The 51,687-nt window shown below is 58.3% G+C and carries 71 protein-coding genes, 1 tRNA gene and 2 pseudogenes (1 of these 74 only partly in view); 49 read left to right on the top strand and 25 right to left on the bottom strand.

Annotated features, from left to right (window positions below):
- A tRNA-Leu gene (locus tag ACXHXG_RS30600) sits at positions 1–58 on the top strand (it extends 27 nt beyond the left edge of the window).
- Positions 59–166: 108 nt separating this feature from the next.
- Here the strand turns inward: ACXHXG_RS30600 and ACXHXG_RS30595 are convergent.
- From ACXHXG_RS30595 to ACXHXG_RS30545, 11 genes are all read right to left on the bottom strand, one after another.
- Positions 167–700, bottom strand: a complete 534-nt coding sequence (locus ACXHXG_RS30595) for a hypothetical protein (protein ID WP_457901725.1) — start codon at positions 698–700, stop codon at positions 167–169.
- 7 nt (positions 701–707) lie between these two features.
- The gene (locus ACXHXG_RS30590; RefSeq protein ID WP_457901724.1) at positions 708–1,838 is read right to left on the bottom strand and encodes a tyrosine-type recombinase/integrase; all 1,131 of its coding nucleotides are present in this window, start codon (positions 1,836–1,838) and stop codon (positions 708–710) included.
- The gene (locus ACXHXG_RS30585) at positions 1,780–2,067 is read right to left on the bottom strand and encodes a helix-turn-helix transcriptional regulator (RefSeq protein WP_457901723.1); all 288 of its coding nucleotides are present in this window, start codon (positions 2,065–2,067) and stop codon (positions 1,780–1,782) included. Before ACXHXG_RS30585 ends, ACXHXG_RS30590 begins: the two co-directional genes overlap by 59 nt.
- 2 nt (positions 2,068–2,069) lie before the next feature.
- Positions 2,070–2,435, bottom strand: coding sequence for an HNH endonuclease signature motif containing protein (locus tag ACXHXG_RS30580; RefSeq protein WP_457901722.1), 366 nt, complete (start codon positions 2,433–2,435; stop codon positions 2,070–2,072).
- Positions 2,432–2,977 carry a hypothetical protein gene (locus ACXHXG_RS30575; protein ID WP_457901721.1) on the bottom strand — a complete coding sequence of 182 codons (546 nt, stop codon included), beginning with the start codon at positions 2,975–2,977 and terminating at the stop codon, positions 2,432–2,434. Before ACXHXG_RS30575 ends, ACXHXG_RS30580 begins: the two co-directional genes overlap by 4 nt.
- A complete protein-coding gene (locus tag ACXHXG_RS30570) occupies positions 2,977–3,216 on the bottom strand; it encodes a hypothetical protein (protein WP_457901720.1) in 240 nt (79 codons plus the stop codon). The genes ACXHXG_RS30575 and ACXHXG_RS30570 overlap by 1 nt, the downstream gene beginning before the upstream one ends.
- Entirely contained in the window at positions 3,216–3,776 is a 561-nt protein-coding gene (locus tag ACXHXG_RS30565) for a DUF1643 domain-containing protein (protein ID WP_457901719.1), read from the bottom strand. The genes ACXHXG_RS30570 and ACXHXG_RS30565 overlap by 1 nt, the downstream gene beginning before the upstream one ends.
- Positions 3,776–4,927 (bottom strand): DNA polymerase III subunit beta, encoded by a 1,152-nt coding sequence (gene dnaN, locus ACXHXG_RS30560; protein WP_457901718.1) that lies wholly within the window; start codon positions 4,925–4,927, stop codon positions 3,776–3,778. The genes ACXHXG_RS30565 and dnaN overlap by 1 nt, the downstream gene beginning before the upstream one ends.
- Positions 4,920–5,105: a hypothetical protein gene (locus tag ACXHXG_RS30555; RefSeq protein WP_457901717.1), complete on the bottom strand. Its 186-nt coding sequence runs from the start codon at positions 5,103–5,105 to the stop codon at positions 4,920–4,922. Before ACXHXG_RS30555 ends, dnaN begins: the two co-directional genes overlap by 8 nt.
- 33 nt (positions 5,106–5,138) lie before the next feature.
- Positions 5,139–5,327 carry a hypothetical protein gene (locus ACXHXG_RS30550; protein ID WP_457901716.1) on the bottom strand — a complete coding sequence of 63 codons (189 nt, stop codon included), beginning with the start codon at positions 5,325–5,327 and terminating at the stop codon, positions 5,139–5,141.
- A gap of 74 nt (positions 5,328–5,401) precedes the next feature.
- A complete protein-coding gene (locus ACXHXG_RS30545) occupies positions 5,402–5,596 on the bottom strand; it encodes a hypothetical protein (protein WP_457901715.1) in 195 nt (64 codons plus the stop codon).
- 306 nt (positions 5,597–5,902) lie between these two features.
- Between ACXHXG_RS30545 and ACXHXG_RS30540 the strand changes: the two genes are divergently transcribed.
- Positions 5,903–6,310 carry a hypothetical protein gene (locus ACXHXG_RS30540; RefSeq protein ID WP_457901714.1) on the top strand — a complete coding sequence of 136 codons (408 nt, stop codon included), beginning with the start codon at positions 5,903–5,905 and terminating at the stop codon, positions 6,308–6,310.
- 1 nt (position 6,311) lies between these two features.
- The gene (locus ACXHXG_RS30535) at positions 6,312–6,884 is read left to right on the top strand and encodes a hypothetical protein (RefSeq protein ID WP_457901713.1); all 573 of its coding nucleotides are present in this window, start codon (positions 6,312–6,314) and stop codon (positions 6,882–6,884) included.
- Positions 6,885–6,895: 11 nt separating this feature from the next.
- Here ACXHXG_RS30535 and ACXHXG_RS30530 read toward each other — a convergent pair whose 3' ends face one another.
- Positions 6,896–7,714, bottom strand: coding sequence for a LexA family transcriptional regulator (locus ACXHXG_RS30530; protein ID WP_457901712.1), 819 nt, complete (start codon positions 7,712–7,714; stop codon positions 6,896–6,898).
- A 65-nt stretch (positions 7,715–7,779) separates the two neighbouring features.
- Between ACXHXG_RS30530 and ACXHXG_RS30525 the strand changes: the two genes are divergently transcribed.
- From ACXHXG_RS30525 to ACXHXG_RS30415, 23 genes are all read left to right on the top strand, one after another.
- The gene (locus ACXHXG_RS30525; RefSeq protein ID WP_457901742.1) at positions 7,780–7,986 is read left to right on the top strand and encodes a transcriptional regulator; all 207 of its coding nucleotides are present in this window, start codon (positions 7,780–7,782) and stop codon (positions 7,984–7,986) included.
- A gap of 221 nt (positions 7,987–8,207) precedes the next feature.
- On the top strand, positions 8,208–8,678 hold the full coding sequence (locus ACXHXG_RS30520) for a phage regulatory CII family protein (RefSeq protein ID WP_457901711.1): 471 nt from the start codon (positions 8,208–8,210) through the stop codon (positions 8,676–8,678).
- The gene (locus ACXHXG_RS30515; RefSeq protein ID WP_457901710.1) at positions 8,675–8,911 is read left to right on the top strand and encodes a hypothetical protein; all 237 of its coding nucleotides are present in this window, start codon (positions 8,675–8,677) and stop codon (positions 8,909–8,911) included. Before ACXHXG_RS30520 ends, ACXHXG_RS30515 begins: the two co-directional genes overlap by 4 nt.
- Positions 8,911–9,105, top strand: a complete 195-nt coding sequence (locus ACXHXG_RS30510) for a hypothetical protein (protein ID WP_457901709.1) — start codon at positions 8,911–8,913, stop codon at positions 9,103–9,105. The genes ACXHXG_RS30515 and ACXHXG_RS30510 overlap by 1 nt, the downstream gene beginning before the upstream one ends.
- Entirely contained in the window at positions 9,102–10,661 is a 1,560-nt protein-coding gene (locus ACXHXG_RS30505; RefSeq protein ID WP_457901708.1) for an MT-A70 family methyltransferase, read from the top strand. Before ACXHXG_RS30510 ends, ACXHXG_RS30505 begins: the two co-directional genes overlap by 4 nt.
- The gene (locus ACXHXG_RS30500) at positions 10,658–11,383 is read left to right on the top strand and encodes a DNA methyltransferase (RefSeq protein ID WP_457901707.1); all 726 of its coding nucleotides are present in this window, start codon (positions 10,658–10,660) and stop codon (positions 11,381–11,383) included. Before ACXHXG_RS30505 ends, ACXHXG_RS30500 begins: the two co-directional genes overlap by 4 nt.
- Positions 11,380–11,688, top strand: a complete 309-nt coding sequence (locus ACXHXG_RS30495) for a hypothetical protein (protein WP_457901706.1) — start codon at positions 11,380–11,382, stop codon at positions 11,686–11,688. Before ACXHXG_RS30500 ends, ACXHXG_RS30495 begins: the two co-directional genes overlap by 4 nt.
- Positions 11,685–12,884, top strand: coding sequence for a helix-turn-helix domain-containing protein (locus ACXHXG_RS30490; RefSeq protein WP_457901741.1), 1,200 nt, complete (start codon positions 11,685–11,687; stop codon positions 12,882–12,884). Before ACXHXG_RS30495 ends, ACXHXG_RS30490 begins: the two co-directional genes overlap by 4 nt.
- Entirely contained in the window at positions 12,868–13,557 is a 690-nt protein-coding gene (nusG, locus tag ACXHXG_RS30485) for a transcription termination/antitermination protein NusG (RefSeq protein ID WP_457901705.1), read from the top strand. Before ACXHXG_RS30490 ends, nusG begins: the two co-directional genes overlap by 17 nt.
- 222 nt (positions 13,558–13,779) lie before the next feature.
- Entirely contained in the window at positions 13,780–14,169 is a 390-nt protein-coding gene (locus ACXHXG_RS30480; protein ID WP_457901704.1) for an HNH endonuclease, read from the top strand.
- Between the two features lie 112 nt (positions 14,170–14,281).
- Positions 14,282–14,914 (top strand): phage terminase small subunit P27 family, encoded by a 633-nt coding sequence (locus tag ACXHXG_RS30475; RefSeq protein ID WP_457901703.1) that lies wholly within the window; start codon positions 14,282–14,284, stop codon positions 14,912–14,914.
- Positions 14,915–14,917: 3 nt separating this feature from the next.
- Positions 14,918–16,657 carry a terminase large subunit gene (locus ACXHXG_RS30470; protein ID WP_457901702.1) on the top strand — a complete coding sequence of 580 codons (1,740 nt, stop codon included), beginning with the start codon at positions 14,918–14,920 and terminating at the stop codon, positions 16,655–16,657.
- On the top strand, positions 16,654–17,967 hold the full coding sequence (locus ACXHXG_RS30465) for a phage portal protein (RefSeq protein WP_457901701.1): 1,314 nt from the start codon (positions 16,654–16,656) through the stop codon (positions 17,965–17,967). The genes ACXHXG_RS30470 and ACXHXG_RS30465 overlap by 4 nt, the downstream gene beginning before the upstream one ends.
- Complete coding sequence (locus ACXHXG_RS30460) at positions 17,964–18,686, top strand: head maturation protease, ClpP-related (RefSeq protein ID WP_457901700.1); 723 nt, start codon at positions 17,964–17,966, stop codon at positions 18,684–18,686. The genes ACXHXG_RS30465 and ACXHXG_RS30460 overlap by 4 nt, the downstream gene beginning before the upstream one ends.
- Before the next feature lie 65 nt (positions 18,687–18,751).
- Positions 18,752–19,972, top strand: a complete 1,221-nt coding sequence (locus ACXHXG_RS30455) for a phage major capsid protein (protein ID WP_457901699.1) — start codon at positions 18,752–18,754, stop codon at positions 19,970–19,972.
- 69 nt (positions 19,973–20,041) lie between these two features.
- Positions 20,042–20,242, top strand: a complete 201-nt coding sequence (locus tag ACXHXG_RS30450; RefSeq protein ID WP_457901698.1) for a hypothetical protein — start codon at positions 20,042–20,044, stop codon at positions 20,240–20,242.
- 2 nt (positions 20,243–20,244) lie between these two features.
- On the top strand, positions 20,245–20,889 hold the full coding sequence (locus ACXHXG_RS30445; protein ID WP_457901697.1) for a hypothetical protein: 645 nt from the start codon (positions 20,245–20,247) through the stop codon (positions 20,887–20,889).
- Entirely contained in the window at positions 20,886–21,227 is a 342-nt protein-coding gene (locus ACXHXG_RS30440; RefSeq protein WP_457901696.1) for a hypothetical protein, read from the top strand. The genes ACXHXG_RS30445 and ACXHXG_RS30440 overlap by 4 nt, the downstream gene beginning before the upstream one ends.
- Positions 21,227–21,931 (top strand): hypothetical protein, encoded by a 705-nt coding sequence (locus tag ACXHXG_RS30435; RefSeq protein WP_457901695.1) that lies wholly within the window; start codon positions 21,227–21,229, stop codon positions 21,929–21,931. Before ACXHXG_RS30440 ends, ACXHXG_RS30435 begins: the two co-directional genes overlap by 1 nt.
- On the top strand, positions 21,931–22,341 hold the full coding sequence (locus tag ACXHXG_RS30430; RefSeq protein WP_457901694.1) for a hypothetical protein: 411 nt from the start codon (positions 21,931–21,933) through the stop codon (positions 22,339–22,341). Before ACXHXG_RS30435 ends, ACXHXG_RS30430 begins: the two co-directional genes overlap by 1 nt.
- A gap of 41 nt (positions 22,342–22,382) precedes the next feature.
- Positions 22,383–23,858, top strand: a complete 1,476-nt coding sequence (locus tag ACXHXG_RS30425) for a phage tail tube protein (RefSeq protein ID WP_457901693.1) — start codon at positions 22,383–22,385, stop codon at positions 23,856–23,858.
- A 28-nt stretch (positions 23,859–23,886) separates the two neighbouring features.
- Entirely contained in the window at positions 23,887–24,306 is a 420-nt protein-coding gene (locus ACXHXG_RS30420) for a hypothetical protein (protein ID WP_457901692.1), read from the top strand.
- An 80-nt stretch (positions 24,307–24,386) separates the two neighbouring features.
- Positions 24,387–24,626, top strand: a complete 240-nt coding sequence (locus tag ACXHXG_RS30415; RefSeq protein WP_457901691.1) for a hypothetical protein — start codon at positions 24,387–24,389, stop codon at positions 24,624–24,626.
- Here ACXHXG_RS30415 and ACXHXG_RS30410 read toward each other — a convergent pair.
- Positions 24,623–24,940: a hypothetical protein gene (locus ACXHXG_RS30410; protein ID WP_457901690.1), complete on the bottom strand. Its 318-nt coding sequence runs from the start codon at positions 24,938–24,940 to the stop codon at positions 24,623–24,625. The genes ACXHXG_RS30415 and ACXHXG_RS30410 overlap by 4 nt on opposite strands.
- A 55-nt stretch (positions 24,941–24,995) precedes the next feature.
- Between ACXHXG_RS30410 and ACXHXG_RS30405 the strand changes: the two genes are divergently transcribed.
- The 12 genes from ACXHXG_RS30405 to ACXHXG_RS30350 all read left to right on the top strand — a co-directional run bounded on the left by ACXHXG_RS30405 (position 24,996) and on the right by ACXHXG_RS30350 (position 36,097).
- Positions 24,996–27,548: a phage tail length tape measure family protein gene (locus ACXHXG_RS30405; protein WP_457901689.1), complete on the top strand. Its 2,553-nt coding sequence runs from the start codon at positions 24,996–24,998 to the stop codon at positions 27,546–27,548.
- Entirely contained in the window at positions 27,545–28,210 is a 666-nt protein-coding gene (locus tag ACXHXG_RS30400) for a hypothetical protein (protein WP_457901688.1), read from the top strand. The genes ACXHXG_RS30405 and ACXHXG_RS30400 overlap by 4 nt, the downstream gene beginning before the upstream one ends.
- A 1-nt stretch (position 28,211) precedes the next feature.
- On the top strand, positions 28,212–28,835 hold the full coding sequence (locus ACXHXG_RS30395) for a hypothetical protein (protein WP_457901687.1): 624 nt from the start codon (positions 28,212–28,214) through the stop codon (positions 28,833–28,835).
- Positions 28,832–29,257, top strand: coding sequence for a DUF6950 family protein (locus ACXHXG_RS30390; protein ID WP_457901686.1), 426 nt, complete (start codon positions 28,832–28,834; stop codon positions 29,255–29,257). Before ACXHXG_RS30395 ends, ACXHXG_RS30390 begins: the two co-directional genes overlap by 4 nt.
- A gap of 3 nt (positions 29,258–29,260) precedes the next feature.
- A complete protein-coding gene (locus tag ACXHXG_RS30385; protein WP_457901685.1) occupies positions 29,261–32,338 on the top strand; it encodes a phage tail tip fiber protein in 3,078 nt (1,025 codons plus the stop codon).
- A 12-nt stretch (positions 32,339–32,350) separates the two neighbouring features.
- A complete protein-coding gene (locus tag ACXHXG_RS30380; RefSeq protein WP_457901684.1) occupies positions 32,351–33,577 on the top strand; it encodes an autotransporter outer membrane beta-barrel domain-containing protein in 1,227 nt (408 codons plus the stop codon).
- A 1-nt stretch (position 33,578) separates the two neighbouring features.
- Entirely contained in the window at positions 33,579–34,067 is a 489-nt protein-coding gene (locus ACXHXG_RS30375; protein WP_457901683.1) for a hypothetical protein, read from the top strand.
- A 41-nt stretch (positions 34,068–34,108) separates the two neighbouring features.
- The gene (locus tag ACXHXG_RS30370) at positions 34,109–34,741 is read left to right on the top strand and encodes a hypothetical protein (protein ID WP_457901682.1); all 633 of its coding nucleotides are present in this window, start codon (positions 34,109–34,111) and stop codon (positions 34,739–34,741) included.
- Positions 34,741–35,031 (top strand): hypothetical protein, encoded by a 291-nt coding sequence (locus ACXHXG_RS30365; protein ID WP_457901681.1) that lies wholly within the window; start codon positions 34,741–34,743, stop codon positions 35,029–35,031. Before ACXHXG_RS30370 ends, ACXHXG_RS30365 begins: the two co-directional genes overlap by 1 nt.
- Entirely contained in the window at positions 35,031–35,441 is a 411-nt protein-coding gene (locus tag ACXHXG_RS30360) for a hypothetical protein (protein ID WP_457901680.1), read from the top strand. The genes ACXHXG_RS30365 and ACXHXG_RS30360 overlap by 1 nt, the downstream gene beginning before the upstream one ends.
- Positions 35,442–35,448: 7 nt before the next feature.
- The gene (locus tag ACXHXG_RS30355; RefSeq protein ID WP_457901679.1) at positions 35,449–35,682 is read left to right on the top strand and encodes a hypothetical protein; all 234 of its coding nucleotides are present in this window, start codon (positions 35,449–35,451) and stop codon (positions 35,680–35,682) included.
- 76 nt (positions 35,683–35,758) lie between these two features.
- The gene (locus ACXHXG_RS30350; protein ID WP_457901740.1) at positions 35,759–36,097 is read left to right on the top strand and encodes a DUF1515 family protein; all 339 of its coding nucleotides are present in this window, start codon (positions 35,759–35,761) and stop codon (positions 36,095–36,097) included.
- A 15-nt stretch (positions 36,098–36,112) separates the two neighbouring features.
- On the opposite strand, the gene ACXHXG_RS30345 is transcribed toward ACXHXG_RS30350, so the two are convergent.
- Entirely contained in the window at positions 36,113–36,730 is a 618-nt protein-coding gene (locus ACXHXG_RS30345; RefSeq protein WP_457901678.1) for a hypothetical protein, read from the bottom strand.
- 169 nt (positions 36,731–36,899) lie between these two features.
- Here ACXHXG_RS30345 and ACXHXG_RS30340 point away from each other — a divergent pair, with 169 nt between their 5' ends.
- Positions 36,900–37,160 (top strand): DUF982 domain-containing protein, encoded by a 261-nt coding sequence (locus ACXHXG_RS30340; protein WP_457901677.1) that lies wholly within the window; start codon positions 36,900–36,902, stop codon positions 37,158–37,160.
- On the opposite strand, the gene ACXHXG_RS30335 is transcribed toward ACXHXG_RS30340, so the two are convergent.
- From ACXHXG_RS30335 to ACXHXG_RS30325, 3 genes are all read right to left on the bottom strand, one after another.
- Positions 37,157–37,405, bottom strand: coding sequence for a hypothetical protein (locus ACXHXG_RS30335; protein ID WP_457901676.1), 249 nt, complete (start codon positions 37,403–37,405; stop codon positions 37,157–37,159). The two genes, ACXHXG_RS30340 and ACXHXG_RS30335, sit on opposite strands and share 4 nt — an antisense overlap.
- A gap of 199 nt (positions 37,406–37,604) precedes the next feature.
- Positions 37,605–38,345 (bottom strand): SOS response-associated peptidase, encoded by a 741-nt coding sequence (locus ACXHXG_RS30330; RefSeq protein ID WP_457901675.1) that lies wholly within the window; start codon positions 38,343–38,345, stop codon positions 37,605–37,607.
- A gap of 2 nt (positions 38,346–38,347) precedes the next feature.
- Positions 38,348–39,079 carry a hypothetical protein gene (locus tag ACXHXG_RS30325; protein WP_457901674.1) on the bottom strand — a complete coding sequence of 244 codons (732 nt, stop codon included), beginning with the start codon at positions 39,077–39,079 and terminating at the stop codon, positions 38,348–38,350.
- A 175-nt stretch (positions 39,080–39,254) separates the two neighbouring features.
- Between ACXHXG_RS30325 and ACXHXG_RS30320 the strand changes: the two genes are divergently transcribed.
- Positions 39,255–39,479: a hypothetical protein gene (locus tag ACXHXG_RS30320; RefSeq protein WP_457901673.1), complete on the top strand. Its 225-nt coding sequence runs from the start codon at positions 39,255–39,257 to the stop codon at positions 39,477–39,479.
- 146 nt (positions 39,480–39,625) lie between these two features.
- On the opposite strand, the gene ACXHXG_RS30315 is transcribed toward ACXHXG_RS30320, so the two are convergent.
- The 4 genes and pseudogenes from ACXHXG_RS30315 to ACXHXG_RS30300 form a co-directional block, all read right to left on the bottom strand.
- On the bottom strand, positions 39,626–40,075 hold the full coding sequence (locus tag ACXHXG_RS30315; protein WP_457901672.1) for a hypothetical protein: 450 nt from the start codon (positions 40,073–40,075) through the stop codon (positions 39,626–39,628).
- A 392-nt stretch (positions 40,076–40,467) separates the two neighbouring features.
- The gene (locus tag ACXHXG_RS30310) at positions 40,468–41,118 is read right to left on the bottom strand and encodes a hypothetical protein (RefSeq protein ID WP_457901743.1); all 651 of its coding nucleotides are present in this window, start codon (positions 41,116–41,118) and stop codon (positions 40,468–40,470) included.
- Positions 41,119–41,131: 13 nt separating this feature from the next.
- Positions 41,132–41,338 (bottom strand): annotated as a pseudogene (locus tag ACXHXG_RS30305) (STAS-like domain-containing protein); the annotation flags it as partial.
- On the bottom strand, positions 41,335–42,408 hold the full coding sequence (locus tag ACXHXG_RS30300; RefSeq protein WP_457901671.1) for a hypothetical protein: 1,074 nt from the start codon (positions 42,406–42,408) through the stop codon (positions 41,335–41,337). The gene ACXHXG_RS30300 and the pseudogene ACXHXG_RS30305, both read right to left, overlap by 4 nt.
- 322 nt (positions 42,409–42,730) lie before the next feature.
- Between ACXHXG_RS30300 and ACXHXG_RS30295 the strand changes: the two genes are divergently transcribed.
- The 4 genes from ACXHXG_RS30295 to ACXHXG_RS30280 all read left to right on the top strand — a co-directional run bounded on the left by ACXHXG_RS30295 (position 42,731) and on the right by ACXHXG_RS30280 (position 46,395).
- Positions 42,731–43,774 (top strand): IS110 family RNA-guided transposase, encoded by a 1,044-nt coding sequence (locus tag ACXHXG_RS30295; protein WP_457901670.1) that lies wholly within the window; start codon positions 42,731–42,733, stop codon positions 43,772–43,774.
- Positions 43,775–44,547: 773 nt separating this feature from the next.
- Positions 44,548–45,060 (top strand): hypothetical protein, encoded by a 513-nt coding sequence (locus tag ACXHXG_RS30290; RefSeq protein ID WP_457901669.1) that lies wholly within the window; start codon positions 44,548–44,550, stop codon positions 45,058–45,060.
- 216 nt (positions 45,061–45,276) lie between these two features.
- Positions 45,277–45,870 (top strand): YqaA family protein, encoded by a 594-nt coding sequence (locus ACXHXG_RS30285; protein WP_457901668.1) that lies wholly within the window; start codon positions 45,277–45,279, stop codon positions 45,868–45,870.
- Between the two features lie 15 nt (positions 45,871–45,885).
- A complete protein-coding gene (locus ACXHXG_RS30280) occupies positions 45,886–46,395 on the top strand; it encodes a disulfide bond formation protein B (protein ID WP_457901667.1) in 510 nt (169 codons plus the stop codon).
- 103 nt (positions 46,396–46,498) lie between these two features.
- On the opposite strand, the gene ACXHXG_RS30275 is transcribed toward ACXHXG_RS30280, so the two are convergent.
- Together ACXHXG_RS30275 and ACXHXG_RS30270 are read right to left on the bottom strand one after the other, a co-directional pair.
- Positions 46,499–47,056: an HNH endonuclease gene (locus ACXHXG_RS30275; RefSeq protein ID WP_104824507.1), complete on the bottom strand. Its 558-nt coding sequence runs from the start codon at positions 47,054–47,056 to the stop codon at positions 46,499–46,501.
- Between the two features lie 111 nt (positions 47,057–47,167).
- A complete protein-coding gene (locus tag ACXHXG_RS30270; protein ID WP_457901666.1) occupies positions 47,168–47,812 on the bottom strand; it encodes a DNA-3-methyladenine glycosylase family protein in 645 nt (214 codons plus the stop codon).
- Positions 47,813–47,855: 43 nt separating this feature from the next.
- Here ACXHXG_RS30270 and gluQRS point away from each other — a divergent pair, with 43 nt between their 5' ends.
- The gene (gluQRS, locus tag ACXHXG_RS30265; RefSeq protein WP_457901665.1) at positions 47,856–48,737 is read left to right on the top strand and encodes a tRNA glutamyl-Q(34) synthetase GluQRS; all 882 of its coding nucleotides are present in this window, start codon (positions 47,856–47,858) and stop codon (positions 48,735–48,737) included.
- On the opposite strand, the gene ACXHXG_RS30260 is transcribed toward gluQRS, so the two are convergent.
- A complete protein-coding gene (locus ACXHXG_RS30260; RefSeq protein WP_457901664.1) occupies positions 48,702–49,634 on the bottom strand; it encodes a YihY/virulence factor BrkB family protein in 933 nt (310 codons plus the stop codon). The two genes, gluQRS and ACXHXG_RS30260, sit on opposite strands and share 36 nt — an antisense overlap.
- A 98-nt stretch (positions 49,635–49,732) precedes the next feature.
- Between ACXHXG_RS30260 and ACXHXG_RS30255 the strand changes: the two genes are divergently transcribed.
- From ACXHXG_RS30255 to ACXHXG_RS30245, 3 genes are read left to right on the top strand one after another with little or no spacing between them, the layout of a single operon-like run.
- Positions 49,733–50,566 (top strand): SDR family oxidoreductase, encoded by an 834-nt coding sequence (locus tag ACXHXG_RS30255; RefSeq protein ID WP_457901663.1) that lies wholly within the window; start codon positions 49,733–49,735, stop codon positions 50,564–50,566.
- A gap of 19 nt (positions 50,567–50,585) precedes the next feature.
- Entirely contained in the window at positions 50,586–50,789 is a 204-nt protein-coding gene (locus tag ACXHXG_RS30250; protein WP_283047667.1) for a twin transmembrane helix small protein, read from the top strand.
- Positions 50,790–50,802: 13 nt separating this feature from the next.
- Positions 50,803–51,381, top strand: coding sequence for a cob(I)yrinic acid a,c-diamide adenosyltransferase (locus tag ACXHXG_RS30245; protein WP_283047668.1), 579 nt, complete (start codon positions 50,803–50,805; stop codon positions 51,379–51,381).
- Between the two features lie 64 nt (positions 51,382–51,445).
- Here the strand turns inward: ACXHXG_RS30245 and ACXHXG_RS30240 are convergent, their stop codons facing one another.
- Positions 51,446–51,580, bottom strand: coding sequence for a hypothetical protein (locus ACXHXG_RS30240; RefSeq protein WP_260303174.1), 135 nt, complete (start codon positions 51,578–51,580; stop codon positions 51,446–51,448).
- On the opposite strand from ACXHXG_RS30240, the pseudogene ACXHXG_RS30235 reads away from it, so the two are divergent.
- Positions 51,579–51,687 (top strand): annotated as a pseudogene (locus tag ACXHXG_RS30235) (electron transfer flavoprotein subunit beta/FixA family protein); the annotation flags it as partial. The gene ACXHXG_RS30240 and the pseudogene ACXHXG_RS30235 overlap by 2 nt on opposite strands.

The raw sequence follows: 51,687 nt of genomic DNA, 5'->3' as shown, positions 1-51,687 counted from the left end.
CTCGACTCAAAATCGAGTTTCGAAAGAAGTGCTGGTTCGACTCCGGCATGGGGCACCACTCACAAACCCTGTCATTGATTTTGCTTCAGAATTATCAAGTTTTTGCCCCACATTTAGCCACCCTGAAATGTGTGGGACAAAAATGAGCCGCGTTTGTTCTCAAGCATCAATCGTCTTCATAGCTAGCGAGTGACGTATTGACCTTCTCTTCGCCATTATGATCGATTGCGATCTCCCAGTAATCTTGGCCAATAATGTTGTTTGTCTCATACCAACCGCCGTAAAATACCATGGGGCCGCCGAACGAGCTCCTGGTGGGGATCTCAATCAGAGTGAAGAAGCCTTCGTCCGTCTGCACGACAATGTCGTTTGCTCTGGCTCCTCCATCTTCTGCACCGTGCAAATAATCCAACGCCGAATGCTTGCCGGCGTGATGGCGAATAACCAAGGATCGGGGAAAGTTCGCGTCAACGCCGCGAACGATATCGCGCCTATATTCGCCAAACACGTCTATATTGTCATTAATCGTGTAGTCGACGCATTCGCTAAATGGGGAGACGTCCATCATACCAATGGCTTGGAGTTCGTCCGCGGTTGCTGAGGATAGAATCCTATATAAAGGAGGGAAATGCAGCGCCAACTTGTCGGAATACAGACCTTTGGTGCGCTTGGCGAAATCAACATAAACGATATTTGTCATGATCTCTTCATTTAGGAAGCAATTTGGAAATGGCGCCTGCAGCAATCTTCTTGCGCCGAGCCTTTTTGGTGTAGCGCGTAGTCTGGTTTTTCGTTGTCCAGCCGAAAATCGCCATGAGCTCTTCGTCGGTCGCACCGTTTTCCGCTGCGATCGTCGCGCCAGCTTTGCGTAGGCCATGGGTTGAGCAGTGAAATAACTGCGCGGCGTTGCACCAATCGCGCATCTTGTTCCCCAAGCCCTTCGTGGTGAAAGGCTTGCCAAACTCGTTGACAAGGAATGTCATATTCCCAAGCGGGCTTTCGTCGATGGTCTTTTGCAGCTCCGCAAGTACCGGGATTTCGACTGTCACGTTACTTGTCTTCTTCGTTTTTTCCGGCCGGATGGTCAGCACACCATCGCGAATATGCTGGCGGCCAAGAATGGCGAGATTGTTCAGGCGTAGGCCGGTATAGAGGGCCAGGTGAAGCATGAGCCGCGCCTTACTGCCGGCCGGGTGCGCCGCCTCATATTGGCGAACCTCGTCGACCGTCCATGTGTGGAAGCCATCGCCCGAATAGAGCAGCTTGATCTTGGATGCGGGGTTGCTTTGCACGCCCTCGATATCGTTTTCCAGCGCCCACGAAAACATTGCCGATATGGCACGTACGATTTCATTCTGCGCGCCCGGCGTGTCGCGCAGCCCATCGCGCATGTCCAGCACATGGCGGCGCAGCATGTCCTTGTAGGGCAGCTCGCCGCACCGGGTTTCGCCGAATTTGTAGTCGCAGACGTCTTCAAGGATGGTGGATCGTCGCGCCAGTAGCGTATCGTTGATCTTGCCTTTGATGCGCCGCTTGTATTGCTCCAACAGCCAATCGACCGTGCCAACGGCATGCTTGCGGTTCAAGGTAGGCTGCGGCTTCGCTTCTGCACCGGGAGGCTCATAAGGAACACCGAGACGAGCGCAGGCCACCTCTCTGTCAAACGCCTCGGTGCCCGGCGTTTCACGCAGACGTACTTTACTTTTGCCGGGCGCGCGAAAATAGTAGCGCGCTTCTCGCGAACGCCAATCGCGATCGAGGCTCACGCCCTTTGGCAGTTTATCGTCGAGCTTTTTTGGCATTGTCGAAAGCATTGCCTGCAACGAAAGTTGCGTCAAGCGGATCTTGCTCGCCGCCCTTATGGGGAAGTTTCCGGAAAGCGTCGATCAGTTCGGCCACGTCGTAGACCAGGCGCTCACCGATCATGCGAGGCTTTGGCATGGTCCCGATCTCAACCGCCTTATCAAAGAGGCTGGTACCGACGCCAATCAGAGCGGCGGCTTGTTCACGATTGATGCCGACCGGTGGGAGAGATGCGGGGAGAACATCGGTGCGTTGCGTTTGCATTGTTACAGCTCCTCACAGAGAAGCGGCGGCCCGCCATCGTGGCCGATCATCGCTTCCCTGCGCGCCTTCCACTGGCGCTTAATGTTTTTGCTGTGGCTGACCAGTTCAAGATGGCCTTCGTCATGCCGCACACAGAGGCGGTTGCGGCACTTGTGGTCCAGCTCGCGGTTACCAGGGATATAGCCGTGCTCGTTCGTCCACATGACAATGTGGACGGCGACGGTGCGGCCATTGAGGGACATACGCGGGTAGTCCTTGCCGCGACCGCTCGATCCGGATGTCGGGCCGGTCCATATCCAGCAGCCTGTCACCGGATCGATTTTGACGCGTGCCATGATGCGTGCACGGATGCGGTCGCGTCGGCTCATCCGTGGGTTCTCCAAGCTTCGAACGCACCACGGAAATCAACCCAGCGCTGAGCGGCGGCGGGATCGGTGTTCAGTTCGGCGCGGGATTTGATCCGCAGGATATTGCGGACGGAGACGGCGATGCGCTCATTGTCGGCGACATCGGGAACTTCGTAGCGCTCGACGAGGAAGCGGCGGAACAGGCGGTCGTTGCACTTCATGGCGCACTCAGCCGCGTAGTCCTTGCTCGCCTCCCTGTGCCTCTCCTGTCGCTTTTGGCGGGCCTCTGGCGGCTCAAGACGGCGGATCTTGGCGAAGGCCTCGTCGATGATCACCAGAAGCGCGCGCACGAGCTGCGGCGCCTCTTTCATCATCCGGCGATCATCATAGGAGCAGTCGATCGTCAGCAGCGCGATCGGCTGCACCTCACCCGTCATGCGGTCGACGACGCAGATCTCGGAGCGACCGGACTTGGTATTGTAGGCCTCCGAGAACTCCTCGCTGGCGAGGCCCGCGATTTCGCGCGCATCCGGAAGCAGCTTGAGGGCGGTTTGAAGATCCATCAGCGCACCACCCGGTAGATGTGTGTGGCGTAGGCGCCGACCGCCTTCCAGTAGGCAGCCATCGGACCCTTGTTGCGCTTCCAACTGGATTGCGCCCGCTCGCGAGCATCCGCAGAAAGCTCTTTGAAGATTGCTGCAACTTCCGCCCGAACGTCATCAGGAAGCGCTGCAAGGCGCTGGGCGGCGGGAAGGCGAAGAACAGGATTGATCACCTTCGGGTCTTTGGATCGCTCTGTCATCAGCCAGCCCGCTTCATCGTTGCATCGACGACCTTGCGCCACATGATCGGCTGCTGGTCGCGCGGGATGCGATTCTTGCCGCGTGACATCGGGTGCTTCGGCTGGCCGTTCTGGGTCAGGCCGAGGCAAACCAGGTCGACGAAGTGATGGGCTGCCTTTTCGCAGAACCAGAGGCCGCGCGCTTGGAATGCACCGTCATTGCCCCAGGCGGCCAGCATGGGCGTATTGAAATGGCGAGCATAGCCGAATGCCTGCTCGATATAGCGCTTGTTTCCCGGCCCCTTCGGATCGGCGGAAGCCATCATTTCGGCGGGGCTGGAAGAGCGAAAGGCCCATAGATTGACGATGTACAATCCGCCATAGCCCCATAGCTTCGCGAAGTGCGTCAGCTCGCGGATGGTCGGATCGTCTTTCTCGTGATCCGCGGTTGACGGATTGAGCATGCAGACCGGCAATGAATATAGCGCCGCGTCCCAACGGCGACGCAGCTCGTAGCGGTAGAGCTTGCAATCGGAGATGACGGCACTCTTCTCAATGGCAGGCATGGATACTTGAGCCATCACTCGGCACCTCGCGCCATCATCGGCGAGATGACGTAGAGTTCGCCACTCCCAACCGAGGGGTAAAATACAGCATTCGGCAGAGAGCCGCCAAAGCGGACGATGGCGTCTTGCGTGTCGATGGTGCCGAGAATGCCGCGCAGGGCTTCGTTGTTGAGACCGATGGAAAAGCCCGTTTCGCCTTCATACTGGATGGGCACGTAGTCAACCGCCGACTCGCCTTCCTTACTGGCCAGCTCGACGCGCATCAGGTCGCGCTCAAGGGTGAGCTTGATTCCATCCTTGCCCGCCTCGGTGGCGACAAGGCAGACGCGGGCAACAGCAGCCTTCAAAGATGCGACGGTGACGAAGATTTCGCGCTCGTAGTCGGCCGGCGCGGCAGTGAGGTAATGTTTCGGAAATTCACCCTCGATCAGCGTCGAAAGAAGGGTGATTCCGTTGCACCGGATGCGGATCAGGTTTTCGGCAACCTCGATGTGCGCCGGCTCCTTGATCTCGTCGAACAGCTTGCGGATCGACTGCGCTGTCTTCAGCGGAATGATGATACCGGGGAAGTCGAGCAACCGTTCCGTACGGATCTGCACGGCAGCAAGGCCGACGCCATCGAGCGCGGCAAAGCCGATCCGCTCACCCTGCATTGGGTGCATGTGAATGCCTGTCATCCACGGCCGGCCGATATCCTTGGTTTGGACGGCATGGGCAACCTTGCCGAAGGCGGCGGTTACCTCTGGCATGGCGATCTCGAAAGTCTTGCCCTTGATGTTTGAGGCCATGGATGGGAAGTCGCTGGCAGGCAGCGTGAAAATCGAGAAGCTTGATTTGCCGGAGCGGATGCGCACCTGGCCGTTATAGGCGCCAGGCAGGAATTCGATCTCCGCCGACTCGGGCAGGTTGCGCACGATGTCGCGCAGATCCGTGCCCTTGATCGTGAAGTCATCGGCATTGTCAGCCACATCCAGCAGCTCGCAGCCAGCCTCGATCTCGATGTCGAGATCAGTCGCGCGCAGGCTGATGTTTTCGCCTTCAGGCCGCAGGAGGACATTGCCGAGGATCGGGATCTTCGCGCGCTTGTCGACAGCCTCGAATACGGCGTCAAGTGCCGGCAGGAGCTGGCTGCGATGGACGCGGAAATAGGCTTGCTGCTTAGCCATGGGTGCGCTTTCCCGTCTGGCAACGGTCGGCAAGGCGCATCTCGTCGACGGGGGGGCGAAGCTGATGATGGATGCCGCTGAACATGTCGTAGATCAACTGCAGCACTTCGCGGCGCGGCTCGCCATCAGCGACTGCGCGATAAAGGCGCTCGACCTCATATGTGGAAATGTTTCGCATCAAACGCCCTCCTGTGGCGGATAGAATCCAATTTCACCTGTCCGCCCAAACGACGACGCGGCCGATCGACGACGCGGCGTGCCAGGTCTTGGCGATGCTCTGAACGCCGAGCCAGATGCTGGCCGACCAGATGACGACGCAGAAGGTGACGATCAGCCGCCAATGCCAGGAACGGCGGCGGCGACGCGGTCGCGAAATGTATGGGGTCCAATAGTCCGGCATGGGTGCTCTCCGATCCGTTTGGGAAACCGCCGACGCCAGGGGTGAGACGTGGCGGGTCGCCCAAGCGGATCGGATCAGGCGGCGACGCGCTGAACTGACTGCGCGTAGAGGACAGACGCGTCGTGCGCATGGCGAATGATCTGCTCTTCGGTATAGCCGAGGCCCAGATAGTCGGCCTTCGTCAGGCCCTCGCCGCGCTCGCGGGCATAGTCGGCCATTTCCTGCGCAATGTTGCGGGCACGGACGGGATTGTAAGCGGCTGTTCGCATAATCTACTCCTGTTGCTGACCTCCGAGACCGCGCCGCCGTCGCTGGGCAGGAGGAGAGCGACGGCGGGCTTCGGTATCCGGGATGGGAGGAGATCACCGGACGCAGAATTGAAAGCATAACTTTCAATATTGTGCAAACGGAAAGTTATGCTTTCATCCCATTACAGCGAAGTTGGTACGCCGCTAAGCGAAAAGCTGAGGTGGATGGCACAAGCAGGGCGCGCATAATCCAAGCATCCATACAACGGCTGTCGAGCGACGCAGATGCAAGACCCAGCTCAAACTAGCATGGCGCTCGGAGCGGACATGCAAAAAGATGCCTTCTTAAAATGGGCAGACGTAGCGCTATCGCAAGCAAATGACCTATGGGTTCTCGGAATACCTATGGTCGTTTTGAACGTCGTCGTTCTCGCGAGCATCTTAGATAGTCGGTCACGAAGCGATGCTTACAAGCGCGCTCACTATTGGCTATATGCCTCTCTATTTTGCTCCAGTTTCTCGCTGATATTTAGCTACCTGGCAAAAGCAGCGATCCTTTATGACATTCGCAAGAGCCTTGAGGACTTGAAACTGGAGATCCAGGGCGTGAGTCGAATTGATGTCTTAGTTCAGTTTGGATTCTTCTTCTTGGCTGTGATTGCGTTTCTCATTGCCTTCCGAGTTGGAGGAAGTCCGATGAGAAAAGCAATATTGGCCGCGTTTAAGGGAGGATAGCGTGCATCGGCGAGATTTACTCATAGGGGCTGTATCTGCCGCGTACCTGGCTGCCGGCCGGACGCATGCTGACCAGCTTTCAACCGATCTTACTGAGACAACTTTAGGCTTTGTTGGAAAGGAAGTTGCCGCCGCCTTATCCTCATACCCCGATGCAGCACGGATCGCGTTCGGGGTCGATTCCCTTAGACTAAATCTTTTTTGGGCGACGTTTAGGGCTCGTTCCGCAGATGAGATGCGGCAAGCGATCCAAAACTCGACTCCTGCCTTTCAGGATTTAGTCAAAATCTTCTTCAGCAGCAGGGACGCAATCATAAAGAGCGCGCAAGAAAGAGAGGCGCAGCCTATCAATGCGGCTCGCAGTGTCGTGCGCGGGATAGACCGATGCCGGGAAATTCTCATCCAACAAGGTATTCCCGATGGCGAGTGGGCGCTCGCTGAAATGATACGGGATTGCCAAGTATTCTTTGGCTCGCTTTCTTTGCCGGACCTGAATGTGGAGCAGACCGGGCTATCAGCTATTGGGAATTGGTTCTGTTCCCACGACCCGTTCAGCATATTATGCTCCGGATGATATAGGCAAGTTTAGCGGACAACTCCAAATCTGCGAACGACGCGCCCGATTATGTTCATATCCTCAAGGCGCCAGATACGCGCGGCATGGCGCTCGTGGTTATCGGAGATAACGCTCACTTTGGGCTCTTCATCGCCCGGTTCGGAAACAACTTCGAGACGCTTCACAACGATGCCCCCGAATGAATCGGATATGGCGTATATGCCGTCTGGCGACGGAAATCGGTGGCGTGTATCCACAAAAACGTAGTCGCCCTCGTTGAGGGTCGGAAGCATAGAATCCCCTTGAACAGGAATAATAGCGATGCTTTCGGCCTTAAGTGATAAAGCAGAGAGAACCTCTCCGGGCAGGCGCCAGTGATCTCGCACGTGATCGGCGGCAAATGTAAGTCCGGATTGGCTTTGCACACTGTCAACAGTCGTTGTAAGGCCGCCCGCACCCATGCCGCCCGTAACGTCAATTTGGGCTGAATGACCGGGGGGTATATTTCGTCCACCCGTAATCGTACCAAACGTCATGACCTCTTCTGCGGAAGAGTGATCAGGTTCAGCCGGATCGCGCCAGTCAAGCCCTTTGATCGGAGCGCGGCCTTTGCCTGTCGCTAGCCAATCAAACGATGCTCCAAATGTCGCGGTGATTCGCTGTAAATTTTCCCGCTTTATACCTTTCCCAAGTTCCCAATTGCCAATTGCACCGCGCGTCACTCCGGTAAGTCGCCGCGCAAATTCTTCTTGCGAGATCTCGAGCACCTCATCCCGAAGGTACCGGATACGTTCGCCAATCATGGCATTTTCTTTGGACACGTCGCTCATGGGGTGAATATGCAGCATGAAAGCGCACCTTTCATCGACAGATATGCTTGCAAATAATTGAAAGTTATGCTTTCAATCTGCGCATGATCGACGCGTGTCTGAAAGCAAAGCTATTGGCTGGCGGCCCAACTGCCCTGGCGAGGGCCGTAGGTAAGGTTTCCTCCCAGGCCGTCTCACAATGGAAGCAGGTGCCGGTCGGTCGCGTCCTCGATGTCGAAAAGGCCACTGGTATCTCCCGTCACGAGCTTCGACCTGACGTGTTCGGCGATAAAGAGGAAAACGCAAAATGACGGGCTTCCATGCGCTGTTCCCCCAGTGCAGCCGGCTATGCGGCTACACCAACTGCGGCCGAGGCAGCGGACCCCTAAGCCTCGGCGGTCTTTTTCTTGCAGTGCGTTTCGCATGCGGGCCTCCGTGATCTGTTGACGGCCCAATGAATACGGCAGCCAAGCGCGCCGATCACTGAATCCTTTCCCGTTTTTGTTTCCTTGATTTTCCGAGGAGTGTTTTCGTGCGCACAATTTCCGAGATGGAAGTCCGCAGTATCAAGTCGGCGACCGAGGGGTCTTATGTCCTCGGCGGCGGCGTTTCGGACTTTCCTGAATTTACCCGCGTCGGCATTTCGACGCTGTCAAAATACGCGTCGTTCAACGACGAATTCAAAGACACCGTCATTCCCTGCGACGTTGCAATCGAGGCGGATCGCCGGGCGAAAAGCCCGCGCATCGTGTCGGCCATGGCCCGCGTTCTCGGCTATCGGCTGGTTGCCGACGACGGCGGTGCGGTGCGCGGTCCGGTCACCGAAATGGACGCGCATAAGGTGCTTTCCGAAAGCATGGACCTGACCAAGGCCATTCTCGACGCACTCCTCGACAACCGGATCGACGCGCTGGAGCGCAAGCGCATCGTCGCCGAGGGCCGGGAGGCTCTTCGCGCGATCGAACAGGTTCTCGCCAAGATCGAAGAGGGGGACGGCGAATGAACCGCGTCACTGAACCGGGCGTCGGCCGCGACGGTCGCACGCTGCTCTATCGCGTCCGCGTCCATCAGCACCGCACCGGCAAACCCTATCCGCTTTCTGGAGACAGGGACGCTCGCGGCGCCGCCGCGGCAATCCATGGCGCATACGCCCGCCGCGCACCCTGCGCACCGAATGCCGTGACGCTGACCTTGAAGGGTGGGGCTTATCTCGACCGGCTGCTGAGGTGCGAATAATGGAATACATCCGACCATCGCCAGTCGAAACCATGCGCGCTTTCGACTCTCTGCCCAAGCCGCTCCGGCAAGCCATCGCCGGGGCGGCCTTCGTCTATGCCCCCTGCGAGATCGCCGCGCGCATCGTGAAGGGCCGAAAGCCGGAAACGATCCTTCGCGGGATCGTCCGCTATGAGCGGAGGGCGGCGCAATGAACACGGCGGAAACCGTACAGCAGCGCGTCGCGGCGGTCATGGATGCCGCCATGCGCGACGGCCAGGTGCGCAGCGCCAATTACAGCGAGCGCAAGACCTGCATTCAGCTCAACGTCAAGGGTATGCTTCGCCGAGACGGCAAGGACGCGGACCTCTGGTATCCGACCGACAAGGCGGCGAAGAAATATCGCCCTTCCACGCCGGCCGTCGATGTCGCAGTGGTTCCCGCCGATGGCCGCATGGCGATCTGGCGCGATATCAGCACCATCGAGATTGGCACGCGCTTGCGGATGGCGGATCAGGTAAAGGTCGATGCGCTGAAGCCGTCTTTCCTCGAAATCGGCCAGAAGACGCCGATCACCGTGCAGGGGCAGGAAAGCGACGGGCGCGTCAAGCTTTCGGCCGGGCTGCATAGGCTGGAAACAGCAAAGCAGCTCGGTTGGGAAAAGGTGCTGTGCTTCCACGAGGCATTCGACGATCTCGACCGCGAACTTTGGGAGATCGACGAGAACCTTTGCCGCGCCGAGCTGACGGTTGCTGATCGGGCATTGTTTACGGCACGGCGGAAGGAAATCTATCTCGAAAAATATCCGGAGACGGCGCAAGGCGGCGACCGTCGATCAAAACGACAAGATGTCGTTTTGAAAGATGCGGATAGGCCGAAGGCATTCGCAGTCGCAACCGCCGAAGCGACCGGGCAAGACAAGCGAACCGTTCAACGAGATGCCTCGCGCGGCGAAAAGATCGTCGATATGGCGTTGCATAGGGTACGCGGCACGCGCCTGAATAATGGCAAATTCCTCGACCGCTTGAAGCAGGTCCCGCAGGACAAGCAGGTTCTCTATGTCGAGGCCGCGCTCGATGAGGAAAAGCGCAAGGCGGTGGATGCGAAGGAAAACCGCACTGCAAAGCTGCAGCATTCCCGCATGATCCGTACCGCCGTCATCAATCACATTGCCGCGCAGGGCAAGCATGTGGCGGGCGAGATGCCGCGCGCGGCCTTCGCGGTCGGCTATTGCGATGTGCCCTGGCAGCAGGAGGCATGGAGCGACGAAACCGGCCAAGACAAGGGCCTGCCCTATCCCTCCATGACGGTTGACGAGCTGATGGCGCTGTGCGCGCGCGATCGCAGCCCCTTCACGCAGGATGCCATCCTGTATTTCTGGACCACCACAAATCGCTGGCGCGACGCCATTCGCATCGTCGAAGCATGGGGTTTCGCCTATGTAAGCGCCATCACTTGGGACAAGGTGAACATCGGCATGGGCCGCTGGGTGCGCGACCGCACCGAACACCTGCTGATCTGCAAGCGTGGCAATTTCCCCGGCATCGACCTTTACACGCCGAAGCCGGAAAGCCTCTACAGCGAGCCGAAGACGGAGCACAGCCGCAAGCCGGCCTGGTTCGCCGAGGAGATCGAGCGGCTTTTACCCGACATGCGCAAGTTGGAGCTTTTCCAGCGCAAAGAGAGCCTGCAGCCCGGCGATATCAGGCTCAACGGCAAGTGGGATTTCTGGGGCAACCAGGCGGGCACGCCGGAAGGCGAGGCAGCGTGAGTGATTTCCCCTACAAGCGCAAAGAAGTCATTGGAAATTGCACGCTCTTTCTCGGTGATTGCTGCAAGATCATGCCGACCCTTGGTGCCGTCAAAAGTGTCGTCACAGATCCACCGTACGGCATAAAGCGGGACGGAAAAAAGCAAAGCACGTCTAGGCATGGCGGCCATAAAGGATACGACTTCAAGGGATGGGACAGCTCTGCTCCGCCAGAGGAAGTGTTCAGAACAATTGAGCGAATAAGCACTTATCAAATCATTTGGGGCGCGAATTATTTTCCTCAATTTCTGCACCCTTCGATGGGTTGGTTGTTTTGGGACAAAGGGCAGCGCATCGATCAATCGGACGGCGAACTCGCTTACACAAACATTCAAAAAGCTCTCCGGGTAACAACTATAAATCGCGCTGTACTAGCTGGCGATGGCGCAGTTCATCCGACACAGAAGCCGCTAAAACTAATGCTGTGGTCGCTAACACATCTTCCAGAAGAAGGCGTCGTTCTCGACCCATTCATGGGTTCTGGCACAACCGGCGTTGCTTGCGTGATTGCCGGCGTTCCGTTTATCGGCATAGAAATTGATGAGGAGTACTTCGATCTCGCTTGCCAAAGGATTTTCGATGAATCGCGGCAAACGCGACTTTTAGTTGACGAAGCTCCTAAGGTCGATCGAGCACGGTACGGTCAAATAGCCTCCCTCTTTGGAGAGGGCGCAGAGCAATGATTGTCTTCCGCCCCGATGTCGAAGACCTTGACGACGCTGCTACCGATCAGCAGCGCGCGCGCTGGCTGATACGAGCGCCACTGTCCAAGCTGCTGCGGAACGAAGGCTATATTCGCCGCCGCCTGCAGCTCGCCCAATTCCATGCCGGCGTCGCCTATCTCGACGCTGAGCTTTCCTTTCTTCGCACTCCACGCCGCGACGATGGCGGCCCGTCCGATCTGATCGGGATCGAGGTCGCACGCGCTCGCATGGACAGAATCGCTTGCGGCCTCCTGCCGCGGAACTTGGGGGCACAGCAGACGTGAGCCAAGAAGCAACAATCCGTCGCGGCGTCCGAAACGCCCGCTACGCGGCCATTCCGAACCACGTATTTGAGGATTCCCGATTGTCGATGGAGGCGCGGTGGCTGCTGAGCTACCTGCTATCCAAGCCGGATAATTGGACCGTCGTCATCGGCGACATCATTAAGAAAGGCAATTGCGGACGCGATAAGGCCCGTAAGATGATCGCGGAGCTGGTCGAATTCGGCTATGCGGAGCGCGAGCAGACGCGCGATGACGGCAAATTCGGGTCGTCAGTCTTGGTCATTTTCGATGAACCGAGCGCCGGAGTTGATGCCACCATTTCCGGCGAAGCGGAAAGTGTTGCATTTTTACCGCAGACGGATTTGCCGGCGACGGCAATGCCGGCGCCGGTTTCACCGTCGCCGGCAAAATCGGCACCTAGTAATAACTTAGATCTACCAAATACTGACTCCCACCAAGCGAGCGCTGGCGCGGAAGAGGGTTTGAAACGGTCTGATCGGAAGAAGATCGAACGCGATTTCACGCTCTGGTACGCCACTTGGAAAAAGGGCGAGGTCGGATACGCCCGTAACGCTTGGTTCGCCATGAGCGACGATGAGCGCGCCGAATGCATCGAGCGGACGCCGCTCTATCTGCGATGGGCCAAGGCCGACGAGATCCCGGCCGCATCTGTCTTCCTGAAAAATAGGGGTTGGCGCGACATGCCGGAAGAGCTGACGGCTGCGCCGACACGAGGCATTGCCAAGGTGTGCGGAAAGCTGTGGATCGGAACGCGCTTGGCAGCGCTGTCGAAAGAGCCGTCAGGCCGGGTCATCTTCACCACGTTCGATGAACGAGAGATCGCTGCAGGGAGAGCCAGCAGAGAGACGGTGACGCACAGCAAGCGCCTTGAGCATGGTTGGCCGCTCGTGACCACGATGCGCGACCTAGCGCGCCGCAAGGAGCCGTTCGTCACTTCGCTGGCGTTGCTTCCATCTGTCGCCGAGTTTCGTCAGGTGAAGAGCGACAGCGCCTTGTTCGCGGCGTGGGCCGACCTCCACGAACGCCATGGGTGGCCCTTCATCGAGCATCCCCATGAGTACGTCTGGTTTCCGGCGGTCGACGAGGGTGCTGACGATCTGAGCCAAGCCGTCGAAGATGCCCTGGTGACATTCATTTCCACGATCAGCGAGGCGGGCAATGACGATGCAGCATAAGCGGAACGGCATTTCAGGCGCACCGATCGAGATCCGTCAATTTGCCGACCATAAGCAGGACAATGCCATAGCGCTGCATCGTATCCGCATTCGCGAGATCGTCGCGGCCAGTAAGCGAATCGCTGACGAGAACCCCGATCTTGCTGGCTGGTATTGCCTGACTGTCCTGTCCAGCCGGGAAACATCTGTGGAAAATGCCTTGGAGAAGGATGGCGTAGAATGCCTGCTGCTGCGCGAGCCGGAGCAGAAAGTCATCCGTCGAGGCCGGGAATGGATCTTGCCGGGCAAGCTCTGGCTACCCGATTTCGCGCTGGTTCGCTGCGTTCCTTCCAACGAGGCTTTTCGTGGTTTGCTCGGCATTCAGAACGTGACCGGCATCGTCGGTGGGTGGGCGCGACCATATCGAGTGTCGGATGAATCCATATGCAAGTTCAACGAGGTTATGCAGGAGCATGAGGACGAGCGGGAGCGCAAGCGCATCGAGCAGGAAGCCAAGAACGCATCGATAAAGGCGCGTGACAAGGTGCGCATCAAGCTCGGTCCATTCGCCGGATTTGAGGCTGTCGTGGTCAAGCGGCTCAAGGGCAGAGAAAAGCGTTGCAAGGTGGAATATCGCCTATTTGGCAAAACGGGACAGGTCGACATTCCACTTGCGAATCTCGAAAAGTTGTGAGTACAAATCGGCCCAACGGGATGATCTGCGATCTCAGTGCACCCTTGGGCGACAGCCCTGAATGCCTCGGCAGGACGCGAGGCAAAGAGAGGAAACTCTCAGGTCGGTAGCCGGGCAGACCCCGCCTTGAACGCCTCAGACGAGGCACCGATTCAAGGCCAGTGCGCAAGCTATGACTTACCGAGAGGGCGGCCGATTGGTCGCCTTTATTGTATCAAGGGTATGGCAAGCAAGCCGAAGTCCTTCCGCCTTCGCGGCTCGCCATCAGCGCAAGATCGTGAACGTCAGTACGATCAGGAGCGTGATCAACGGCTATGGCGCAAGTGGTATAAGACCTACCGTTGGCAGTGTGAGCGAGCCGACTATCTGGCTCAACCAGAGAACCAGTTCTGCCGGCGCTGTGAGGCCAATGGCATCCTGAATGCCGGCCACCTTCGCATGGATGGCAGCCTGCAGACAAACCCACGCCGCATGCATCTGGTCGTTGACCACGTTAGAAAGCATCGCGGTAACCCGATCCTCTTCTGGGATCGCACCAACTGGCAAGCTCTCTGTCCTGATCATCACGACATCGAGAAGCAAGCCGAAGAGCGCGCCGACCCCATCAGGTAGGGGGGCTCAAAAGTCTGGAGCCCCGAGGGCCTAGACCGGTGGGTGTGCCCGCGCACATCACCGCGAAATTGGTGAAATATTTTTTTCTCTCGCCGAATTAGGAGGGCGAACGATGGCACGTGGTCGCAAGCCCGACACGGCAGAGCAACAGGCTGCAAAAGGTGCACCCGGAAAGCGCATGTCTGCACAGGAGACGCAGAAAGCCCGCGAACCGAAGGCGCTGGCGCCGATCGTTGTCGGCAAGGTGCGCCCGCCGAAGTGGCTGAAGCGCAGCCGCAAGGCAACCGAGATCTGGAACGACATGGCGCCGAAGCTTGAGCGCCTGAACTTGCTCCACGATCTCGATGCGGCACCGTTGGGGCGTTACTGCCGCTACATCGTCGAGTGGATCGCTGCTGACATCACCGTCCAGAAGGAAGGCACGTGGTTCGATGCCATCGACACGAACGGCAACGCCACGAAAAAGCGCCATCCGGCTTGGCAGGCCTGCCAAGACATCGAAAAGATGTTGCGGGACCTTGAGGCGACCTTCGGCATGCGTCCGGACGCTCGCTACAAGATCATGCGCGACCAGGCCGCTGCGCGTGGCCTCGGCAATCTGCCGCTCTGGGGCGACGAACCGGCCGCGCCATCGACGCCGAAGGGCGAGCAGCCTGACGCCGCTGACGACGCCATGGGCGGCCAGCAGGACATCGTCGGCATCCTGCAATCGCTGAATTCTCAGCCGCCGGAGCGCCTGAATTGATCCATGGATGGTGTATCGACGGCCGCTATTCAGGCTTCTGCCGGCGCAAGGCTGTGGCCCGAACCGGAATGGGTCAAGGAAGGCGCGGATAAACGCGGCTGGGCATGGGTGCGGATCGCTTGGCAGCGGGCGGCATCGGTTCCCGGCGCATGGTTCGACGAGGCCAAGGCTGACGCCGCGGTTAAGCTGTTTCCGACTGTCTTCCGGCTGACGGAGGATCGATTTGCGGGCAAGCCCTTCCGCCTTGGCCTCTGGCAGGAAATCATTGTCCGTCTTCTCGTCGGCTGGAAGGCGCCGAACGAGATCATCGACGAGCAGACCGGTCAGCCGATCGTCGTTCATGTCCGGATCTTCCGGCGCCTCATGCTGTGGGTGCCGCGCAAGAACGGAAAATCCGAGTTTCTGGCGGCTCTGTCGCTGCTGTTTTTCATCCTTGACGGTGTTGTCGGCGGTCAGGGCTATGTGTTCGCAAGAGACGAAAATCAGGCCAGGATCATCTTCAACAAGATGAAGGCCATGATCAGCATGTCGCCGCAGCTCGGCGACACGCAGATGTTCAAGAAGTCGATCTATCTTCCGAAGATCCGCGCGCTTTTCGAGCTGCTGTCGGGCAAACCGGAAGGCAAACACGGCAAATCGCCGACCGTTATAGCCGGCGACGAGATGCACGAGTGGGAAACGCCGGATCTGGCGAACTTCCTGCGGCAGGGTACGGGCGCCCGCCTTGAGCCGATCGAGCTGTATGCCTCGACGGCCGGCGTAAAGTCGAACAAGACGGGTTGGGCGCTTTGGGAGGAAAGTCAGTCCATCCTTGATGGTCGCATCGACGATCCCTCGACGCTGGTCGTCATCTTCGCCCTCGATCCGGATGATGATTGGGCGGATGAGCAGAACTGGCCGAAGGCGAATCCGTCAATTGGCATATCGCCGACGTTCCAGTTTCTGCGGCGCGAAGCGGCAATCGCGAAGGATAACCCGCGCGCCGAAGCGCACTTCCGCTGCTACCACGCGAACCAGTGGATTGATGCTGTCACGCGATGGCTGTCCATCAAGAAATGGGACGCATGCGCAGCCGACAAGGAGGCGTGGAAGCGCTGGCGGCTTGGTGAGGGGTTAGAGGGCCGCAAATGCTACGTCGCCTTTGACGTATCCTCGAACGAGGACATCACGGCGCGCATCGCGGCTTTTCCGCCGGATGACGAGTTTGAAAAGTGGGTCATTTCGGCCCGCTTCTGGGTGCCGGAGGAGACGATCAAGCGGCGAAGCCGGCAAGATCGCGTCTCCTATGAGCAGTGGGCTGCGATCGACGCGATCGAGACGACGCCTGGCGATTACGTCGACCAGGACTTTGTTCGCAAGGCTGTCGACGAGGATCTGCAGAATTTCGACGTTTCGCTGATCGGCTACGATCCGTGGAACGCCACGAAGCTCATCACCGACATGCAGAAGGACGGCGTTGACGAAGAGCTGTTTCAGCTCATGCGCCAGGGCATTCCAACGCTCGGCGAGCCGACGAAGTTCTTTGAGCGGCTGGTGATGTCTGGTCAGCTCGACCATGGCGGCCACCCTGTTCTGCGTTGGATGGCAGGTAATACCGCCGTTCGGTTCGATGAAAATCTGAACTATGCGCCGACCAAAAAGAAGTCCGCCGAAAAGATCGACGGCATCGTCGCCAGCGTCATGGCTGTTGGTCTCTCGATGGCCGAGGAACAAGAAGAAATGCCCGCCCTGGAGCTACTATGAACCTGCGAGATCGAATTGCCGGATTGATTGCCGGGCGGGATATCTCTGCGCCGCTGCTGGATAAGAGCGTTGAGCCGCCGCTGGCGGTTTCAAATCAGGCGTTCACTCCAGCTCCCATGATCACGCCGGGCACGGAAATGTGGAGCGCCTTTTCCGAGGTCGCCGGAAAACTGCCGGCACCAACCGAACGCACGGCGCTAACGGTTTCGGCGATCTATGCGTGCGTCAACATCATTGCCGGCGCGATTTCGGCGCTTCCGGTCAACATCTACCGCATGAACCTTGAGAACGGCGAGCGCGACCAGATCTATAACGACGATCTGCTGTGGGTGCTCAACGAGCAGATGACGGCCCGTTGGTCTGCTGCCACCGGCTGGGAGTTCCTCATTCAGTCGCTGCTGCTGCATGGCGATGCCTTTGCGATCATCAATCGCAAGCCTGGCGGCGCACCATCCGGCCTGACACCCACTCATCCGCTGCGCGTCACGGTCGGAGTTTGGCCCGATGGTTCGCGCCTGGTCTATGCCGTTTCCCCGGAATTTCCCGGCAGTTCGAAAGAGGCGTATCAGATCGTCGATCAAGACGACATGCTGCATATCCCCGGCTTCGGCTTCGACGGAATGCGCGGTCTGTCGCCGCTGCGTCATGCCTTGCGGATGACGGGCGCCTCCGCCATCGCCATGCAGGAATTCGCCGCCAACTTCTTCGCCAATTCGGCGCGGCCGGATTACGCACTGGGCACGGAACAGAAGTTTGACGAGAAGCAGATCAAGCAGCTTCGCGCCGAGATCGAGGAGAAGCACCAGGGCGTCGGCAACTCCCATCGTCCTATGCTCCTGCATGGCGGCCTCAAGATCCTGCCGATCACCATGCCGCTCAAGGATATGGAGATGGTGGCGACCCGTCAGCTCCAGATCGAGGAAATCGCCCGCATCTATGGCGTTCCGCCCTTCATGATTGGTCACAACGAAAAGACCACAAGCTGGGGTTCCGGCGTCGAGGCAATGGCGGTCGGCTTCGTCCGCTTCACGCTCCGCCAGCACCTGACGAAGGTCCAGACGGAAATGAACCGCAAGCTCTTCCGCACTGCCTCGCGCGCCGCCGAGTTCGATACCTCGGATCTTGAGCGGGCAGATATGAAGTCACTCTTTGAATCGCTGCGCACGGCAATGGGCCGCGCAGGCGAAAAGCCGCTCATGTCGCAGAACGAAGCGCGGCGCGTCATACGCCTGAAGCGCGTCGACGGCGGCGACAGTGTCGACAGCATGCCCGCCACCCAGCCCACAAGCCAGAATGGATCTCAGCCATGAACAAGCTTCGCGCCCTCTTCGCCGCCAACAAGAAACTCGGCTCGTTCCGCGCCGAAGGCAACACGATCTATCTCTATGACATGATTGTGGACGACGAGATGGAGGCCGAATGGTTCGGCGGCATCACGCCGGCCGGGTTCATTTCGCAGCTAAAGGCCATGAATGGCGATGTCGCGATCCGGATCAATTCGCCGGGCGGAAGCGTGTTCGGCGCCGTCGCGATCTGCCAGGCCATGCGCGAATATAAGGGCAATATCACCGTTCACGTCGACGGCTATGCTGCCTCGGCCGCGTCGGTTATCGCTGTGGCCGCTCCGAAAGTGGTTATGGCGCCTGGTTCGTTCATGATGATCCACAATTGCTGGACCTTTGCCATCGGCAACGCCAATGACCTGATATCCATGGCTGGCGTCCTCGAAAAGATCGATGGCAGCATCGCCGATGCCTATGCGGCAAAGAGCGGCAAGGAAGCGGCGGAGTTCCGTGACCTGATGGCGGCCGAAACATGGTTCACGGCGGGCGAATCCGTCGCCATGGGCATTGCCGATGCCATCGCGGAAGATAAGCCGAAGGCCGCGGCTCAATGGGATATGAGCGCCTATGCGGCGGCTCCAAAGCTTCCCGACCCGTCCGCAAGCGACTCGGACGTGCAGGACGAAGATACCGTTTCCCGGCGTGTGCGCCAGCATACCGCTCGCATGCTGGAAAGAGCTGCCTAGCGCGCCGCGCTTGCAGAAAAACGGCCGACAGATCGGCCATTTCAACCAACCGAAAGGATAGTGCGATGTCTCTACAGGCATTGAGGGAAAAGCGCGCGGCTAAGGCTAAGACGCTTAATGAGCTGGTGAACAAGAGCGACTGGAATCCCGAGAAGGATCAGCCGATCTATGACGCCGGCATGCAGGAAATCGATGATATCGATGCCCATATCAAGCGCATTTCCGACATGAACGAAAAGGTTGCCCGCGAGACGCTGAACAACAGCGTTATCGAGGCTTCCGAGCGTGCCGGACGAGACAACAAGTCGGCCGGCGCTGCCGTTTATGCCAAGTGGCTGCGCCAAGGCGACAAGGCTCTGACCGAAGAGGATTGGGAGGTCGTGCGCAACACGATGTCCACCACGACCCCGAGCGAGGGCGGATATACCGTTGCGACCGAAGTCGCGACGACCGTTCTCGAAGCCCTTAAGGCTTATGGCGGCATGCGCGCCGTAGCCGATGTCATTCAGACGGCATCCGGCAATCCGATGTCATTCCCGACCTCGGACGGCACCTCGGAAGAGGGTGAAATCGTACCGGAAAACACCGCTGCCACCGACGCAGATGTCAGTTTCGGGACTATTGGCCTTCCGGTTTACAAGTATTCGTCCAAGGTCGTGACGATTCCGTGGGAGCTGCTGCAGGACAGCAGTGTCGACATCGAGGCTTTCGTGCGCGGTCGTCTCGTGATGCGCCTCGGCCGCGTCACCAATCGTCACTTCACGATCGGAACGGGCGCGGCCCAGCCGAACGGCGTCATGGTAGCCGCCCCGGTAGGTGTGACGGCGGCGAACGGTTCTTCGCAGGTGACCAGCATCACCTATGACAGCCTGGTCGATCTGCAGCATTCCGTTGATCCGGCTTATCGTGAGGGCGGCAATTGCCGCTTTATGATGAATGACGACAGCGTGCGCATCGTCCGCAAGATCAAGGACGGCCAGCAGCGCCCGATCTTCGTTCCGGGCTATGAGACTGGCAATCCTGGCGGTCAGCCGGATCGCCTGCTCGGTGATCCCATTCAGGTCAACCAGAGCGTCGCCGTCATGGCCGCCAGCGCCAAGTCCATCGCTTACGGTGATTTCAAGCGCTACAAGGTCCGCGATGTCATGGCGATCCAGATGTTTCGCTTCACGGATTCGGCCTACGCCAAGAAGGGTCAGGTCGGGTTCCTCGCATGGATGCGTTCGGGCGGCAACCTCACGGATATCGGCGGCGCAGTGAAGACCTTTGTCAACGGCGCCTCATAAGGGTGCGCATTGCGGGCCGTCGACCGGCGGCCCGAAATCCTCCTGATGTCCAAAACAAGGAATGCAATCATGGCTACCAAAAATAACGGCGATGGCGAAGCCGTCGCAAGGAAACGCGTCAAGCTTCTTGCCTATCTGAGCGGCAAGGATGGCTCTCTACCTCCTAGCTCTGTCGTTGATCTCGACGAGGAGGAAGCCGCACGCCTGATCGGCCTTGGAGCAGCCGTCGAGGTCGAAGAAGCCGAAACCGACGAAGAGCAGAAGGGCTAATTATGCCTGTCCAAGTCATCACGCCTCCGGCCCCCATCGTGACGCCGGCAGATATTCCCGGCAGTCATGCAGCCGATGATCCCGCTATCGCAGCCATGATTGCTGCGGTCACGGAAGATATCGATGGGCCGGGCGGATGGCTTGGACGCTCCCTTGGCAAGCAGACGCTTGAGTTGTCGCTTTCCTCCGAGAGGCCGGATTGTTCGCCACGGTCGTTTCCGCCTTCAATGGTGAAGCTGCCTTATCTGCCCGTTATTACGGATGCCGTCAGCGTCAAGTATTTGGACCGCGACGACACCGTGCAGACTGTCGATCCGTCCGATTATAAGGTGTTCGACGATGCGGTCTGGTTCAACCCGGAATTCGTCTTCCCCGCTGTTGCCGCTGCCCCCGATGCGATCCGCATTCGCTATGATGCTGGCTATGATGGCGATGGCCGCAACGGCCCTGTCCCTGCGAGGGCAAAACAGACGATCATCCTCTGCGTTCAGGATCTGATGCGCCTTCAGGCGAGTAATTTCGCCGTTCGCTCTGAGACTGTCGAGGGCGTCGGCGCGACGAACTACCTCGATCAGGATCGAGTCAGCGCCATCGTGGAGAGCGCCTGCGAGCGCCTGCTCGCCAGATTGTGGGTGCCGGTCCTATGACCCCCGCAAACGCTATCGCCACGCTCAACAGCCAGCTCGCGCAGCACGGCAAGACGGTCACAGTCATGCGCGGCGCACTGGCTGCGCCGACCACGTCGCAGGCCGCCAAAGGCTTCGTGCGGGGCGACAAAGCGACCGATATCTCAGGCCAGAGCGGCATCACACAGCGCATCAGCACGGTCATCCTGTCGCCGACCGATTTTGCCGCATGGCCCGCCCCTCTGCCGCAGAAGGGTGATTGGTGCCAGGTTGCCGGCCAGACGCGGCAGGTTCTGGAATTCGATCATATCGCGCTCAACGATGTCGTCGTGCGCATCGAACTGACGGTGGAAGACTGATGGCGAAATTCGAGACATTCGACCGCGACATCAAGATCGCGACCGCAGGGCTTTCGCAGGATGCGATTTCCGCCGAGCTGGCGAAGTTCGCCAAAGCCGAGCTGGCGCGCGTCATTCAGAACGGCGAGGGTACTAAGGCCTATGCCCGCTTCGTCAATGGCAGCGCCGGGCGGCCGGAAGAGGCTGTCGAGGCCCCCGGCCCGATCGTTTACGTCTTCTCCTGGTGGCAGGATATCATTCAGGATGCGCTGGCCGCCCTGGTAGCCGCAAGCCCGAGGAAGACGGGCCGGTTTGTCCGCTCCTTCATTGTGATCGTCAACGGTCGCCTGGTGACGGATTTCTCCGATATCGAGACCGGCGCCGAGGTCATCATCACCAATGCGCAGCCCTATGTGCGCAAGATACAGGTCGGCGCCATGAAAATGAGCGTCCCGCCGCGCATCTTCGATCAGGCGCGCAAGGCCATCTTTGCGAAATACACGCAGCAGTTTCTAAGCTGCCAAGTGACATTTCTGAACATTGAAAGCGGCGTGCATCCGCTGATCCCCTACATCCTGAAGGGTCACCAGCGCACGGTCGCCGTGAAGCATAGCAGCCGGTCGAGCGCCCATCGTGCCGGCCGCACGTCGCTTGCCCGTCGTAAGGATACCGCAGCCGGCCAGCCGCTCACCTATCCGGCCCTCGTCCTGAACATGGTGCATTGATGTCCAGCCCTGAAGCCTACGACGCAATTCACGATCATGCCGTCTCGGCCTGGTCTGGCCCGGCTCTGGCCTTCGAAAACGACGGCTTTCAGCTTCCGGCAACACCGACTTACTGGATACTCGTCGAGATCTTCGGCGACACCTTCGCTCAGGAATCGATTGGTGCCGAAACCGTGACCGCCAATCTGTGGCGCGAAGAAGGCCAGATCCAAGCCCATGTGATGACGCCGCGCGGCCTCGGTACGCAACAAGCGCGCGCCTACGCGCAACAGTTCCTCGACCTCTTCCGTGGGCAGGAAATCGGCGGCGTGATCTTCGAAACCATGTCGATCGGCGCCGCCAATGCAGGCGATGCGACCGGCGCCTACTTCCGCATGACCGCGACCATCGACTGGTATCGCGACATCTGACACCCGGCCGATAGCGGCCCTTACCCTGATGGAGAAAGACCATGGCTGGTAGTGATACCAATCGCGTCCGCATGACCACCGTGCGGGAAACTTCGCTCGGCGTCACGCCGTCCAATCCGCGCATGCGTGCCCATCGCTTTACCGGCGAAACCCTGGCCTATCAGCCGGTGTTCATCGACTCCGAAGAGATCCGCGACGACCGCATGAATTCGGACCCGATCAAGGTCGACGAGACGAACCAGGGTCCGATCAACGGCGAACTTTCTTATCCGGTCGACGGCTCGCCGCTGTCGCAATTCATCGAAAGCCTTTTTTTCAATCCCTGGGTCAACACGCCCTCGCGCGACAATGACGGCGCTGCGGCAAGCGTCATTACCGGCGTCACGGCCTCTACCGGCGTCATCGCCGTGACTGCCGCCGCTGCCTTCGTGGTTGGTCATCTCGTGCGGCTTTCTGGTTTCGGCCAGGCTGGCAATAATGGCCTGTTTCGCATCACGACGGGTTCCGCCACGGTTCCCGCCGTGGGTGCGGCGCAGCTCACCGATGAAGCCGCGCCGGCCGCCACCGCGCGCATGAAAGTGGTGGGCGCTCAGGGTGTGGCCGGCGATATCGCCGCGGTTGCCGATGGCTTGACCGCGACCGCGCTCGATTTCACCACGCTCGGCCTTGCGGTCGGCCAGTGGATCAAGGTCGGCGGCACTGGCGCTAACTTCCGCTTCGCCACAGGCGCGACGAACGGGTGGGCGCGCATCGTCGCGATTGCCGCTGGCAAGCTCACGCTCGACAATCTGCCGACCGGCTGGGCAGCCGATACCGGCTTCGGCAAGACGATCCGCATCTTCTTCGGTGACCGCATCAAGAACGGCACGACCATGCTCAGCCAGACGATCGAGCGTGGTTGGATGGCGCAGGCGGTACCCTCCTACATCATCCAGCGCGGTATGGTGGTCGGTCAGGGCGAGTTCACCTATGAGAGCAAGGCGGTCGCCAAATACGTCCTGACCTTCAACGGCATGACCGGTGAAACCACGACCGTATCGCTCGACGATACGCCGGACCCGGTGACCACGAACCGCAGCATGGACTCGGCCGTCAGTGTCGGCCGTATCGCCGAAAACGGCGTCGCGGTCGGCGGCCCGAACTTCGTGAAATCGTGCGGCATCACCATCAACAACAACCTGCGCATGCTCGATGCGATCAGGAATGACGGGAAGGTCGGCGCCGTCGATATCGGCACAGGTAGCTGCGACGTGACGATCAACATGCAGACCTATTTCGGCTCGAATGACTTCCTGGTGCGGCTGTTCAGCTCGGCCGTCAGCAACCTCAATCTGCGCATCGCCAAGGATAACCAGGCGGTCATTCAGTCTGTCCCGCGCATGACGATGACGGACGGCACCACCAATGCGCAGGGCAAGAACCAGGACTCCATGCTGCCGATCACGGCGAAGGCCTCCAAAGACCCGCTGACCTCGGCGCATATCCTGATGGATCGCCTTGAATATTTCGAAGTCTGATTTTTCCAAACGGAGTTAGGAATTTCCAATGGTAGTAAAGCTTGCATCCCTCAAGGCCAATCTGGAACGCGAAGCCAAGGGCGACCGCATCGAATACCCGGATTGGCCCGGCGTCTTCTTCCACGTCAGCTCCACCAGATCTGAACCTTTCGTGACGCAACGCGATCTCTTCCTGAAGCAGATGGCGGCCCGCAACAAGCCGGTGACCCCAGGTGATCCGGAAATGGCAAGGGGCATTGGCCGCCTCTATTGCGAACATATCCTGCACGGATGGGAAGGCCTCGATGTCGAATATTCGCCCGAAGTGGCGTTGGAGACACTGACGGACGTTGCCTATCGTGACGTGCTTTCCGCCGTCGACTGGTGCGCCGGGAAACTGTCGCAGATCCAGGTCGAATTCGTGGATAAAACAGCAAAAAACTCCGAAGCGCCTTCCTCTGGCGGCTGACGGCGGAAGGCAACAGCAATTGGCTTGCTGATCTCGCTGCGGAGAACCCTGAAGAGGCCGCCTTCATTCAGGTGAAGCAGATGCCAGAGGAAGCCCGCAGCGAGGCTTGGCATGGCCTGTACTTCCGAGCATGGGAAGATCTGCGCTTCGATCGCTTCTATGGCGCCTTGGGTGGTGAAGCGCCAATCAGCTACCTGGCAATCAGCCGCTACGCAGAAGATCATGGCTTGCGAGATGAGGAGTTCGCGCAGTTCAAGCGCTTCCTGCAAGCGATCGATGCGGAGTGGATCAAGTACGCGTCTGAAAATGCGGAAGACTAGTCGCAGGCTGAGGCGTCGTCGATGTGAATGCGATGGTCTGTGTCGCGGTAGTGAAACGGCTTGAAGCCGATATAGGCTCCATACTCATTCTTGGTGTTTATGAGGCCGCACAGGTCGTCCTGGTTCTTCACTCCGTATGTCAGCATAATCAACTGCGCGGCGAATGGGTCTCTCGTTGCAAGAACGAGAGATGCGGCGACTTTTCTGAGTAATTCCGGCGGTATCGATTTGTCGGACTGATCCATCACCGCTTGAGAATGCGCAGACGTTGCCATCAGCGCATTCAATAAAAGTACCCTCATAAATAGTCGCATCGTCGTTCCCTCCTCGGCGCGACGACAATAATCGAAGCCTCAAAAAGGTAAAGCTATGGTTGTTGCTCTCAGTTCGCTGCGTGTTGGCGCGGAGATTGATGCCGGAAAATATACTGCCGGCATGGCCGAGAAAGTCGCCGCCGATAAGGCTGGCGCCGCATCGAGTGTTGCCGTTGGCGAAGCGCTGACGGCAACCAATACCAAAATCAGCCAGAGCGGCGATGTGCTAACGCGGCTGCGCCGCCAGTATGTCGACGGCGCCGCAAATGCGCAGCGTTTCGAGGCTGCGATCACGACGCTTGGCAGGGGGATCGAGCGCGGAGCTGTACCGCTCAGCGAGGTCAGCTCGATCCTCGACGGTATCTACAAGAAGTACCAACTCACGGCCGATGCCGCGTTGCTCATGGAGCGGGGCCAGGTGGATCTGGCAAAGGCAGTCGAAACCGCCAATGCAAAGCTTAAGCAGCAGAACAGCATCGTTCCCGCCAATCAGAACACGCACCCGGCAAACAATTTTCAGGCGACCAACGTTGCCTATCAGTTGCAGGACGTGTTCTCTACTGCCGCGCTCGGCTCCTCTCCCTTCACCGTAGCCCTGCAACAGGGACCGCAGCTTGCGTCCGTGTTCGGTGAAACAGGTGCTGCTGGTGCGGTAAAAACACTTGGCGCTGCGTTCACAAGCCTCCTCAGCCCGGTTTCCTTGATCACCATTGGCCTTACCGGCGCGACGGCCGCCGCAATCCAGTACTTCACATCATCGAACGACGGCGTGAAGAACGCGGACAAGGTGCTGACAGAGCACGCTGCATTGATCCGCGAAATCAGGGACGCATACGGAGATGCCGCAGCGGGTCTCGACGACTACACGAAAAAGACCAATATTCAGCTCGGTGAATTTGCCAACGCGAATCTGCTTTCGTTGAAGAAGGTCGCCAAGTCTGCCGGCCAAGATTTTTTCGATGAACTTGGCCAACTCGGCTCAGCGCGTACGGGTGGCTTTGTTGTTGACGCTCAATTTGCGCCGTTTCGATCCGCAATCGACAATCTTCGCCAGGGCGTTAAGGCGGGTAAGCCCGACTTTGACGCGTTCTATCAGCAGATCAACAAGATTGTTGCAACCAATCCCGGCAAGCTGACCGATCTTGGTGGCAAGGTTGTCGAGTTGTCGCAGGCATTCTTGGATGCTCAGAAAAACGTGGATCAGGCCAATGCTGCGATCGGCGTCATCGGTGGCACGGCTGCCGCGCAGATTGATCGCGTCCATCAACTGTCGCAGGAATTGCAGGCGCTGGCGGGTATCGCCATGGCGCCGGTCACGGCCACGGATCAGATCGCGGCGAATGTAAACGCGGGCCTGAGCAAGCTGAACGAATATCGCAATGGCGGCCTGATTGATGAAGAGGCGCGAAGGCGCCTTCTCATTGCCGGGTCATTGGCCGATCAGCGCATTGATGCTGGCTTTGTCGATATGGGAGATGGCCGCCGCGTGTCGGCCCCGACGCCTGACGCAAGACCAAACATCGAGCTTGAAGGCCTCCCCGGCGCCGACAAGCTGGCGAAGTCCGCGCAGAAATCGGCCGATGCCTATCGCGATGTCATCAAGAACGCTCGTGACCGCATCGACCAGATGAAGCTGGAGGCGACGACATCGGGCGAAACCGGCATTGCCGCCGATACGCTGAGCTTCAAGCTAAAGCTGCTGCAGGACGCAACCGACAAGGGCCGCACGGTCACGGCCGGTCAGCGGGCCGAGATCGAGAAATTGGCGGATGCCTATCGTTCGGCGGCAATCGCTGCATCGGAAGCGAAGCTGCAGCAGGATATCCAGTTCCAGCAAAGGCAGCTCGGCCGCTCCTCGATGGACCAGAACGTCGCCTCGACCTTGCGGCAATACGGCTTGCCGGAGGACCTGAATTCTTACGATGCGCAGCTCATCCGCTCCAACGAACAGTTGAAGCAGAGCCGCGATCTGGCCGGCGACTTTGCATCGACGCTGGCGAATGGCTTGCGGCAAGGGGAAGGCCTGTGGAAATCCTTCGGTGATGCCGCGACGAGCGTATTGTCGAAGATTTCCGACATGCTGCTCAATGACGTGCTGAACAGCCTGTTTCGCGTCAACAGCGCCGCATCGTCGTCGGGTGGCGGTGGCTTCCTCTCTGGCCTTCTCGGTCTCTTCGGCGGAGGCTCTTCAAGCGGCTTTGACCTCGGGGCAGGCGCAACCGCCTTTACCGGCACTCAGCCCTTTGCCAACGGCGGCATCTTCAGCAACAGCATTGTCACCCGGCCGACGCTGTTTCCGTTTGCCAAGGGAACCGGCCTGATGGGCGAAGCGGGTCCGGAGGCGATCATGCCGCTGCGCCGCGACGCCTCTGGCCGCCTCGGCGTCAGCAGCCCGAGCAACGATAACAGATCGTCCAGCAGCTCCGGCACAAGCGGCGTTCACGTCTCGCTTGGCGTCGCCTTCGATCAGGACGAAGGCTTTCGCGCCTACGTCAAGGATGTCGCCCGCACCGAGGGAAACGCCGCGGCAAAAGCCGGCATCAAGGATTATGACCAGCAGATGCCGGATCGCGTCGCGCAGATCAACTTGCATCCGAGGCGCCGATGACTGTCACCTATCCCTATGCGCTTTCGGCCTTCGCCGACCTCCTGAAAATCAGCAGCGTCGTCTGGGATATCCAGCGCAACGACGAGCTGAGCGGAACGGGCGATGGCCGGCTGTGGCAGGCCGAACTTGCGCCGCCGCTCTGGACCGGAACGGTTACGCTCATTCCGATGCTGAACCAGGCGGCGAAACAGATCGCCGCCCGCATTCGCAAGCTGCACGGCGCACAGGAGGCTTTGTTCCTTTACGATCCGCTGTCGCAATATCCGCAGGCGGATATCGGCGGCGCGATCCTTGGGGCATCGGTGGTACAGGTCGCGTCTATCGGCGGCAATTTCGATACGCTCGCACTCAAGGGCTTGCCGGCCGGCTACGTGCTGACGGTCGGCGACAAGATGCAGATTGCCTATAGCAGCAATCCGACCCGTTACGCCTTCCTTGAGGCGTCGGAAACGGTTGCGGCTGACGGAACCGGAGTAACGCCATCCTTTGGCGTCTTCCCGCATGTCCCGACCGGCGTGGCGGCAAATCTCGCCGTCACGCTGATCAAGGCCGCCTGCAAGTGCGTCATCGTGCCCGGCAGCGCCAATCCCGGCACGGCCGGCGGCAGCAACGGCGGCGGCATCACTTCCGGCCTCACCTTCAAGGTCATTCAGAAAAAGTAAGATGAAGAACATCTCTTCGGCATTTCTCGCCGCGCTCCTCGGCGCGCGCGATGGCGCAATCGTGCCTCGCTGGTTTGCCTATTTCACGGCAAAGAGCTTCGATACCGGCCTGCCGGTATCGCTTGGACTTTGGAGCGGCGACGAGGATATCAACATATCTGTCATCTCCGGCACCACAGGCCTGCCGGAGGCGCGCACCTACAACGGTGCTCAGAACCTCGATATCAGCACGATCACGCAGACGGCCGATCTCACCATCCAGACGGTGACCGTCACCATCAGCCAGATCGCCAGCGCCGCGCAGCAGCTCGTGCGCGGCTACGATCTGCGCCTGGCGCCCGTCGAGATCCATGCGATGACTTTCGACACCGTGTCGCGCCAGCCCGTCTCAAATCCGGAGGTCGTCTTCCTCGGCCTGGTCGACGAGGCGCCGATCAAGACGCCGAAGGTTGGCGAAGAGGGCGACATCGAGATTAGTTGCGTTTCGGCGGCAATCTCGATGCTGGAGCGCACCAACCCGATCAAGAGCAGCTACGAGGGCCAGAAGCGCCGCAGCGGCGATGAATGGGGCCTCTATTCCAGCACGGTTGCGAACTGGACGATTCCATGGGGGCAGAAGGCATGAGCGAGCTTGTTCGTATGAAGGATTGGCGGGCGCGTTTCGTCGCCGAGGTCGATCGCCTGAAGCGCACGCCCTTTGCATGGGGCGAGCATGATTGTGGCCCCGGCCTCGCCGGCAACCTGGTGCTTGCCATTACCGGCGTCGATTGCGCCGCTCAATGGCGCGGCACCTATTCGTCGCCGGCTGGAGCGCTGGCGGCAATGAGGCTCGCCGGCTTCAAGAACCTTGGCGACATGGTGGCCGCCATGCTGCCGGAAATCCATCCAAGCCAGGCGCGCATCGGCGATATCGCGGCGATCGAGATGGAAGGTCCGTTCGGCTATGCGCTCGGCGTCGTCAACGGCGAGAGGATCTTCGTGCTTCGCGAGGATGGAATTGGAACCGTCGATCTCCTCGACGCTATCAGGGCCTTTCGGGTCGGCTGACGCATGAAACTCCTGATCCTTCTTCTCAATGTCGCCTGCTTCTGGCTGGCGGCCGATCCCGCGCATGCCGAGCCGATCTCGACGGCGATCGCGGCGATCTCGTCGTTTATCGGCTCGATCGGCGTTATCGGCAAACTCGTCCTGACGGTCGCCATCAACGTCGGCATGTCGCTGATCGAGAAGGCGACGGCGAAGAAATCCGACACGTCGACTCCGACAGGCGTGAAGCTCGAAATCACCATGGGCGACGATCAGCCCATGTCCTTCGTGCTCGGCAACTATGCGACCGCTGGACGCCGGAAATACGTCGGCACATGGGGCGACGACGGTAAGACGCCGAACGCCTATCTGACGGATGTCATCGAACTCGGCAACCTGCCTTCCTCCGGCCTGAATGGCATGTGGGCCGATGACCGGCACTGCACCATCCTGTGGGGGGAGCCGGCTGCGGACGGTCGCGGCTATCCCGTCTCCGAATATCGGGTCAACGGCAAGGATTACCTCTGGGTCAAGTTCGTCGACGGCACACAGACGGTCGCGGATGCCTTCCTGCGCACCAAGTTCGGATCGGATGCGGATCGACCGTTCAAGGCGACGATGATCGGCTACGGCTGCCCCTATGTCGTGGTGACGGCACGCTACAATACCACTCTGTTTTCCGGCCTGCCGAACTGGCTGTTCGAGGTCGGCTCGATCAAGCTCTACGATCTGCGCAAGGACAGCACGAACGGCGGTTCCGGCGCGCATCGCTGGAACAATCCCTCGACTTGGGAGCCGTCCCTCAACCCTGTCGTGATGGTCTATAACATCGTTCGCGGCGTCTATTACGGCAACGAATGGGTCTATGGCGGCCAGAACCTCGCCGCCTTCTGCCTCGCCGCGTCGAGCTTCATCGCCGGCGCCAACGCCTGCGACATCACCGTTTCGCTGAGCGGCGGCGGTACGGAGCCGTCGAGCCGGGCCGGGATCGAGGTGCACTGCGACCAGCAGCCGCTGGATACGGTCAATGAGCTGCTGAAGGTCTGCAACGGCCGTATGGCCGAGGTCGGCGGTATCTTCAAGATCCTGATCGGCGTACCGGGTGCTGCCGTCTATTCCTTCTCCGATGATGATGTCGTCGTCACGCAGGAACAGGATTATCAGCCGTTCCCCTCGCTTGGCGATACATACAATGCCATTGAGGCGACCTATCCGGAGCCTTCGGAAAAGTGGGCCACCAAGGACGCGCCGGGCCGATACTATCCGGATCTCGAAGCCGCAGACGGCAACCGCCGCCTGCCTGTGCAGATAGAGCTGCCGGCCGCGCCCTATGCCAACCAGGTGCAGCGCGTCGGCCAGGCGATGATCCTCGATTATCGCCGCTTCCGCACGCACCAGTTCTACCTGGCGCCGGATGCCTATCCTCTGGAGCCGAACGACTGCGTTTCCTATTCGTCGGCCCGCAACGGCTACAGCAACAAGAAGTTCCTGGTTGTCAAGGTCGCGCCGCAACGCAACTTCCTCGTCCTGGTGACGATCAAGGAAGTCGACCCGTCAGACTATGATTGGGACCCGAGCCAGCAGCTCCCGACCGCAGTCGGCTGGGTTGGCCCGATCACCCCGCCGGCACAGCCGATGTATGGCTGGCAGGTCGAGCCGGCGACGATCAACGACAGCGCTGGCGTACCTTGGCGCCCATCGATCAAGATCAGCAGCGCGCCGGATCAGGATGACGTCACCAAGGTTTGGGTACAGGTTCGCCTAGCAGCGACTGGCGACATTGTCTTCGACAGTGATTCCACCCGCTATGGTGAGCCCTATAGTTGGGTGATCAATGCCAACTTCAAGGGCAGCACTGACTATGAGGCAAGGGGGCGCTATATCCCGTTCTCGACGCGGCTGACGGACTGGTCCGACTGGTTGCCAGTCACCACGCCGAATGTGGTGATCACCGATCTGATCGTCGATCTGCAGCATGTGAAGAACGACATCCTCGACCGCTTCAAGGGCCTGCAACAAGAGCTGCTCGATGTGCGTCCGCTCGTCGAGCAGTTGATGATCAACACGCAGCTCTCCGATGCGGTTCTGGATAGCGCCCACCGCAACCTCGTGGCCTCGGTCGGACAGAGCAATGCGACCTTCAGCGAGAATATCCAAGTTGTCGCCGATGCAGCCAATGCGGCAGTCAGCCAGGTCACGACACTAACTGCAACTGTCGCCGATAATAAGGCACAGGTTGACGTTGAGGTTGCCGCCGTCACCAGCGTTGCCAATGCGGCGGCGGCACAGGCGACATCGCTTTCGGCGACGGTCGGCGATCTCTCAGCGCAGGGCCTCGTCAAGTTCTCGGTTGCTGCCGATCAGACTGGCGTCAATGCCCGCTTCTCGATTGCGCTCCGGACATCGACCGCAAATAGCTATGTCGAAAGCGGCATGTTTCTGGAGATCTACACCGTCGGCGGGGTGCAGAAATCCCGCTTCTCCGTCATGGCGGATCAGTTCAGCGTTCTCAATCCCGACAGCATCGGCACGTCCTATCTGCCTCTGGTGTTTCAGAGCGGTGTGCTGAAGCTGCAGAATGTCAAGGTCGAGTGGGCAGATATCGTCAACGCGAGCATCCAGTGGGCTCAGATCCAGAATGTCTCCATCACGAGCGCACAGATCCAGGATGCCGCGATCACCAACGCGAAAATCGGCAACGCGCAGATCACGACCTCAAACCTCGATTTCAACCAGATCACCGACACCACTACGCAGACCCGCACGGGCAACGGTCAGCCGGGCGGGGAAATCGTGCTCGGCGCGGCATGGGTGATCAATAATCCGAATCCGAACCCGGTCCTGACCTCCGTCAATATGCAGTTCACGATTCAGGCCGGCTCCGGTTCGTCCTATGTGCGCCTGGTGAATGACAGCACAGGCGCGGAGCTGGCGCGGCTGACCATCAACGCGCCGAGCAGCGGCAGCACCACGAACTCGGTGGCGGTCATGCTGATCGAGCCGAGGCCGGGCGCGGCCGGCAACTATCAATATTCGTTCCGAGCTTACTCTGGTGTGCAGATCGCAACCTGCACCGTCACGCAGCTCTGGTGGAAACGTTAAGGGCGAAACTTCATGACCACACCCTACACGACAGGCACAATCACTCTGACCAACGGTTCGGCCTTGGTCACAGGTATAGGCACGGCATGGGTTACCGCCCTGATCGCTGGCGGCACTATCTATGCTGAGGCCGCAGGCGGCAACGCCATGCCGATCCTGACGGTCACCAGCGATACGCAGATCACCGCCGCGACGAAATGGAAGGGTGCTACCGGCACCTATCCTTATGCCCTCGTCGTAGACACCGCATATGACCGGCAAGTGCTTTCCAATGCAACGGCACTGGCAACGATTCTGCAGCAGCTAAAGGCGACGGCCATCGCGGCACTGTCCGCTTTGACGCCTGCCGCCGACAAGCTCGCCTATTTCACAGGAGCCAGCACGGCGGCTTTGACGACTTTAACCTCCTTCGCGCGAAGCCTGCTTGATGATGCGGACGCCGCAGCAGCGCGCCAAACGTTGGGGGCCGTCAACAAAGCCGGCGACACAATGACTGGTGCGTTGACGGCTACTGCTTTGAATATCGATGGCGCAGCCGCCAGCGCAACACGTACATTTGCATTCAGAAGTGCGGGCGTCCTTCGCGCAATTCTTGGCCTAGACAACGCGGCGGAAAGCGGCAGCGCCGCAGGTGCAAATGGTTTTCTCAATACATATAACGACGACGGAAGCCTTCGCGACACGATCCTGAGTTGGGCGCGAGCAACAGGCATCATCACTCTCAAAAGCTTGGCTCTTGCGGCTAACGGCGCCATCAGCTTTGCAGGAACCGGCGCTGCCACCACGTTGACGAATTTGGGCTTCTCGGCCTTCATTAAGACGCTGATCGATGATGCCGACGCCTCGACTGCCCTGTCGACCCTTGGCGTCTCCGCCTTTGCGAAAACGATCCTCGATGATGCGAGCGGCGCGTCGGTATTCGCGACCATCGGAGCGACTGCGTCCGGAGTAATTACGGGTTACTCGGTTTTACCAAATAGCAAGAAGCACATGTGGGGGACGTCTGTCATCACGACGACGGCGACCGGCGATTCGACGATTGTCTTCCCAACCGCCTTCGGAGGCGGGCGGCAGGTCGTCGCCATCAATGGAGACCATGCAAATGGTGCCTCCTTGACGATTGCTGAGAATATCTCAGCAGGTCAATCGCTGTCGGGCTTTAACCTACGCGTCTACAACGGAACCGCCATCGTGCCCAATGCCACCGTTCGCATTAGCTGGCACGCAATGGGAGATTAATATGGCAGACATCATCATCCGCGCCACCATCAACGAAGATGGCTTTCCGACTGGCTTTTACACCTCGGACATTTGGCCGGAAGGCTATCCGGAGAGTACCGTCGAGATCAAGATAGACGAGTGGAAAGAATGCCTGGAGCACCAAGGAAGGCGAAAATTCGTTGCCGGACAGCTCGTCGAATATACCCCGCCGCCGCCTGTACCAACGCTTGCAGATTATACGGCGGCGATCGCCGGCATGCTCGATGTCAAGGCGAAAGAGCGGCTTTACGACAATGCGCTCTCCATCTCCACCTATGTCGGCAGCAGCAATGCGGCGTGGGCGGCCGAAGCGCAGGCCTTCGTCACCTGGCGCGATCAGATATGGGCCCATAGCTATACCGAGCTGGACAAGGTGCAGGCCGGTGAACGCGCCCAGCCGACTGTCAGCGAATTTCTTGCTGAGCTGGAAACGCAGTTTCCCCTGACTTGGCCCGACCCGGCCGCCTAATTCCTTTCAAAAACCCATCTCCCAAATCGAAGGATACTTTTATGGATCGCGCGAAGTTCTTCGCGGGAGCGCGCACGTCGTTGTTTGGCGGCCGGCTCTCGCAAAATCAGGTCAACGGCATGGATGCCATCCTCGACGCATGGGAGGCAATGCCGTTTGATAGCCGTTGGCTCGCCTACATGCTGGCGACAACCTATCACGAGTCCGACAATACAATGTGCTCCATTGCCGAGAATCTGAACTACTCAGCGGCCGGACTGCTTTCGACCTTCCCGAAATACTTCAATGCCGCACAAGCTGCCGCCTATGCCCGCGAGCCGCAGCGCATCGCAAACCGCGCCTATGCAAACCGGATGGGCAACGGCGACGAGGCGAGCGGCGACGGCTGGCGCTATCGTGGGCGCGGCCTGGTGCAGATCACCGGCCATGACAATTACGAGAAATACGGCATTGCTGATGATCCGGATAAGGCACTCGATCCCCACAGGGCGGTCGAGATCCTATTCGATGGCATGGTCAATGGGCGCTTTACCGGTAGAAAGCTCGCCGATTATTTCAGCGCCGCGGCGACCGATTGGACCGGCGCTCGCCAGATCATCAACGGCACGGACCGGGCCGGCGATATCGCCCTTTATGCCCGCAAGTTCGCCGCCATGGTCGAGGCGGCTCGCTGATGGCCAGGAGAAAGCATGGTGAACCGGCATGGATGTGGCGGCGCGTCATCATCTTTCCGGTTGTTGGCTGGGCCTGCTACCAGCTCCACATCCTCATCAACGCACCCGACACGCGGGTCAACGAGACGATCGCCTACGGCTGGATGATGCTGATCGGCATTCTCGTCCTTGGCTACACCGGCTTTGCGACCGTTCAGGATGTCATCGCAATTTGGCGTACCGGCAGGGCGCTCCCATACCGCGATGACAGCGAGCCGCCTTCAGACACTTCCGACATGGGGACGAAATAATGTTCGGCATCCTCGACTACCTCAAGATCGGTGGAGGGGCCGCGATCGGCGTCGTCACTACGTCGCTCTATTGGACCGGCCTGCCGATCCTCAACGACTATCAAATCCTCAAGAACATCCCGCTCCTCGGCGATATCGCCGTGGGGCATGTGCAGACCGTCAAGGACGAGGCGCTGCAAGGCTATGTGCTCAAAAGCGAGAAGAAAACCGCCGAAGCCAAGGCGGATGAGATGGAGCGCCAACGCAATGCCTATGCGCAGTCCTACGAGGAGCTGCGCAAGCGCGCCAATGCCGCCAAGAACACCAGGGAACAGAAAGATGCGAAGCTGCAGAAATCCATCGCCGAGGATACTGGCGACGACGGCGCTGTTTATACTGACGACGATATTAAGTGGCTGCAACACCACTGAAGAGCGATTGTCGAAGGCGGCGTCCGAACAGGGCAGAATCGCGGCCGGCGTCGATATCGGTGAGCTGCCGGATCACTGCCGCCAGCACATGCAGCGCGTCATGCCGCAGGTGGGCGACAAGGCTCGATGGTCGCAAAAAGCATGGGAGATTAATGCCGATGCGATCGACGATCAGATCGATTTCTGCGCGGCCTTCGATGACGATCGGCGGTCGAGGTTGATGCAGAGCGACGCACGATAGCTGAGGAGAGGTCGGCGCCTTGGTGCCGTCATTTCAATTGCGAATTCTATGAATGAGGGATGGAAAATTGACACCTGTGGAAGATGGTCTCATGCATCAGCAAATCGGCAATCTGACGGCAAAAGTCGACATGTTGATCGAGACTGCCAGGCGATCGGAGGAGAAGTCAGATGTCAGTCGCGCTTCGATGCATCGCAGAATGGATGAACTCGTCGATCGCGTAAGTAAGGTCGAAACGTCTGTAGTCACCGTTCAGGAAGACGTTTCCGAGATGAAGCCCGTCACCGATGATGTTAAGCGATGGAAGCTGATGGGCCTCGGTGCCCTGGGCGTGATCGGCGTTGGTGGCATGGCGATGGGCGTAACCTTCGCCGATGCTATCAGGAGATTAGGGGCCGTCATTCTTGGTAGATAAGCAATTTTCGGCATTCTATCCCGCATGCCGCATTCCATTTTCGTTGTCTGTTTCTTGCTGATATTGGAATGTGACTGCCGCGTTAGTAAGAGTCTCAAGAAGGTGGCTTTTCAGATCTTGATCGATATCGGTTGACCGCGGTCCCGTAAGAACCTCTTTACGCAGACGCCCAAGTTGTTCTTTGCCCCGATATACCACGTCCATCATTGCCGAGAGCTTTCGCAGCATGAACACCATTAGAAAAAATGCGAAAGCCATCAAGCCAAAGGCCATCATTTTTGGGGCTATCCAATTGTCACTCGATGAACCAGATGGCGCCAAACCTATCGAAATTGTGAAGATGGTGACACCAATGCCGTACATAAAATTTCCGACTACGAATAGTGTGCACCTAAGGATGAATTTATAAAGTAACTTTCCATCTCTACTTTGTTTTTCTGTGGTAATGTATTCGCCTATCCTTCTGTCTATCGAATTCATATAGCTTTTTCTTGAAAAATGCTGCGTATATGGCTTAATTTTCCAAACAAATATTCCTACAAAATATGGCGAGATGAAAGAAAGAATGGTAAAAGTCGGCGTTTTGGTGAACTCAGCTAATAGAGCCCATACGCCCCCAAAAAACTCTAGCAAGTTGCAATCTCCTTCCTTCTTCAGGCCAATCAATAACCTTCAATCAGTATCCATCTCAATCGGAAAATAAATAACACCGACATCGACATCGACATCGAAGTCTTATATTGAGCGCTATATGGGAACGACGTTACCTCTCGACTCTTATTGTTGCGGAGGAGAGGAAGAGATGTCGCGCCAATGGTGGAATGAGGACGTAACGATCCAGACTCGGATCGTCGGCCGCGGCGTAACGATCAACAGCACAGAGCGAGCGGCCGAGTACATGTTGAACGAGTGGCCGCGAGAACAGCGCGGCGAGGCTTTCCATGCGGCCAAGCTGGTTTTGATCGGTGCCCTAGAGGGGAAAGTTTCTGTCGACGACGCGCGTCGTGCCTTTATAGCCGCCGCCAACGAGGCGAACATATTTGTCTTCGAGCGAAAGCCTTAGACGGCCTTGACCCGCCGTCTGGCTGGCGCCGTCACCAATCGCCATTCGTCGGGACCGGCTTCATCATGAATATAGCTGAAGCGGCCGGTATGCTCCTCGCCAAGCAGGACATCGACGATCCAATCGACCGGCGCGACACCCGGTAGGCGACAGCCATCGAGCCACGCCGGTAGCTCGGCGAGATGCCCGAAACCAGTTAGCGGCTCCCGGTGCGGGCGGAAAACAGTCCAGATGTGTGCCATCATCTCGACTTTCCCGCGCTTGTCGATCCGCCTGCTTTCGGGCTCGGATATTCATCCCAACGATGCTCCCAGCAAAACCAGCGGGTTTCTCCGCGGCCGATATCATAGCCATGGCCGCCCCATTTGCTGCAGCCCGGCTCCCCGCAATAGTGCTCGAAATGAACCGGCGCGGGCGGCCTTTCATCCGTCTTCAGGTCGTCGCTCATAGTAATGTCGGCTCCGGATCGTCGTCGGTCGCCTCTTCGATCGGATCGATGATGTCGGGACGGTCATTCTTCGGCGAGCCGACATCCCTGCCGATCGGCCACATGGTCATCAGTTCAGCGGGGAATGGCTTCAGCAACTCGTAAGGATCGGATTCGGCAGAAAGCCAGCGTTCATAAAACTCCGGAGCGAGGATGACCGGCATGCGGTCATGGATCGTCGCCATCATCTCGTTGGGCTCGCAGGTGACGATCGCGAATGTCCTTAGGTCGAGGCCCGTGTCTGGATCTCCGCGGCTCGACCAGATCCCGGCGAGTGCAAACGGTTCCCCCGATTTCATGGCGATCGCATATGGCTGCTTGTTCTTGCCGGTCCCGTAAATGTCCTTCCACTCGAAAAAGCCATTGATGGGGATAAGGCAGCGCTTTGACTTGTAGGCGTGTTTGAACATGCCGCTAGTCGAGATGCCTTCCGCCCTGGCATTGATCGGCGGCGGTCTGCCGGTTCCTGCATCCTTTGCCCATGTGGGGATAAAGCCCCAACGCGCTGAGGCGAAGACTGGCCCCATGACGTCAGGCTCCTGCACGATCTCGCGGATGATGATCGGATAATCCTGCTGCGGCGCACCGTTATAGCGCGGGAACCTGTTGGCCAGTCCCTCAACATCGCCGGCGCCGGCAAAGGCGAAATTGTCGAGCAGTTCTCTAAGGGATGATCGGATATACACGCGTCCGCACATGATTAGGCTGCCTTCCTACCGTTCAGTCGCATGATCGCTTCATAGCATTTTTCGACACGGCAGGCGGCCTCCCGCGCGCCCCATTCCCAGCCCGCCGAAGGACATTGGCGCTCGGGCCGCTCCAGTGGCACATGTTCGACCAGCCAGAACCATTTGTCAGCCTGCGCGGTGTAGTCGAGCCTGAATATTCGGCCGAGACAGAGCGGCCCATCATACGCCACAAAGTCATCGCCCTTGTCGCCGGCCCACGTATGCCGCCACTTATAGCGCGTCCTCTCATCAGCCCCGATGCTTTCATAGCCCTTCCAGCCGTTGCTCTCGATCGCCTTAGGCGGCTCCGGCTCGCGCTCGATCTCGGTGACCGTGAAGTTGGAAAACACCATTGCTCGCACCTGATCGGCGATGAAGTCGACCACTTCTTCCTTTTCCTCCGTTTTGATGCTCGCCAGTTTGAAGGCTTCTTCATCGTTGATGTCGAGCAGGATTGCCTCGATCTTGGCGGCTATGGCCTCCGGTATCACCGCCTGCCCGCGCTCGGCGACGTTCACATGCCGCAAAATCTCCTTGGCCATATCCAAGGCAATGTATGGAATGACAGAGAGTTTCCGGCGTTTGCCAATGGCGTAACCGGCGAAATCGCGTCGGGTTTGTCGGCTCGTGCGCGCTATGCAGGAGGTCGCCACAAAGCGCAGGGTTTCAAATGCTGGTGTGAAGCGATGGATATCGCGCGGCATAGATCTTCCTCATTTCTCGTTTGCCGCCTTGAATGTTCTCATTATGTTCTTAGGCGGCGCAGAGTCAATCGTTCCTTGCCTCTCAATTGCCCAGACTCATATGGGCAGCAAACCCGTTGAGCTCATCCACTGATCCGCTACAGTCTTTGTGCTGGATTGTTTGGGGGTCGCGTTGATGTCAAAGGTATTTGAAGTTCTGAGACGACTTGATGATGCGAAGATTCATTATTTCATTGGCCGATACCGACCAGACACGATTGATATCACGGCCACGCTAGTGGGAGAGCGGATAGAGATTTCCGTCTTCGACGACGATCACATAGAGATATCCCGCTTCGTGGGAAACGAAGACGTTCTCGATGAGGAGGTGTTAGACGATATTTTGAGAGGAATCGGCTGATTGATCGGAGGCTCCACCATGGGTGCTTCAACGATCATCGCTGCGAACTCCGCCCCATCCTCAGGTGCGGACAGAACCAGCTTGCCCTGCCGCGCCATCGTTCGCCAAGTCGAAAGGCTCTGGCTGCCGTTCGCGTCTGGTTGCCCTCATTTATCGGGTTGGTCGAAAAGCCAAGACGTAACCCGAGCCTCCCCAGCTCGGACATCTTTGTAGGTAAAGTTGATCTTATTTAGCACCGTCTCGTCTTCAGTAGCAACCTCGAAGTATGTACTGTCGATCGCCCGGATTATCACCCAGGCCTTGTCCAATCGCGTGGGTGCCAAACCGATGAATTCTCCCCAAATAACCTGCCGCGTATTCTCGGCTAAGGCTGCCAAATCAGAACCCAAAAGCTGAGAATTGTCGTGCGCCAATCTCTCAAGTTGCTCGCCGCCTTCGCCTGTAGCCTCAAACCATTGGTACCCAGGTTTGGATGACTTGACCGTCGAAACAATCCAGCTTGCTTCCAAGGACTGAGGAGCCAAAAGCCGCAGCAAGTCTCTCAAATCAAGCGCGAGAACATGTTCTCTGAGATCGTAAATCCTGAGTGTCGCCATCGCGTGCCCCAAAACCAATAGCTGGCATAGGCAGCGACATTTCGTCAACATGGCCTAAAGCTCGATCGCCACCAGAAGAGAGCGCCGCGAAGGCTCGCGCATAACGCCCGCAACAACGAAGGCCGTCGCCACGCAGTCGGACAAGGTCATGCTGCCGTCTCCGGATTTCGGTGAAGAGAGTTTTACAGCCCGATCTGGATTATTGCCTTTTTTGGAACAGAAACGGACCAGTTTTACATTGAAGGTTATGTTTTATCGGCAATAGATCGAGCTTCCCAAGCTGATGCTTCTGTCCAGATGCAATGTAGAGGCTTCTTTCGCGGGCCGACAGCCGTCACCTTGCTGTCCTGACCCCCAACACACTGGCTTTATTCGCTCGGCCGTTCTTCAAACTAGGATTTAAAGTCAATCGCAAGTCTCTCCGGAATTCGGCGTAACACTGCAAAGAAATTTATCAACAGGCGTTTAAGCGAAATAATATCTTGCCTGCATGTTCTGAGGACATGAATAAGCTGCGCCGCTGTATCCTGAATGGAAATCGCAATTACCGGCTCAATTTTTCTCGATGCGCTCTCAAAATTCTGCCCTGTCGCGACGTCGAATAGCTCCCTCATCTTGGCCTGGTATAATTGGCCGTTCTTTGCGCAAGCCTCGGTCATCCTCTGGTACAACAAGGTAGTGGCGGCGTGCGCTGCTCGAACCTTTGCCGCTGCCGCAATCTCTTCGTCTACAGTTGCGGCCGCCGCCTTCAACCAATAGTCTCTCGCCGCATCGCAGAATTTTTCGATGTCCTTAATATGCTCATTTACAAGCGCGACATCTTCCGATCTGGCGACACGATATTGCTGTAGTACCCACGTTAGAAGTGCGCCTAAAACAAGGAAGAAAAGTTTGTCTAGATCGTCAGTGCTAATGGGTAGCAACGGTCTCGGTTCTTGCGTCTTGAATATAAGCGTTAATGGAGTCTCTAAAAAAGAGCAAATATGGTTTTGTACATTTGATTTCCAGAAGAGAGCTAAGTTGCTCTCGTGTATAAAGTCCATGCCTAACTAAACCCCCGAACGCTTCTTCTAGAAAAGAAGAGCCGAATGACCGGACTCCGTCAATATCGACTATCACTTTGCCCTTTGGGTGTGATGAATTAGCTTGTGCGAGGGCAGGCTCCAGCAGCGTCCTTCGAAACAGCTCACCATTATAGGAACTGTCCGCCTCGAAGCGGCCAGATGGATAAGTGTTAAATTGGGTTGCGACATCGATAATCATGTGAAGCTAACTGATGCGGCAGGGTTAAGTTCCACCGTCCACTCTATCAGGGTGCCACCGAATGAAAAGGGTACAGCACCAGAGCTAAAACGTCCATTGGAATCGCGTTTGCACCATCCTCCGCGGCTATAGACAGTCATGGCGCCAACGCCGGCCTGCTCGATAACTTGAATCATTTGGGGCAGCCCTTTTCCTCTATGCCTTTGGTCCGTGCGTGACCCGCCATATTTCATTGCCGCTCGTATATATATGCCGTCGTTTTCATATTCAAATTTCGGCTCACGTCTAAGTGTGCGCCGAAGGTATTTTAGTACTCGCTCTAGCCGGTCGATCCGCGGATAGGTGTACGGAATGGTGACGCCTTGATCATAAAGGACGACAGTTAATGTGTTTTTACTTCGATCTGCAGTTGCCGCCACCCATAAGCTGTTAATGTGCGGGTAGGGTGGAATGAAATCTTCGGGGTAGGCATGGTTCGTCACGTTGCTCATCGCCTCACTCAATGCCGTAAGGAAAGGGATGATTATGTCATCAGGGATGCGCTGGACTGGATTCAGGAAAGTGCCAAGTTGCTGAAGGGCAACGTCGACCTTAGCTAGGTCATCAGCATTCTTTGTGCTGACGATCCGCATCGTGCGTGTATCGCCTTCTTCAATAATTACGTCGTCGCGGTTAGCGATGAAGCCAACAATTTCAAAGAATCCGAGCTGCGCCAGCTTCCGAAAAACCTGTTCATTCCAGAGATGCAAATTTACGGTGGGCGGCACCTCTCCGTCTACTGCTGCCAATCGCTCAAACTCTGCTGCGAGGACAACTGCCGCAGCGGTGGAAATATATGTCGGATAAGAAAAATCTAGATACCCAACCAGCCTGGGGAGCTTGCCCGGCCCTTTCGACCGATCGACTAACTTGTTCTTCGCCTTGTGTGTGCGCTGCGTCGAATCCCGAATTCTGTCGAAGAATTTCAAGCTTTCATTCATATTATCTTTGAAGCACAACTTCTGTGGCGGCCGCTCTGGCCGTGTCATTGAAATGGCATCTTCAGGATCGCCACCTTGCCAGATCCGCACCTTATGAACGCTTCTGCTTCTGGGTGTGCGAAAGCGATTCGACCATTTAGACCAGGGCCTACGTCGATTTTTCCGCCATACTTCATTGGCGGCCCGCCTCATGAGCCGCTTCCGTCCCGCGCTAGTCAGTCTTTTCAAGTTTCGGCACCAATCGATTTCCAGCAACCTTAACGGATTCGGGAAACTGACAGACTGCACGTACAAGTCAACATATGATCCTCACAACCTGATGCCGGCATCAGAGAGATGACGAGCTTATCGCGGAACTTGCGATTTGCGCCGATACTGTGCCGGTTGTTCATCCATCATCCGGAGATATGTCATGAAGGAAGTTGCGACCATTGGATTAGATATCGCGAAGAATGTCTTTCAGGTTCACGCGGCCGACGCCGTAGGGGCGACAGTATTCAACCGAAAGCTACAGCGGTCAGAGGTTCTAGGCTTTTTCCATGACTTGCCACCGTGTCTTGTAGGCCTTGAAGCATGCGCGTCCGCGCACCATTGGGCGCGGAGCATTCAGGGGGTCGGCCATGAAGTTCGCCTCATTCATCCACCGTACGTGAAGCCGTTTGTAAAGCGGGGCAAAACTGACGCCGCTGATGCAGAAGCTATCAACGAAGCGCTAACGCGGAAGACGATGCGCTTTGTGCCAATCAAATCGATCTCTCAGCAGGCACTCGCGATGTTGTTTCGCACTCGTAGCTTGCTGGTGCGTCAAAAAGCTCAATCGGTCAACGCGCTACGTTCCCATCTAGCCGAGTTGGGCATAGTCGCAGCGAGAGGGAGAGCAAACGTTCCGTTTCTATCAAAGTTTGTACGCGAGAGCGGCCCGACGCAGCTACCTCCACAGGTGTGTTTGGGCCTTGAGATCGTTGTGTCGCAGATCGAACGGCTGCAGGACGCGGTCGAGCAGATCGAGCGAGAAATCAAAACACAGGCAAAGCGTGACCGAGACATCGACCGATTGACGACAATCCCCGGCGTCGGACCAACAACTGCGGTCGCAATCAAAGCACTTGTTCCCGATCCGTCTGGTTTCAAATCCGCACGTCATTTTGCGGCTTGGATAGGCCTAACACCGAAATCCCATTCAAGCGGAGAGAGCCGCGTGCTAGGCCCCGTTTCACGAATGGGAAACAGGCAGCTCCGCTCGTTGCTCGTTATCGGCGCGATGGCGGTTCTTAGTCACGTCAACGAAGCTGACGGCAACGCAACGTGGATTAGTCGCCTCAAGAGGCGTCGCCCATTTATGGTCGCGGCCGTGGCTGTCGCCAGCAAAACAGCCAGAATAATTTGGGCACTGCTCAGGAAAGGTGGCGTGTTTGTTCGGCCGCCGGGCATCTCGCTTCTCGACAGGTCCATATAACCGACAAAAGACTGCCGCGTAGCGGCCAACAATGGGGCATCATATCGAGGACTGCAACAAACCGATACTCAAGCAAACAGCACCGAAAATTTCATAGAGTGATCAAATCACGACGATTTGTGAGGTCTTTGCTTGGCGAACTTTACTTTGGCCGCGTCTCCAGCACGCAAGGCCGCGCAGATGTTGGCAACGGTCCGTGCATTGCGTCTTCGATAAGTGTCCCGGACTGGCCGATCCACAACTCGGATCGGTCAGTCGCTCACGCCATCTGGGTCCCTTTTGCGGCACTCTCTGCCTCTTCCCTATCAAGGGGGAGCTTAAGCGACTTTCACGAGCGAAATGTGGGGATTGGTTGAGACGGTCCAGCACTACCAACGAACTATGCCGTCTACATTTGCGGGACATGTGAAGCGAAATGCATAGTGATTTGCCAGGGCTATGGCTTGCCCCACCATTGGCCAAGATGTTGATCTTGCTTATTTGTTGAATTTCGGCATGGGGCACCACTTTAAGCGCGGCTCGTTGAAATCCTAGATTAGGAGAACGATGAGTACTGTACGGCCTGAGTTCACCTTTATAAATAACGAATAACGCAGGTTTTCGGTTGCTCCGTCGCTCGAACCGTGACGAACTCGGCTTATTTTTTGATGCCGGTCATAGGCGCTAACTTTAAGTGAGTAAAAGCTCAACACAGCTTTCAGAGTATTGCGCTTTCATCCCAGAACCGGTTGATCTATATCTGGGACATACAATCCTTGAGGGAGGCGCGCTGCATGATCAAAACAATAAAACGTATTTCCGTTCTTGGCCTTGTATTGGTCCTTTCGGCATGGAGCTGCCTTGCGGAGGATATTCCCGCATCCTGGCGGAAAACCATGAGCAATGACCCTTCCACAAATTGGTATCTGTCGGAAGCCATGAAACGTATGCCGGATGCCGATGCGGAAATCCTGCGAATCTACAAGTTGGGCGGCATTATCGGCACCATGTGTAAAGATGCCAAAGTCAACACTGCCACTGGGAATCTATTTTTGAAGACTGCCGGTTACGGGAAGATAACAGGCGACAAGTATCGAGAAGCCGCATTTCTGGTGGACGATCGTTTTAAATTTTTCAATTATCGGACTCTCGCACATCTGTGCGCAGGGGGCGATTATATGTTCGGACCCCAGGGGCACTTACTTCCGAACTTAGTCATCGGCAACAAGGGAATACCTAACCTCTCTTATGATCCCAGGAACCCATTTATCATTTTGCCGTCCATATCGACCGCGCCACATGGATAGGGCGCAGCTATTCGCAATCTGCCCAGCATAGAATACCGCGACCATTGACTACCGCGTTTTTATCGGAAGTAACCACGGTTCCGGGCATTCTCTCCGGCCTCAAAAGCCCCAACCATCACGAAAAATTTTGATTTTGTGCGTCTTCCGTCATCCCCCGACCATTTACAGCCATAATCCTCCCCCCTAAAGGTGCGCAACGCAGCAAAAGGGGGCAGAATGCTTCGTAGACTTTACGACTGGACCATGTCGCTCGCCCGTCGCAAATCGGCGGAAGTTTGGTTGGCCATTATCGCCTTCGTTGAAAGCTCGATCTTTCTCGTGCCCGCCGACGTCCTGTTCCTGCCGATGTCTTTGGCAAAGCCCGAACGCGCCTGGCGCTATGCGCTGACGGCGACGGTTGCTTCCGTGCTCGGCGGCATTGCGGGCTGGGCGCTCGGCTATTACGCCTTCGAGACCATCGCCAAGCCGATCCTGATCTTCTACGGCAAGCTCGACGCCTTCAACCAGATGAGCGCCGGCGTCACCTACGGGTGGGTCGTTCTGCTGCTCGTCACCTCGGGCCTGGCGCATCTGCCGCCGATCAAGGTGGTCACCATCCTTTCCGGCGTCGCCCATATCGATCTCGGCCTGTTCATCATCTCGGCCATCGTCGCCCGTGGCGCCCGCTTCTTCTTCCTGGCCTTTCTGCTCCGCCGCTATGGCGAATCGATCCGGCATTTCATCGAGAAGCGTCTCGGCCAGATCACCATGGCGGCCGCCGCCGTCCTCATTCTTCTCTATATCCTCTTCCATTATGTCCTGGCGCACTGAGCACGGAGCCCTTGCATGTCTAAGACTTTGACTTCTCGCGCCGGCCTCACCTATTCCGCGCTGCTTGCCATCGGCATGATCATCGTCATCGGCTCGGCGCTCGGCTTCCAATATATCGGCGGCTATATTCCCTGCGCGCTCTGCCTTGAGCAGCGCCAGCCCTATTATTATGGCATTCCCGTCGCGATCGCTGCCGCTCTGACGGCAGCCCTCGGCCTGCCCTCCTGGATCACCCGCGCGCTGCTGGCCATTGCCGGCATCATGATGGTGGTCGGCGGCGGCATCGGCGTCTATCACGCCGGCGTCGAATGGCATTTCTGGGCCGGCCCGACGACCTGCTCCACATCCGCCAGCAGCATCACGCAGAACGCCGGCGACCTGCTGAATGAACTGAGCACGATCAAAGGTCCGTCCTGCACGGAAGCCGCACTCCGCGTCCTCGGCTTGTCGATGGCCGGCTGGAACGTGATCGCCAGCGTTATTCTGGCGACGATCGCGTTTATGGGCGTGAAGAAGGCTGGTTGATTGAACTGAGACCCGTCAGGCGAGCGAACGGCTGCCGCAGCTACGTGCCGTGCATATAAGCGCGGCAAAGCGGAACTCGCCCGAGCTTCCCAGGCAATCAATTTTACGGCTGCAGTTCCGTATCCCAGTAGAGATAGTCGAGCCAGCTATCGTGCAGATAGTTCGGCGGGAACAGGCGGCCGTTATTGTGCAGGTCCTGCACGGTCGGCTGATAGGGCTTTTGCGCCGGGAACATGCCCGCCTGCTTCGGCAGCTTGCTGCCCTTGCGCAGGTTGCAGGGCGAGCAGGCGGCCACCACGTTTTCCCAGGTCGTTTCGCCGCCATGGGCGCGCGGGATGACGTGGTCGAAGGTCAGATCGTCATGAGCACCGCAATATTGGCATTCGAACCGGTCGCGCAGGAAGACGTTGAACCGGGTGAAGGCAGGGTTGCGGGAGGGCTGAACGTAGGTCTTGAGGCAGACGACGCTTGGCAGCCGCATCGAGAAGCTGGGCGACGATACCGACTGATCGTATTCAGCGATGATATTCACACGGTCAAGGAAAACCGCCTTGATCGCGTCCTGCCAGGACCAGAGCGACAAGGGGTAATAACTCAGCGGCCGATAGTCAGCGTTCAGCACGAGCGCTGGCAAGGACTGCGGTGAGACTGCAATCGTCAAGGAACCCTCCTGATCGATTCGGCATCTGTATCTGTATATTAGGCCGGTTGTTACAGGATTGTGAAGTCCAATAAATTCAGTGCATAGCGGCCAATCCATGAGGGCAGCCGATCAATCGATAGGCAGCGCCTCGCGGCGGGTTTTGACGGCGTAATAGGCCCAGAAGAGCCGGGCCGCGACCGAGCGCCAGGGCATCCACACCGCCGCTTCCCGGGCCAAGGCCTTGGGCAGGGGCCTGACATCATGCCCAAACGCCATGCCGACGGCTGCCTGCAAGGCAACGTCGCCGACCGGAAACACATCTGCGTGACCGCAGCAGAACATCAGATAGACCTCCGCCGTCCAGGGGCCGATTCCCTTGATGGCGGTAAGCTCGGAAAGCGCCTTTTCCGGGCTTTCGGCACTCAGCGAATGAAGATCGAGGCTGCCGCCGGCAACTGCTTCAGCGACGCGGTGAAGCGTCTCGTGCTTGATTCGCGAGAGGCCGAAGGTTCGCCATGCCTCCAGCGCCAGGCCGACATAGCCCTCAGCGGTCACCCGACCCATCCCAGCGATCATCTTCCCCCAGATCGCATCGGCGCTCGCCCGCGACACGACCTGCGACACGATGATATGGGCAAGTCCCTCGAAGCCCGGCTCGCGCAGGCGCAGCGGCACGGGTCCCGCCTCGGAGACAATCTGCCGCAGGCGCGGATCGAGCTCGACCAGCGCCGCCAGCCCCTGCCTGATATCGTCTTCACCGCGGATGATGTTCATGGCTTCTCGTAGTCCGGGATTAAAATTCGTGGCAGAAGAAAGCATGATCGCGATTCCCCGTCAAAAGCCGATATTCCGCTTCGCGCCGAGCCCGAATGGCCCGCTGCATCTCGGCCATGCGCTGTCGGCAATCCTCAATCACGACATGGCGAGAGAGGCCGGCGGCCGTTTCCTGCTGCGCATCGAAGACATAGATCAGGCCCGTTGCACACCCGAATTCGAAGCGGGCATATTTGCCGATCTCGCCTGGCTCGGCCTCACCTGGGAAGAACCGGTGCGCCGGCAATCCCTGCATTTTCCGGCCTACCAGACCGCCCTGCAGTCGCTCATCGCCCGCGGCCTCGTCTATCCCGCCTTTCAGACGCGCGGCGAGGTGAAGGCACGGGTTGCAGCCGGTGAAGCTCGGGGAGACCCATGGCCACGCGATCCGGACGGCACGCCGCTCTATCCCCCCGACGACCGCCTGTGTAGCGACACAGAGAGAAAGCGCCTGCTCGACGCGGGCCTCAAGCACGCCTGGCGGCTCGACATGGAAAAAGCCATCGCCACCGTCGGGGCGCCGCTTCATTGGCATGAAAACGGCGATGGCGAGACGGGCGAAATCCCCGCCGATCCCCGCGCCTGGGGCGACGTCGTGCTGTCGCGCTCCGATGCGCCGTCGAGCTATCACTTGTCCGTAGTCGTCGACGATGCCGCGCAGGGCGTCACCCATGTCGTGCGCGGTCTCGACCTTTTTCACGCCACCTCGGTCCACCGCCTGCTGCAGGCTCTGCTCGATCTGCCGCAGCCGCTCTACCATCACCATCGGCTGGTTCTTGGCGAAGACGGCAAGAAGCTCTCCAAGAGCCAGGGCGATACCGGCATTGCCGAATGGCGCCGGCAGGGCTGGTCACCTTCGGAGCTTCGTCGCCGCATCGGCCTCTGATTGTTTGTCTGCCTCTTGTCTAATCGCTTCGGGGGCACCCGCTCCCTTGCCGAAGAGCATGCGCCGCACCTTGAACTTCATCAGCGCCGCATTGAACTCCGCGCCGAGGATGAAGATCACCGCGAGCATGTAGAGGAAGACGAGCACAATCATCACCGAGGCCAGACCGGCATAGGTGGCCGTGTAGTTGGCGAAAGTCGCAAGGTAATAGGCGAAGATCAGCGCGCCGAGCGACCAGAAGAGCAAGGTCAGGAACACGCCGGGGATGACATCGAACAGCCGCCGCCGCCCCGCCGCCAGCCACAGATGCAGGATCAGCAGTCCGGCGAGCAGCAGGAAGACGGTGCCGTAGATGCGCCAACTGAAGACCACATCCAGGATATCGGCAAGCCGCGGCACCCACACGCGCGTATAGTTCAGCACCAGCGGCACGGCGACCAGCATGATGCTGAGCATGGCAAAGATCAAAACCGCCATCAGCACATAACCGAGGCTTGCGAGACGGTTGAAATACCAGGGCCGGTTTTCCGGCACGCGATAGGCCCGGTTGAGCGAGATGCGCAATGCCTCGACGCCATTGGAAGCGAAATAGGCGGCCGCCAGCACGGAGATTGTCAGCAGCCCGCCGCGCGGAATGGTCAGAACCTGCACCACCTGATCCGCCACCGGCTTGGCGATCGCCTCCGGCCAGGTATCGAAAATCAGATGCACCGCCGTCGAGGAAAACTGGCTGGCGCCGAGGAAGCTCGCAAGTGCCGTGCCGAAGATCAAAAAGGGAAAAACGGCCAGCAGCGTCGAAAGCGCCACATGGCTTGCCATCGCAAAACCGTCATCTTCGACGAAATGGAACACCGCGTCGTAGACGACCCTATAGAGCGTACGAACGAATGTCGGCATTCCATCTCCGCTTGAGCCCGGTTCTCGTCCGCCGGTTGTCGATTGTGTCGGGTCCTTGAATATGGGAAACGTCTCCGCGTTTGTACAGGAATCATTCCATGGCAGATCAACGCATCATCATCGTTACGGGTTGCTCTTCCGGCATCGGGGCTTTCTGCGCCCGTGCGCTGAAGGCCGATGGCTGGCGGGTTTTCGCGACCGTGCGCAAGGAGGCGGACCGCGCCTCCCTCGAGGCCGAGGGGATCGAAACGCTGCTGATGGATTATACCCAGCCGGAAACGATCTCGGCTCTGGTCGCAACCGTGCGCGAACGGACCGGCGACCGCATCGACACTTTGTTCAACAACGGCGCCTATGGCCAGCCGGGCGCGGTCGAGGACCTTTCCACAGATGTGCTTCGCGAACAATTCGAGACGAATTTCTTCGGCTGGCACGAGCTGACGCGGCAGGTAATCCCGCTGATGCGCAGGCGGGGCCAGGGCCGCATCGTCAATGTCTCCTCCATTCTCGGCCTGATCCCCTATCGTTTCCGCGGCGCCTACACGGCCTCGAAATTCGCGCTGGAGGGCTTGACGATCACGCTCAGGATGGAGCTGCAGGGCAGTGGCATCCATGTCAGCCTGATCGAGCCCGGGCCGATCGCCACGCGCTTTACCGCCAATGCGCTCGCCAAGATCAAGGAGCATATCGATCTCGAACATTCGGTTCATGCGGTCGAATACCAACGGCAATTGGCGCGGCTGAATGGCACAGGCCCGGTCAACCGGCACAAATTGGGACCCGAAGCGGTCTATGACGTGTTAAAATCTGCGTTGAACGCCAAAAATCCCCGCCCGCATTATCTTGTGACCACCCCTGCAAAACAGGGCGTTCTTCTGAAAAGGCTGTTGCCGGCTAACCTTTTCTATCGTCTGATGCGCCGGTTGGATTGAAAGACGAAGGCCCGAAGCAATGTCTACCGTTACCTATATCGCCGCCATTATCGTCATGGGCCTGGTCGCAATCGTCCTCATTCGCGGCCTGCTCAACATGATGAAGGGCGACAATCCGAATCTCTCCAACCGGTTGATGCAGCTTCGCGTGCTGCTGCAGGCGATCGCGGTCATCCTGATCATGCTGACGCTGTGGCTGACCGGCGGCGGCCGTCCGACCTGACGGCGGGATCACAATGGTCAAGCTCAACAAGATCTACACCAAGACCGGCGATGACGGCACGACCGGCCTCGTTGCCGGTCCCCGCCGGCTGAAGCATGATTTGCGCGTCGAGGCCTACGGCACGATCGACGAAACCAACTCCATCATCGGCGTTGCCAGGCTGCACACCGCCGATATGCCTGAACTCGACGCCATGCTGATGCGCATCCAGAACGATCTGTTCGACCTCGGCGCCGATCTCTCGACGCCGGAAACGGACGAACCGCTCTCCTACGAGCCGCTGCGTATCATTGACGGCCAGGTCCAGCGCATCGAACAGGATATAGATGCGCTCAACGCCGGTCTCCAACCGCTGAGTTCCTTCATTCTGCCTGCCGGCAGCCCCGCTTCCGCGCATCTCCACCTTGCCCGCACGGTCGCGCGCCGCGCCGAGCGGCTGATGGTGGCGCTTTCACGCAGCGAAGGCGAGCGCGTCAGTCCCGCGGCTTTGAAATACATCAACCGCCTCTCGGATTTCCTGTTCGTCGCTGCCCGCCATGCAAATGATCAGGGGCGCGCTGATGTGCTGTGGGTTCCGGGGAAGAATCGATAGTGACTCAAATTATTTGAGCAGCATTCAAGGATATTGACGTTGACGTAAGCGTCATTTATGTCCCTCAGGCAATTTGCCATTCTGCGGCATGGAAGCGTTGAAATTGGGGGAAAAACGCGTATCCATGTCGCCATTCGACAAACGGAGCGGCGCTGAACAGGCCATGTTCTTGAGCGCAGTGTTGAAGGAAGGTTTCCATGAAGATTCTCGTCCCGGTGAAGCGGGTGGTTGATTACAACGTGAAGATCCGTGTGAAGGCGGATGGCACGGGTGTCGAGCTTGCGAATGTGAAGATGTCGATGAACC

This window comes from Rhizobium sp. LEGMi-198b (assembly GCF_054114205.1).
The sequence above is the reverse complement of the archived record's forward strand: the minus strand, read 5'-3'. Positions and strand labels throughout refer to the sequence as shown.

Excerpts from the sequence above, each read along its gene's own strand:
- ACXHXG_RS30370 (WP_457901682.1), top strand. The coding sequence starts at position 34,109 with ATGGATCGCGCGAAGTTCTTCGCGGGAGCGCGCACGTCGTTGTTTGGC.
- ACXHXG_RS30280 (WP_457901667.1), top strand. The coding sequence starts at position 45,886 with ATGTCTAAGACTTTGACTTCTCGCGCCGGCCTCACCTATTCCGCGCTG.
- ACXHXG_RS30540 (WP_457901714.1), top strand. The coding sequence starts at position 5,903 with ATGCAAAAAGATGCCTTCTTAAAATGGGCAGACGTAGCGCTATCGCAA.
- dnaN (WP_457901718.1), bottom strand. The coding sequence starts at position 4,927 with ATGGCTAAGCAGCAAGCCTATTTCCGCGTCCATCGCAGCCAGCTCCTG.
- ACXHXG_RS30460 (WP_457901700.1), top strand. The coding sequence starts at position 17,964 with ATGAACAAGCTTCGCGCCCTCTTCGCCGCCAACAAGAAACTCGGCTCG.
- ACXHXG_RS30570 (WP_457901720.1), bottom strand. The coding sequence starts at position 3,216 with ATGACAGAGCGATCCAAAGACCCGAAGGTGATCAATCCTGTTCTTCGC.
- ACXHXG_RS30475 (WP_457901703.1), top strand. The coding sequence starts at position 14,282 with ATGGCACGTGGTCGCAAGCCCGACACGGCAGAGCAACAGGCTGCAAAA.
- ACXHXG_RS30585 (WP_457901723.1), bottom strand. The coding sequence starts at position 2,067 with ATGCAAACGCAACGCACCGATGTTCTCCCCGCATCTCTCCCACCGGTC.
- ACXHXG_RS30420 (WP_457901692.1), top strand. The coding sequence starts at position 23,887 with ATGGTAGTAAAGCTTGCATCCCTCAAGGCCAATCTGGAACGCGAAGCC.
- ACXHXG_RS30495 (WP_457901706.1), top strand. The coding sequence starts at position 11,380 with ATGATTGTCTTCCGCCCCGATGTCGAAGACCTTGACGACGCTGCTACC.
- ACXHXG_RS30315 (WP_457901672.1), bottom strand. The coding sequence starts at position 40,075 with ATGGCGACACTCAGGATTTACGATCTCAGAGAACATGTTCTCGCGCTT.
- ACXHXG_RS30290 (WP_457901669.1), top strand. The coding sequence starts at position 44,548 with ATGATCAAAACAATAAAACGTATTTCCGTTCTTGGCCTTGTATTGGTC.
- ACXHXG_RS30480 (WP_457901704.1), top strand. The coding sequence starts at position 13,780 with ATGGCAAGCAAGCCGAAGTCCTTCCGCCTTCGCGGCTCGCCATCAGCG.
- ACXHXG_RS30285 (WP_457901668.1), top strand. The coding sequence starts at position 45,277 with ATGCTTCGTAGACTTTACGACTGGACCATGTCGCTCGCCCGTCGCAAA.
- ACXHXG_RS30515 (WP_457901710.1), top strand. The coding sequence starts at position 8,675 with ATGAACCGCGTCACTGAACCGGGCGTCGGCCGCGACGGTCGCACGCTG.
- ACXHXG_RS30380 (WP_457901684.1), top strand. The coding sequence starts at position 32,351 with ATGACCACACCCTACACGACAGGCACAATCACTCTGACCAACGGTTCG.
- ACXHXG_RS30565 (WP_457901719.1), bottom strand. The coding sequence starts at position 3,776 with ATGGCTCAAGTATCCATGCCTGCCATTGAGAAGAGTGCCGTCATCTCC.
- ACXHXG_RS30395 (WP_457901687.1), top strand. The coding sequence starts at position 28,212 with ATGAAGAACATCTCTTCGGCATTTCTCGCCGCGCTCCTCGGCGCGCGC.
- ACXHXG_RS30410 (WP_457901690.1), bottom strand. The coding sequence starts at position 24,940 with ATGCGACTATTTATGAGGGTACTTTTATTGAATGCGCTGATGGCAACG.
- ACXHXG_RS30375 (WP_457901683.1), top strand. The coding sequence starts at position 33,579 with ATGGCAGACATCATCATCCGCGCCACCATCAACGAAGATGGCTTTCCG.
- ACXHXG_RS30430 (WP_457901694.1), top strand. The coding sequence starts at position 21,931 with ATGTCCAGCCCTGAAGCCTACGACGCAATTCACGATCATGCCGTCTCG.
- ACXHXG_RS30545 (WP_457901715.1), bottom strand. The coding sequence starts at position 5,596 with ATGCGAACAGCCGCTTACAATCCCGTCCGTGCCCGCAACATTGCGCAG.
- ACXHXG_RS30530 (WP_457901712.1), bottom strand. The coding sequence starts at position 7,714 with ATGCTGCATATTCACCCCATGAGCGACGTGTCCAAAGAAAATGCCATG.
- ACXHXG_RS30250 (WP_283047667.1), top strand. The coding sequence starts at position 50,586 with ATGTCTACCGTTACCTATATCGCCGCCATTATCGTCATGGGCCTGGTC.
- ACXHXG_RS30310 (WP_457901743.1), bottom strand. The coding sequence starts at position 41,118 with ATGGACTTTATACACGAGAGCAACTTAGCTCTCTTCTGGAAATCAAAT.
- ACXHXG_RS30390 (WP_457901686.1), top strand. The coding sequence starts at position 28,832 with ATGAGCGAGCTTGTTCGTATGAAGGATTGGCGGGCGCGTTTCGTCGCC.
- ACXHXG_RS30365 (WP_457901681.1), top strand. The coding sequence starts at position 34,741 with ATGGCCAGGAGAAAGCATGGTGAACCGGCATGGATGTGGCGGCGCGTC.
- ACXHXG_RS30255 (WP_457901663.1), top strand. The coding sequence starts at position 49,733 with ATGGCAGATCAACGCATCATCATCGTTACGGGTTGCTCTTCCGGCATC.
- ACXHXG_RS30385 (WP_457901685.1), top strand. The coding sequence starts at position 29,261 with ATGAAACTCCTGATCCTTCTTCTCAATGTCGCCTGCTTCTGGCTGGCG.
- ACXHXG_RS30260 (WP_457901664.1), bottom strand. The coding sequence starts at position 49,634 with ATGCCGACATTCGTTCGTACGCTCTATAGGGTCGTCTACGACGCGGTG.
- ACXHXG_RS30445 (WP_457901697.1), top strand. The coding sequence starts at position 20,245 with ATGCCTGTCCAAGTCATCACGCCTCCGGCCCCCATCGTGACGCCGGCA.
- ACXHXG_RS30270 (WP_457901666.1), bottom strand. The coding sequence starts at position 47,812 with ATGAACATCATCCGCGGTGAAGACGATATCAGGCAGGGGCTGGCGGCG.
- ACXHXG_RS30550 (WP_457901716.1), bottom strand. The coding sequence starts at position 5,327 with ATGCCGGACTATTGGACCCCATACATTTCGCGACCGCGTCGCCGCCGC.
- ACXHXG_RS30335 (WP_457901676.1), bottom strand. The coding sequence starts at position 37,405 with ATGATGGCACACATCTGGACTGTTTTCCGCCCGCACCGGGAGCCGCTA.
- gluQRS (WP_457901665.1), top strand. The coding sequence starts at position 47,856 with ATGATCGCGATTCCCCGTCAAAAGCCGATATTCCGCTTCGCGCCGAGC.
- ACXHXG_RS30435 (WP_457901695.1), top strand. The coding sequence starts at position 21,227 with ATGGCGAAATTCGAGACATTCGACCGCGACATCAAGATCGCGACCGCA.
- ACXHXG_RS30465 (WP_457901701.1), top strand. The coding sequence starts at position 16,654 with ATGAACCTGCGAGATCGAATTGCCGGATTGATTGCCGGGCGGGATATC.
- ACXHXG_RS30325 (WP_457901674.1), bottom strand. The coding sequence starts at position 39,079 with ATGCCGCGCGATATCCATCGCTTCACACCAGCATTTGAAACCCTGCGC.
- ACXHXG_RS30525 (WP_457901742.1), top strand. The coding sequence starts at position 7,780 with ATGATCGACGCGTGTCTGAAAGCAAAGCTATTGGCTGGCGGCCCAACT.
- ACXHXG_RS30440 (WP_457901696.1), top strand. The coding sequence starts at position 20,886 with ATGACCCCCGCAAACGCTATCGCCACGCTCAACAGCCAGCTCGCGCAG.
- ACXHXG_RS30470 (WP_457901702.1), top strand. The coding sequence starts at position 14,918 with ATGGATGGTGTATCGACGGCCGCTATTCAGGCTTCTGCCGGCGCAAGG.
- ACXHXG_RS30320 (WP_457901673.1), top strand. The coding sequence starts at position 39,255 with ATGTCAAAGGTATTTGAAGTTCTGAGACGACTTGATGATGCGAAGATT.
- ACXHXG_RS30555 (WP_457901717.1), bottom strand. The coding sequence starts at position 5,105 with ATGCGAAACATTTCCACATATGAGGTCGAGCGCCTTTATCGCGCAGTC.
- ACXHXG_RS30330 (WP_457901675.1), bottom strand. The coding sequence starts at position 38,345 with ATGTGCGGACGCGTGTATATCCGATCATCCCTTAGAGAACTGCTCGAC.
- ACXHXG_RS30415 (WP_457901691.1), top strand. The coding sequence starts at position 24,387 with ATGCCAGAGGAAGCCCGCAGCGAGGCTTGGCATGGCCTGTACTTCCGA.
- ACXHXG_RS30240 (WP_260303174.1), bottom strand. The coding sequence starts at position 51,580 with ATGGAAACCTTCCTTCAACACTGCGCTCAAGAACATGGCCTGTTCAGC.
- ACXHXG_RS30405 (WP_457901689.1), top strand. The coding sequence starts at position 24,996 with ATGGTTGTTGCTCTCAGTTCGCTGCGTGTTGGCGCGGAGATTGATGCC.
- ACXHXG_RS30295 (WP_457901670.1), top strand. The coding sequence starts at position 42,731 with ATGAAGGAAGTTGCGACCATTGGATTAGATATCGCGAAGAATGTCTTT.
- ACXHXG_RS30575 (WP_457901721.1), bottom strand. The coding sequence starts at position 2,977 with ATGGATCTTCAAACCGCCCTCAAGCTGCTTCCGGATGCGCGCGAAATC.
- ACXHXG_RS30245 (WP_283047668.1), top strand. The coding sequence starts at position 50,803 with ATGGTCAAGCTCAACAAGATCTACACCAAGACCGGCGATGACGGCACG.
- ACXHXG_RS30595 (WP_457901725.1), bottom strand. The coding sequence starts at position 700 with ATGACAAATATCGTTTATGTTGATTTCGCCAAGCGCACCAAAGGTCTG.
- ACXHXG_RS30360 (WP_457901680.1), top strand. The coding sequence starts at position 35,031 with ATGTTCGGCATCCTCGACTACCTCAAGATCGGTGGAGGGGCCGCGATC.
- nusG (WP_457901705.1), top strand. The coding sequence starts at position 12,868 with ATGACGATGCAGCATAAGCGGAACGGCATTTCAGGCGCACCGATCGAG.
- ACXHXG_RS30510 (WP_457901709.1), top strand. The coding sequence starts at position 8,911 with ATGGAATACATCCGACCATCGCCAGTCGAAACCATGCGCGCTTTCGAC.
- ACXHXG_RS30400 (WP_457901688.1), top strand. The coding sequence starts at position 27,545 with ATGACTGTCACCTATCCCTATGCGCTTTCGGCCTTCGCCGACCTCCTG.
- ACXHXG_RS30340 (WP_457901677.1), top strand. The coding sequence starts at position 36,900 with ATGTCGCGCCAATGGTGGAATGAGGACGTAACGATCCAGACTCGGATC.
- ACXHXG_RS30455 (WP_457901699.1), top strand. The coding sequence starts at position 18,752 with ATGTCTCTACAGGCATTGAGGGAAAAGCGCGCGGCTAAGGCTAAGACG.
- ACXHXG_RS30505 (WP_457901708.1), top strand. The coding sequence starts at position 9,102 with ATGAACACGGCGGAAACCGTACAGCAGCGCGTCGCGGCGGTCATGGAT.
- ACXHXG_RS30580 (WP_457901722.1), bottom strand. The coding sequence starts at position 2,435 with ATGAGCCGACGCGACCGCATCCGTGCACGCATCATGGCACGCGTCAAA.
- ACXHXG_RS30425 (WP_457901693.1), top strand. The coding sequence starts at position 22,383 with ATGGCTGGTAGTGATACCAATCGCGTCCGCATGACCACCGTGCGGGAA.
- ACXHXG_RS30450 (WP_457901698.1), top strand. The coding sequence starts at position 20,042 with ATGGCTACCAAAAATAACGGCGATGGCGAAGCCGTCGCAAGGAAACGC.